This window comes from Pseudogemmobacter blasticus (assembly GCF_003071405.1).
Classification (GTDB): Bacteria; Pseudomonadota; Alphaproteobacteria; order Rhodobacterales; family Rhodobacteraceae; genus Pseudogemmobacter; species Pseudogemmobacter blasticus.
In genome coordinates this window covers 57452-114645 of record NZ_CP020471.1, presented here as the reverse complement: position 1 = coordinate 114645, position 57194 = coordinate 57452, and the positions used below count along the sequence as shown (strand labels likewise).

The following is a 57194-nucleotide window of genomic DNA, read 5'->3' as shown; positions in this document are numbered from 1 at the left end:
GATGTTCTTTACGAAACTGACCCGTCTGACCGCTGGATGCGTCCTTGCTGCCCTTCTGGGAACCTCGGCCATGGCGGCAGAAGTGACCCTGAAGCTGGGCCACCTCGCGAATGAGGACAACATCTGGCACAAGGCCGCGCTGAAGTTCGGCGAGGAAGTCGCCGCCCTGACCGAAGGCCGCGTCGAGGTGCAGGTCTATCCGAACGAATCCCTGGGCAAGGAAATCGACGTCATCAACGGGATGCAGCTTGGCACCGCCGACATGACGATCACGGGCGAAAGCCTGCAGAACTGGGCGCCCAAGGCCGCGCTGCTGGCCCTGCCCTATGGCTACAAATCGCTGGAGCATATGGATGCCGTCGCCTCGGGCGAGATCGGCCAGCAGATCGTCGATGAAATCATCGCCAATGCCGGCATCCGCCCGCTGACCTATTTCGCCCGCGGTCCGCGCAACCTGTCGGCCAACCGCGAAATCACGTCGCCGGACGATCTGAAAGGTTTCAAGCTGCGGGTGCCGAACGTGCCGGTCTTTGTGGCTGCCTGGCAGGCCATCGGCGCAAACCCCACCCCGATGGCGTTTTCCGAGGTCTTCACCTCGTTGCAGAACGGCACCATCGAAGGCCAGGAAAACCCGCTGGCGCTGTTCAAGTCGGGCGGCTTCTACGAGGTGCAGAAGGTCATCAACAAGACCGAACATGTCCGGTCCTGGATCTATCTGACCATCTCGGAACAGTCGTGGGAAAAGCTGTCCGAAGCTGATCAGGCCGCCCTTCTGGAGGCTGCCAAGCGCACCCAGGCCTTTGAACGCGAACTGTTCCTGGCCGATGAAGCGGCGCTGGTCGCCGATCTGGAAAGCCGCGGCGTGAAGTTCGTCGAGGTTGATCAGGCCGCCTTTGCCGCCAAGGCCAAGGACGCCGTGCTGGCATCTGTGCCTGCGGAAATCCGCCCGCTGGCCGAACAGATCTTCAACAACTGATCACACGCAGGGTCTGCGGGGCCACCCCGCAGACCCCATGCGGAGGCACCCATGACATACGCATTCAAGGGGCTGGAGGGGCTTTGCCGCCTTCTGATCCTGGCGGCATTCCTGATCCTGTCGGGTTCGGTGCTGCTGCAGGTCTTCGCCCGGACCTTCCTGACCACGGCCCCGGTCTGGACCGAGGAACTGACACGCTTCTGCCTGATCTACATCGGGGCCCTCGGGGCAGGTCTGGCCCTGCGCAGCGGTGACATGGTGAATGTGGACCTGCTTTGCGAAAGCCTGCCGGGCCGCGGCCCCTGGATCTTGCGGCTGGTTTCCGCGCTGCTGACCGCCGTCTTCGGCATCGCGCTGCTGTCCGCGGCCTGGAACTACACGGCGATCGGCATACGCCAGACCGCCCCTTCGCTGGGGTGGCGGATGGATTTCATCCATGCCTCGATCCTGATCCTGTTCGTGACCCTCACCCTCTGGGCGCTGATGCGCGTGTTCGAAATGCTGACCGGGCGCCATGACGGCCGGCCGATCCCCACCTCAGAGGATGTGTGACATGGGTCTGTTCCTGCTTCTTGGCGTCTTCGTGCTGGGGCTGGCCATCGGCCTGCCCGTGGCGGTGACACTGGGCCTGTCCTCGATGGCCTATCTGCTTTTCGCCGACATCCCCTTGGTGGTGATCCCGCAGAAGATGTATGCCGGCATGGACAGCTTTGTGCTGCTGTGCATTCCCGGCTTCATCCTTGCGGGCAACCTGATGAATTCGGGCGGCATCACCGAACGGATCATCCGCTTTGCCAATGCCCTTGTCGGCTGGATGCGCGGCGGGCTGGCGCAGGCCAACATCGCCGCCTCCATGCTGTTCGGCGGCATCTCGGGCACGGCCGTGGCCGATGTGGCCTCGGTCGGGGGCATGATGATCCCCGGCATGAAGAAGGCCGGCTATCCCGGCGATTTCTCGGCCGCGGTCACCGCCGCCTCCTCGACCGTGGGTCCGATGATCCCGCCATCGGTGCCCATGATCATCGTCGGGTCGCTGTCGGGCCTTTCTGTCGGCAAGCTGTTTCTGGCGGGCGCCATTCCGGGTCTGCTGATGGGCTTTGCCATGATGGTGACCACCTATTTCATCGCCAGGAAAAAGAATTTCCCGCGCGAAGCCTGGCAGGGGATGCGGGAACTGTTCACCTCGTTCACCGGGGCGATCTGGGCCATCGCCATGACAGGGCTGATCGTCGGCGGGCTGCTGATCGGCGTGACCACGCCCACGGAAACCGCGGTCGTCGCCTGCCTTTACGCGGCGCTTGTCGGTCTGTTCATCTACCGCGAACTGCCGGTGGCGCGCATCCCCAGGATCATCATCGACAGCGCCATCAGTTCGGCCGGGATTCTGGTGCTGGTCGGCACGGCAAATGTCTTCGGCTGGATTCTGGTGGCCGAACGCATCCCGCAGATGCTGGCCGATACCGTGCTGTCGATCACGACCAACAAGTTCCTTGTGATCCTGCTGATCAACCTGCTGCTGCTGTTCGTGGGCATGTTCATGGAAACCATCGCGGCGCTCATCATCCTGTTCGTGCCCCTTCAGGCGCTGGCCATGGCCGTGGGCATCGACCCCATCCATTTTGCCTGCTTTGCGGTGCTGAACCTGATGATCGGCCTGACCACGCCGCCGGTCGGGGTGTGCCTTTTCGTTGCGTCGAACATCGCGCGGCTGCCGCTGTCGCCGGTGATCCGTGCCATCACGCCCTATATCCTGACCAACATCGTCGTCCTCCTGATGGTCAGCTACTGGGCCCCGCTGGCAACCTGGCTGCCCAACCTTCTGATGCCGTGAGGGCAGGACAATGACCATGACGGAAAACCGGATCGTGCGCCTGCACGGGCAGAATGACCTGCGGCTGGAAACCCAGCCCCTGCCCGCGCCCGGCCCGGGCGAGGTGCGGGTGGCCGTGCGTGCGGGCGGGATCTGCGGGTCAGACCTGCACTACTGGCTGGAAGGCGGCATCGGCACCATCCGCGTCCGCGAGCCGATCATCCTGGGGCACGAGGCCGCCGGCGTGATCGAAACGCTGGGCACGGGCGTCACCGGGTTACAGGTCGGGCAACTGGTGGCGATGAACCCCTCGCATCCCTGCGGAGAATGTGCCTTCTGCCGTCAGGGCCTGACGATCCATTGCACGGCGATGAAGTTCAAGGGATCTGCGATGTATCTTCCGCATCAGCAGGGCATGTTCCGCGATCTTGTGGTGATCGGCGCCGGCCAGTGCCATCCGCTGCCCGCAGGCACCGACCCGGGCGCCGCCGCCTGCGCCGAGCCGCTGGCGGTCTGCCTGCACGCCACCAACCGGGGTGAAGCGGTCGCGGGCAGCCTTGCGGGCAAGGTGGTTCTGGTCACGGGGGCGGGTCCGATCGGGGCGCTTTGCGTGGCGGTCGCCCGCCAGCGGGGGGCTGCGGAAATCATCGTGACCGACATTCAGGATGCCACGCTGGCCGTTGCCCGCAAGATGGGTGCCGATCACGCCATCAACACCCTGACCCATCCCGAAGGGCTTGCCCCCTGGCAGGAAGACAAGGGCAAGGTCGATCTGGTCTTTGAATGTTCAGCCGCCGCCGCCGCCATTCAGGGCGCCATCACCTGCCTGCGTCCGCGCGGCACGCTGGTGCAGGTCGGCGTGGCCGGGCCAACGCCGATGCCCCTGAACGTGATGGTGGGCAAGGAAATCCTCTTTGTCGGTTCGCAGCGGTTCGACCGCGAATTCGCCGATGCCGTAGCCCTGATCGGCGCGGGCGCCATTGACCCGCGCCCGATGATCACCGGCACCTGGCCCGCCGAACAGGCATTGGCCGCCTTTGACGCTGCCCGCGACCGCGCCCGCTCGGTCAAGGTTCACATTTCCTTTGCCGGCGCCTGACCGCCCGGCGCTTCCAGACAGAAAGACGACCCCATGAGACAGACCTGGCGCTGGTTCGGCCCCAAAGATCTGGTTTCCATCGACGACATGCTGCAGGCGGGCGTAGAGGGTGTGGTCACCGCGCTGCACCACGTCCCGACAGGCGCCGTCTGGTCGCCCGAGGAAATTGCGCAGCGGCAGGCAATGCTGGCCGTCATGAAAGACGGCGCCCCCTCGGGCCTGAAATGGGAGGTGGTCGAAAGCCTGCCCGTGTCCGAGGACATCAAGCGCCAGACCGGCGACTGGAAATCGCATATCGCCAACTGGAAAACCTCGATGCGCAACCTGCGCGATGCCGGGATCGAGGTGATCTGCTACAACTTCATGCCGATCCTTGACTGGACGCGCACCGATCTGGCCTACCGGCTGCGGAACGGTGCCACCTGTATGCGGTTCGATGCCATCGACTTTGCCGCCTTCGACCTGTTCCTGCTGAACCGCAAGGGCGCCGCCGAAAGCTATGCGCCCGAGGTGGCCAAAGCCGCCGAAGCCCGCTTCGCCGCCATGTCCGATGCCCGCAAGCAGGAACTGGCGGGCAATGTGGTCTTCGGCCTGCCCGGCGCCGCCGAACGCATGTCGATGGAGGATGTGAAAACCCATCTTGCCCATTACGACAACATTTCCGCCACCCGCCTGCGCAGCCATCTGTTTGATTTCCTGGCCGAGGTGGCCCCCCTGGCCCAGGACATCGGGATGCGGCTTTGCTGCCACCCGGATGATCCGCCCTTCCCGCTGCTGGGCCTGCCCCGCATCATGTCGACCGAGGCCGACTACAAGGCGGTCATGCAGGCCGTCGACATCCCGGCAAACGGCATCACGCTTTGTACCGGCTCGCTCGGGGCGCGGGCCGACAATGACCTGCCCGGGATGATGCACCGTCTGGGGGACCGGGTGCATTTCCTGCATCTGCGCAATGTTGCCCTGGAAGACCGCGACCTTGGCGGATCTTTCCACGAAGCCGCGCATCTGGAAGGCAACACCGACATGGTCGCCATGATCGCCGCGGTTCTGGCCGAGGAAAGCCGCCGCAAGGCGCAAGGCCGCGCCGACTGGCAAATCCCGATGCGCCCCGACCACGGGCAGGACATTCTGGATGACCTGAAGCGCAAGGCGCAGCCCGGCTATCCGGCCATCGGACGGCTGAAGGGCCTGGCCGAACTGCGCGGCATCATGACGGCGCTGGCGCACCCCGGGGTCAGCGTGGCGCGATGACCCGGCTTTCGTCTGGCGCGGTGCCGCAGGGCGCGGCGGAATGGCCGGGCTATACGCCCGAAGCGCACGGCACCGGCATCGTGCATCTGGGCCTTGGCAACTTTGCCCGGGCGCATCTGCTGGCCTATACCGATGCCGCACTGGCGCTGCGGGGCGGCGACTGGCGGGTTACGGGCGTGTCGTTGCGCGGCACCGCCGTGGCCGACAGCCTGATCCCGCAGGATGGCCGCTATACGCTGGTCACACGGGGCGAAACCGTCTCGGCCCGGGTGATTGGCGCGCTGGCAGATGTGCTTGCCGGGGCCAATGTCGGCGCGGCGGCGCTGGCCGCAATGGCGAACCCGGCCTGTCGCATCGTCAGCCTGACCGTTACCGAAAAGGGCTATGGCATCACCAGCGCCGGGCGGCTGGACCGCAGCCATCCGGCGGTCAAGGCAGATCTGGCGCGGCCCGATGCCCCGTCGGGCGTGATCGGGCTGATCGCGGCGGCCCTGGCCGCGCGCCGCGCGGCGGATCTTGCCCCCTTTACCGTGCTGTCCTGTGACAACCTTTCACACAACGGGCAAAAGCTGCGGACGGCGGTGCTGGAATTCGCCACCGCCTGTCATGGCCCCGATCTGGCCGACTGGATCGCCACCCGGGCCAGCTTTCCGGCAACCATGGTGGACCGGATCACCCCCGCCGCAACCCCTGCCACGGCGGCAACGGCCGCCGCGCTGACCGGCCATTCCGATCTGGCCGCGGTCGAGACCGAGCCCTTCACCCAATGGGTGATCGAGGACGATTTCTGCGCCGGTCGCCCCGCATGGGATCAGGCCGGCGCCCTGTTCGTGCGCGATGTCGCCCCCTATGAACAGATGAAACTGCGGATGCTGAACGGCGCCCATTCCATGCTGGCCTACAGCGGCCAACTGGCGGGCCGGGCCTATGTCCGCGATGTGATGGCAGACCCCGCCCATGCGGCGCTGGTCCGGCGGCATCTGGCAGCGGCGGCCGCCACCGTTCAGGGGCTGACGCTGGATCTGGGCGCCTATGCCCAAGCCCTGTGCGATCGGTTCCGCAACCCCGCCATCGCCCATGCCACGGCGCAGATCGCCATGGACGGCACGCAGAAACTGCCGCAGCGCATCACGGCCCCCGCCTTGCAGGCGCTGGCCGCGGGCACTGCCACCCGCCCCTTTGCCCTTGCGCTGGCGGCGTGGCTGGCCTGGCTTGCCCGGCGCGATGCCTTGGGCCAGCCGATCCCAGTTGATGATCCGAAGGCCGCAGCACTGGCCGCCGCGGCCTTGCACCAGACCACGCCCGCCGGGTTGATCCGCGCGGTGGCCGGGGTCTGCCCCGACATTCTGCCAGAGCCGCTGCAAACCGGGCCGTTCGGCGCAGACCTCTGCGCGCTGCTCGACACTATCCTGACCCAGGGCATGACCGCCGTCATCGCCCGCGAAGCGGCGCCATGACCATGCGCGTGCTGTCAATGGGCGAAGCCATGCTGGAACTGTCGGAACAGGCGCCCCTCTGGGCGCTGAATGTCGCCGGCGATACGTTCAACACCGCCTGGCACCTCAAGCGCCAACTGGGTGACGGGGCCGAGGTGGCCTATTTCACCGCGCTTGGCACCGATCCCTTTTCAGACCGGATTGCCGGGTTCATTGCGGCGTCCGGCGTGGAAACCCGTTTCATCCGCCGCGATCCGTCACGCGGGCCGGGGCTGTATGCCATCTCGCTGAAGGATGGCGAGCGCAGCTTCACATATTGGCGCGACCGTTCCGCCGCGCGGCTGCTGGCCGATGACGCCACGGCGCTGGCCCGCGCGCTGGATTGGGCCGATACGGTCTATCTCAGCGGCATCACGCTGGCCATCCTGCCCCCCGAAGGCCGCCACCGGCTGCTGGCGGCGCTGGTCCGCGCCCGGGCGGCGGGGCGGCGCATCCTCTTTGATCCGAACCTGCGCCCGCGCCTGTGGGAAGATGCCGCGACGATGCGCGACATCATCACCCGCGCCGCAACCCTTGCCGATATGGTTCTGCCCAGCTTCGAAGATGAATCCACCCATTTCGGCGATGCCGACCTGGCCGCCTGTGCCCGCCGCTACGGGGCGGAACAGGGGCGTGAGGTGGTGGTCAAGAATGGCGGGCAGGATGTGCTGCTGGCGGTGAACGGGGTGCTGTCCCATCACCGGCTGACCGCCGTGACGCCGGTGGATACCACCGGCGCGGGCGACAGTTTCAACGCAGGCTGGATCGCGGCCCGCCACCGGGGGCTGGGCCCCGAGGCAAGCCTTGCCGCCGCGCATGATCTGGCCCGGCATGTCGTCTCGATCCGCGGCGCGCTCAGCTAGGCGTCGCCACATCCGCCGAACCGGCCGCTTTCGGAACACGCTGCGGCAAGGCTCCGTTCGCGCCTGTGAGAAGGAAATCGACAAGGGCCTTGACCTTCAGGCTGGTCAGGCGGCGACCCGCGTGCAAGATCCAGACCTCGGCCACCGCCTGTGGCACCTGGCCCCAATCCGCAAGCCGCCCCGCCTTGATGTCTTCGGCAACCAGCCAGTACGGCAAGACGGCAGCCAGACCACCCGCCAGCACGGCATCGCGCTGCATCAACAACGATGGCAGCGTCAGCGCGGGGGCCAGCGTCAGCGCGGTTCGGGCGGTTCCGCGCAGGGTTTCAACCTCAAGGTTCTCTCGGGTGAAACTGCGCATGATGGCAGGAACCGGCCCGGTTCCGCCCGACGGCAGCACAAGATCGGGCGATGCAATGACATGGGAATGATCCCGCATGATGCAGCGCCCCACAAGGCGGCTGTCCGGCGGCGGATTCACCCGGATGACAACATCATAGCCCTCTTCCACAAGGTCGACCTGCCGGTCCGAAACCGTGACTTCCAGCCCGATCTGTGGAAAGGCATGAAAGAACCCGGCGGCGATCCGCCCCATGAAGCGATGCCCGAACACCAGCGGGCAACTGACGCGAAGCCGGCCGCGCGGCACGCCGCGATCATGAACCAGATCGGCCATCGCGGCCCCCACCTCGGCAAGCAGGTCGTGGGTTCTCTGGTGCAACAGGCGCCCTTCATCGGTCAGCGCGAAGGCCCGGCCGTGCCGGTCAATCAGGCGCAGCGCAAGCGCATCCTCAAGCGCCCGCACCTGGCGTGACAGGGTGGCCTTCGGGTGCCCCGACGCCGCGGCAGCCCGGCCAAACCCCTGATGCTGCGCGACAAGATCGAAAGCGGCAAGAAGGTTCAGGTCTGACTTATGTTCCATAACTGGCACGCTCTGTCTGAAATTTGGATTCTTGTTCCAAAATAGAAACACAATACATCTGCCATATCCAGCATCCACCGCGCGGAAGGCGAACCATGACCAAACCGTCCCAGCAAAGCTACCTGACCGACCACACGCCCTCGGCCACCGATCTGGCCGTTCTTGCCGAACTCCGGCGCCAGTCGGAACCGTTCAAGGGCACCCTGTCGGCCCCCGAAGGCCGGGCGGCCTATGACGCCATGATGGAAATGACGCCGGGCGCCGCGGGCGTGACGCATGAACAGGAAACCCTGCGCGGTGTCGCCGGTGTCTGGTGCCGCGTTGCAGGCGCAAGGGAGGGCCGGGCAATCCTTTACCTTCACGGCGGCGGCTATGGCGTAGGTTCGGCCTGGGCCTATCGCAACTTCGCCGGGCAATTCGCCGCGCGCACGGGCATCAACGTCTTTGCCGCAGATTATCCGCTGGCCCCGGAACACCCCTTCCCCGCGGCGCTTGACAGCGCACGGGCGGCCTATGCCGGGCTGGTGGACAAAGGCCATGAGAAGATCCTGATCGCAGGAGATTCCGCCGGCGGCGGCCTGACGCTTTCGCTGCTTGCCGCCCTGCACCGCGCCCCGGAAGGAATGCCCGTGCCGGTGGGCGCGGTCGCCATGTCCCCCTGGACAGACCTTACGCTGTCGGGCAGTTCGATGGTTTCGCGTCAGGATGAGGAATTCTATCTGACCCGCCCGGTTCTGGAAGGCTTCGCGCAGAACTACCAGGCCGGCACCAACCCCGCCAACCCGGACGTGTCACCGCTGTTCGGCAATCTGGCAGGGCTTCCGCCGGTTCAGGTGCATGTCGGCACCGCCGAAATCCTTCTCAGCGACAGCGAGCGTTATGCCGAGAAATCCCGTCAGGCCGGCAATGCGGTTTCGCTGCACCGATGGGAAGCGATGCCGCATGTCTTCCCGTCAAGTTTCGCCATCCTTGACGGGGCCGAGCAGGCCATGGCGCTGATGTCCGGCTTCATCGCCCAAACGCTCGACCGCTGAACCCGGTCTGGCGCCACCGGGGGGGCGGTCCGCATCGGCGCCACGCACGGCCCCGCCCCCCTTTAGCCCCCGATTCGAAGACCGCAAGGGTGCCGCAAGACGGGCATTCTCTCGCCCGCAACAGAACGGAAAGCACGTTCCTTCCGTCTGACAAACTTCGGCAAGACGTTCTCTGCCGCTGCCTTGTCCTTGCTGCGGATGCAAAGGATAACCGGCGGGCTTCCGGCACTGGCCGGACCCTGATCAAGAAGACGAGGACCACAATGTCGCCGATCCTTTCCCTTTCGCGCCGCGCCGCGCTTGCCCTTGTGGCCGCGCTTGCGCTGGCACCCGCCGCACAGGCCCAGGACACCACGCTGAAAGTGGGCATCATGGGCGGCGAGGACGAAGCCGTCTGGGCGGCGGCCGCGGCGCAGGCCAAGCCCGCGGGCCTGATCATCGAAACGGTGATCTTCAACGACTACACCCAGCCGAACGAAGCGCTGGCGAACAAGGACATCGACGCCAACGCCTTCCAGCACGGCCCCTATCTGGAAGCGCAGATCGCCGCCCATGGCTATGCCATCACGCCGGTGATCGACACGGCGATCTTCCCGATCGGGCTTTACTCGAAGAAATACAAGACCCTGGCCGACCTGCCGGATGGCGCCGTGATCGGCCTGCCGAACGATCCCTCGAACGGTGGCCGGGCGCTGAAGGTGCTGGAACAACTGGGCCTGATCAAGCTGAACCCCGAGGCCGGCATCCTGGCCACGGTGATCGACGTGACCGAAAACCCCCGCAATTTCGACCTTCGCGAACTGGATGCCGGCGTCGTGGGCCGCGCCATTGATGATCTGGATGCCGCCGTGGTCAACACCGACTGGGCCGCCAAGGCCGGGCTTCTGGATTTCCGCGTCGCGCAGGAATCCGGCGAGAACAACCCCTACACCAACTTCATCGCCGTCCGCACCGAAGACAAGGATGCGGCCTGGGTCGCCACCCTGCGCACCGCCTTCCAGAGCGACGCGGTGAAAGAGGCCTATGCCTCGGCCTACAAGGGCGCGGCCGTCCCGGCCTGGTAAGCCACCTGTTCTTGCACTTTCGGCAGGCGCCTGTAAGACGGCGCCTGCCTGCATTTTGAAGGATCGACAGATGACCGGCATCAGGCATCCCGTGGTGCGGCTTGACGGGGTTGAACGGCGGTTTTCCGACCGCCCTGCCCTGGACGGCATCTCGCTCACGCTGGAGGCGGGCGAGATCGTCGGGCTGATCGGCCGTTCCGGCGCCGGGAAATCGACGCTGATCCGCTGCCTGAACGGGCTGGACCGGCCACAGGCGGGCCGGGTCGAGATTGACGGCACCGACATCACCGCCCTGTCGGAACAGGCCTTGCAGCCGATCCGCCGCCGCATCGGGATGATCTTCCAGCACTTCAACCTGCTGTCGGCCAAGACCGTGGCGGAAAACGTCGCCCTGCCGCTGAAGATTGCCGGCCAGCCCGCGCCACAACGCCGGGCCAAGGTGATGCAGCTTCTGGATATGGTGGGTCTGGCCGACAAGGCCGATACCTACCCCGCGCGGCTGTCCGGCGGGCAGAAACAGCGCGTGGGCATCGCCCGCGCGCTGGCGGCCGATCCGCTGCTGCTGCTGTCAGACGAAGCAACCTCGGCGCTGGACCCGGAAACGACGCAGTCCATCCTGACGCTGTTGCAGGACGTGAACCGCCAGATGGGCGTGACGATCCTGATGATCACCCATGAGATGGAGGTGGTGCGCCAGATCGCCCACCGGGTTCTGGTGCTGGACGCCGGCCGCATTGTGGAACAGGGGCCGGTGGCGCGGGTGCTGGCCTCGCCGCAGGCCGAAACGACGCGCAGCCTGCTGCGCGGCCTGTCGCCGGTGCTGCCGCAGGATGTGGCCGCGCGCATCACGCCGCAGGGCGATCAGGCGCTGATCCGGGTCGATGTCTATGGCGCGGCCGCCCGCCAGCCGCTTCTGGCCATCATCGAAGGCATCACCGGCCACCCCGCCCGGCTGGTGCATGGCGGGCTGAATGATGTGCAGGGCGAACCCTATGGCCGGCTGTTCCTGGCGCTTGGCACCAACGATCCCGATCTGGTGGCTGCCGTGATTGCCCGCCTTCAACCCGAAACCACTGCAATCGAGGTGCTGGGTCATGTCCCGGGCGATGTTTGACCTGCTTCTTCGGGGCCTGTGGGAAACGCTGGTGATGACCGGCATCTCGGGGGCGCTGTCCTTTGCCATCGGCCTGCCGCTGGCGCTGATCCTGGTCACCACCGACCGGGGCGGAATCTTCCAGAACCTGGCCGTCAATCGGTCGCTGGGGCTGGTGGTGAACGCGCTGCGGTCGGTTCCGTTCATCATCCTTCTGGTCGCGGTCATTCCGCTGACCCGGCTGATCACCGGCTCGGCCATCGGCATCGCGGCCGCCATCGTGCCGCTGACCATCGCCGCCGCGCCCTATTACGCCCGCGTCGCCGAAGTCAGCCTGCGCGAGGTGGACCGCGCCCTGATCGACGCCGCCCGCGCCATGGGCGCCACCCGCTGGACCATCCTGCGCGAAGTGCTGATCCCCGAAGCCCTGCCCGGCATCGTCTCGGGCTTCACCGTCACGCTGGTCACGCTGATCGGCGCCTCGGCCATGGCCGGGGCGGTGGGGGCCGGCGGCCTGGGCGACATCGCCATCCGCTACGGCTATCAGCGGTTCGAAACACAGGTGATGCTGGCCGTGGTGGTCATCCTGATCGTCATGGTGGCCGGGCTGCAATGGGCGGGCGACCGCCTTGCCCGGATGATAGACCGCCGCTGACCCCAGCCGCCACCTGCCCCGCGCCCAAGGCCGGCGTCACTCCGGCGTTGCGGCGGCGGTGTTGCCGGAATCGAAGCTCGCCACCATCATGGACGAGGCCGAACATGGTGTGCTTGGCCTACATGTCCTTCCCCAAAGAGCACCGGGCCAAGCTTCACAGCACCAACCCGATCGAGCGCCTGAACGGCGAGATCAAGCGCCGGACCGAGGTGGTCGGCATCTTTCCAAACGATGAGGCCATCGTCCGGCTCGTCGGAACCCTGCTGCTCGAACGGAATGACGAATGGGCGGTCCAGCGCACCCGCATACATGACGCTGGAAACCATCACGCCGATGGCCGAAGATGCCGTCATCAGCCTGCCCGCAGCGGCATCCTGACCATGCAGGCCCGCGCCAAGCATCACCGTTACGAGCAGCGCCAGCTACACCACTCAATGGAACAGCATCCAACATGCTGATCTATATATGAAATATCTCCACCAACGCATCGAAATCAGCAAGCCATTCGGGGAATGTCGTATATAGACGTTTCCAGCAGAAACATGCATATATGTCCGTCGTGGAGCTTAACCCTGCGGTAAAGTGTTAAAGAGGACCCATGAAAGATTGCGTTTTGGTAACTGGTGGTGCTGGCTTCATAGGCTCTGCGCTGAGCACCGATTTATTCCACTTCGGCATGGATGTTGTGGCCGTTGACAGTTTTTTGGAACAGGTCCATCCGAGCCGTAAAAGGTCGGAATTCTTGGATCCTCGTGTTGTCCTGATCAAGGGCGATGTCCGCAGTCCTGAGACTTGGACCACACTTCTGGCTGAATACCGCCCATTGACCATCATCCACCTCGCAGCCGAAACCGGCACGGCGCAATCGCTGACCGAGGCGACACGCCATGCCTCAGTCAATGTGGTAGGCACGAGCGAGATGCTTGATGCGCTGACGCGGGCCGATGTGCGACCGAAGCGCATCCTGCTAGCATCGTCCCGCGCCGTCTATGGTGAAGGCAAGTGGCAGGATCCCAGCACCGGCGCCGCATTCTATCCCCTCCCTCGCACCCATGAGACGCTAGCGGCGGGTCTTTGGGAGCCAGAGGCACCGTCCGGTCAACCAGGACACCCCCTGCCCCATCGCGCGGCAGAAGTCTTTCCGAAGCCGACCAGCATCTATGGCAGCACCAAGTTGGCGCAGGAACATATCCTAACATCTTGGTGCGGCGCTTTTGGCGTGCCCTTGTCGATCTTGAGACTGCAGAATGTCTATGGGGAGGGGCAATCGCCCTTCAACTCTTATACCGGCATCATCAATGTCTTCCACCGAATGGCGCGCGCTGGCCAGTCGATCCCGGTCTACGAAGACGGGCTTATCGGTCGCGACTTTGTCCATGTCGATGACGTAGTGGCGGCAATGATGGCTTGCCTGAAGGCCAATGACAGCGAGGATCACCTGCTGGACGTGGGCACGGGGGTCAAGACCACGATATTAGACGCGGCAATGGCCATAGCCGAGATCTACGGCGCACCCGCCCCACATATCTGCGGCAAATTCCGTGATGGCGATGTGCGCTCTGCCGTGGCCGATGTGACCGACTTAACCGCCGAAACCATGGTCAAGCCCGCCATCACTTTCCCCGATGGCTCCAAGCGCGTTGGAGACTGGCTCGTCTCTCGCGGGCATATCTGACAGCTGAGGGAAGTCTTTCCAGATGAGTGAAACTATGCCCAGGCCGTCCGCGGGGCCCGTATCTGTTCAAGTGCAGTCGATCCTGTACAACATGGATTTCGAATCCATCCACCGCGCGCTTCAATCCCTGCAACGCGCCATCGACCTTGGCATCAACGACGGCAAGTTGAGCCGCGTACGTATTGCCTATGGCGATACGTCACTCCAGCCCTGCCTACCCGATGAAAGCTTGACGCTGCTGCGCGAGGAATTCTCGGAGTATTTTGAGCTGGCTTATACTTTCTTTGGCAAGAACCTAGGCTCTGCGCGGGGGCATAATGTTCTGTCCGAACAGGCCAATACCGATTACCTGTTGATCCTGAATCCTGATGTCGTCGTCTCTCCGCGGCTGTTCGAGAACATGCTGCACCCTTTCCGTAATGTCTCTTGCGGCATGGTCGAGGCCAAGCAGCTGCCGATCGAGCATCCCAAAGCTTATGACGCCATCACCGGTGAGACCGGTTGGGCCACAACGGCCTGCGCTCTGACACCACTGGTCCTGTTTAACCAGATCGGAAAGTTCGATGCCGACAGCTTTTTCCTTTACTGCGATGATGTCGACTATTCGTGGCGCGTGCGCGAGGCAGGTTACAAGGTTATCTTTGCTGCCAATGCGGTCGTTTTCCATGACAAGCGTGTGGCGCGCGATGGAGCATGGCAGCCCTCAGCAGCAGAGCGCCGCTTCTCCGCAGAAGCTGCATTGATGATTGCGCACAAGTGGTCACGGCCTGATCTCGTTGCCAAGATTTCACGCACCTACAGCAGATCAGGGCCGGACGAACAGGCTGCGGTCAAAAACTACGAAGAAAAGAAGCTTGCCGGCACACTGCCTGCACCCCGTGACGCCCACCACAAGGTGGCGGAGTTCATCGACCATTTTTACACCAAGCATAGGTATGTGCTCTGATGCTTAACGCTGATGAACTTTACGACAACGCTGTTCAGCCCGACAATGTCTATGGTCATTGCTTGGCGCTGCTTGATCGTTATCGCGATGCTGCGCCTAGTGCATCTGAGGGCATCCACCTTGACTTGGGCTGCGGCTTCGGCCGTATGGCAGAGGTGCTATGCGATGTGCCCGGCCTAACCTATGTTGGCGTAGATGGATCAGACCGAGGCCCATCCTCGCTGCGCGACCGTGGCTTTGAGGCGCACCAACTCATGTTCACCTCCTATGACGAGACCATAGCGAGGTTGCAGCAAATCGTCGCCGGCCGTCGCATCCTTTCGCTGTCCATGCTGGACACGCTGGAGCACCTAGACAATTGCGACGAGATCTTGCGCGTGATCCGCTGCTTGATCGGCCCACACCATGCGCCCGCCATCATCAGCGTTCCAAACTTCGCACATCGCGACGTTGGCTTTAAGATGGCCTTCGGGTCTTGGGATTATACCCGCGAAGGCATCCTCGATCACACTCACCTGCGTGTATTCAACAAAGCAACGTTGAAGCGCACCTTCGATGCCGTGGGCCTGCAAATCGTCGATACGAACGATGTGTATATCGTCAACAGCGATCAGCACTTCCCAACCACTCATCCGGCCTTAGCCTCGGGCAGCCTGATCAGCGAGATTATGACCGGCCTGCGCGACCAGATCGACGCGACGGCCAAAGTCAATCAATTCGTCTCACTGGTTCTAGCCGGGCCACAGACCCGTATGACACATTATCTGTCGGACGAAGAACGCGCACCTAAGCGCCCCTTTCTCTCGGTCGTCATGCGCACGCAGGGCAAGCGTCCTCACACGATGATTGAGGCCCTGACGGCGCTGGCAGCTCAAAAGGACCGCGACTTCGAGCTTCTGGTGATGGGTCACAAGCTGACACACGAAAATCAGCTTGTCATCGAACGTCAGCTCGAGGACAGCCCAAAGTGGATGCGCGACCAGATCCGACTGATCCGCATCGACGAGGGCAACCGAACGCGTCCGCTAAATGTTGGTTTCGCAGAGGCTAAGGGAGAGTACATCGCCATCTTGGACGATGACGACGTCCCGATGGCGCATTGGATATCAACCTTCCGAACCTTGGCGCAGCAAAAGCCGGGGCGCGTGCTGCGAACTATCGCGGCGCGCCAGAATGTCGATGTGATCGAGGTGCAGGGCCGGTCGGCCGTGCGCGCAACGGGCGGGCTCGAGCCCTACCCGGCCGCATTCGACCTCCTGCAGCACATGATCACCAACGAAACCCCGCCGGTCGCCCTGGCCTTCCCGCATGGAGCCTTCCATGACCTGAACATCCGCTTTGACGAAACTCTTACCACGACCGAAGATTGGGACTTCCTTATGCGCTGCGTTTTCGTGGTCGGCGTACATGCTGCCCCAGAGATCACGGCAATCTATCATTGGTGGGTGGATACTGTAGAATCCTCGCGCACGGTCCATAGCCAGGCGGAGTGGGACGCGAATTACCATACGATCCACCGCAAGATGGATTCCATGCCAATCCTATTGGAACCGGGCGTAGCCAAGGAGCTACGCTACTTGAAGTCACGCTTCAATTCAGGGGACTTCGTCGAGGAAACCGGCCGGACCGAGCTATTGCGCGCAGTGACTGACATCCTGACGTCACGCAGTTGGCGCTGGTCGTGGGTGAACCGTTTGCCAAAATATATCAAGGGCAGGAGGGACCCAAACCTGGCCGAGTGCATGGCAATGTCTAATGAGGAACTGATAAAGCTCATTGCACAGCTACGGCGGTCAAGCTCTTGGCGGCGTACGGCGATCTTCAGAACCAACGGCAAAAGATGACCCCGGTCGCAAGCAAGGCCCAGAAGCCAATACTACCCGACAATTTCGCTGCCATTCGTTTGCTGGCCGCTTTGACGGTAGTCTTCGGTCATTCCTTTCCCTTAACCGGCGGCGAGGGCCCTGGATATCTTGGCAGTACGGCCTCGACACTGGCGGTAAAAATCTTCTTTGTGATCAGTGGCTATATGATCTCGGAAAGTTGGCGGCGCGACCCCCATCTAGGGCGCTATCTGCGGCGCCGAGCGTTACGGATCTTTCCGGCACTATTTTTTTTATGTCTAATCACCGTACTTCTTGTTGGACCCGCTCTGACCAAAGTTGATCTCGCGACCTATTTTTCCCATCATGGCACCTGGAACTACTTCACAAATATTGCCCTTTATCCAAACTACAGCCTGCCTGGCGTTTTTGATGGAAATATCTACCCAGGCGCAGTGAATGGGTCGCTTTGGACCTTGCCTATCGAATTCTCGATGTATCTCATGTTGCCAGCATTGCTAATTATACCCTTCCAGCGGGTAACAGTCTGTGTGATGGCTATCGGTCTTTCGATAGCCTCGATCTGGTATACCCGCATTTCTATTCCATCAGAACCTATCGTTTTATATGGTTCCAACGTGATTAATGGGCTGGAGATGACGCCTTATTTCCTCTGGGGGATGGTATATCGCTTGTGGTTTCGCAGTGAGTGGCTAAGCCTCCAGATCTCCGTCATGGCCATTATGTTGTTGCCGTTGGCGACTTCGACTTGGGCAGGGGCAGAACTCGTGTCGTTGATCCTCGTTCCCTATGTGACCCTATCGTTTGGACATGCCCACAATGCCAGATTTTCATGGGTGGAGAAACTCGGCGACATGTCCTATGGCACATATCTTTATGGCTTCCTGGTTCAGCAGATCATCGCACAAATGATTGGCACGCCGGGGGCACATTGGACAAACTTCATCGCTTCCGTACCACCGACACTGATACTGGGTTTCTTGTCCTGGCATTTGGTGGAAAAACCAGCCATGGCGCTGAAACCACGGAAAGGTTCTCATGATACATTCCGGTCTGTCTGAGGTGCCACTAGGCTCCAGACCCATTGATTTCAGGCTGTTTGCGTGATTCAGGCTCCGCGAGGAGAGAGGTGGCTGCGAAGATCTAAACAGCCGGGATAAGTGGATTTTACGCGCAACTGCAGCATGATGCTGCAAGCGGAGGCGCATGCTGGCGCCGACGGGGCGTTTTGCCTCATCGGCGCGGCCATCGTTGACGGAAATCACCACCGGGCGGCCGAGGGTGGCCAGGAGGTGTGACAGATCCTCGACCCTCTCGGCGATCAGGTGGGTCACGGGGCCGTCACGTTCGATGCGGCCGGAGACGCGGATCAGACGGCCGCCGATCACCGCCTTGCGGAAGGTCACGTAGACGCGCTTCCAGAGGTTCTGTCGCAAACTTGTTGCCGGGGTGCCTTCCGCCGCCCCAGCCGCACCGACATCGAAGTGTCCAGCTATGTCGGCCTGCCCGAAATTGCCGACATCAAGGTCTTTCCGCTGGACGAAGCCGAAGCCGCGTCACAGCGTGATGCCTTCCTGACGACATGGGCCGCGCTGCCCAAAGCCGGGGATGTCGAGTAAAATCCGTACTGGATCACCCCCCGGGGGGTGATCCAACATATGCCTGCCCGGTCCGGGCCAACCGCCCCCCGCTCACGCCCCCTGCCGGGCGGCCTTGCGGCGGGCAACGCGGGCGCGGATCGCTTCCACATCGGTGACCGGGGTCGCCGCGAACAGCGATTGCGTATAGGGGTGCTGCGGGTTGGCGAAGACCGCCTCGCGCGTGCCCTGCTCTACCGACTCGCCGTTCGAGATCACCATGATTTCGTCCGCGATATAGCGCACGACCGAAAGGTCATGGCTGACGAAGACATAGGTCAGATCGAATTCGTCCTGCAGGTCGGCCAGAAGGTTCAGAACCTGCGCCTGAACCGACAGGTCCAGCGCCGAAACAGGTTCATCCAGCACCAGAAGCGAGGGGTTGAGCATCAGCGCCCGCGCGATGGCAATGCGCTGGCGCTGCCCGCCCGAAAACATGTGCGGGTATCGGTTGAAGTGTTCGGGTTGCAGGCCAACCTTCCGCAGCATCGCCTCGGCCCGGTCGCGCCGTTCAGTGGCCGGAATGTCGGTGTTGATGACCAAGGGTTCCATCAGCACATCGCCCACCTTCTGGCGCGGATTCAGGCTGCCATAGGGGTTCTGGAACACCATCTGCACCTTCGACCGCAGCGCCGGCCCCGGGCGGCGTCGATGAATATCGACGGATTCGCCCGAGATGCGCAGATCGCCGCTGGACGGCGGGTCGATCAGGGCAATGATCCGCGCCAGCGTCGATTTGCCAGATCCGCTTTCGCCGACGATGGCCAGCGTCCTGCCCTTGTCGACCTTGAAGTCGATGCCCTTCAGGGCCCGCACGTTCTTGCCACGGGCCAGCATACTGCCCGGCACATGGTAATCACGCACGATGGCCCGGCCTTCGACGACTGGAATGTCCTGTCCCATCATGCGCCTGCCTGCTGGAAGAAATCTGAAACGGTGGGCAGACGGTCGCCCGTGGCATGTTCCGGCAAGGCCGACAGCAGGGCCCGGGTATAGGGATTCTGCGGCGCCTCGAACAGGCTCAGAACGTCAGCCTCCTCCATCTTCCTGCCCTTGTACTGCACGACCACCCGGTCCGCGGTTTCGGCCACCACGCCCATGTCATGGGTGATCAGGATCAGCGCCATGCCGTAATCTTCCTGCAGCTTCATCAGCAGATCCAGAATCTGCTTCTGGATCGTCACATCCAGCGCGGTCGTCGGTTCGTCCGCAATCAGCAGGCGCGGGTTCGAGGCGATGGCGATGGCGATCATCACCCGCTGGCACTGGCCGCCCGACAACTGGTGCGGATAGGACTTGATCTTCACCTCGGGCTGGGGAATGCCCACAGCGCGGAACAGTTCCAGCGCCCGGGAATACGCCTCCTTGCGGCCCAGCCCCAGGTTCAGCCGCAGCACCTCCTCGATCTGGAAGCCCACGGTGAATGACGGGTTCAGCGAGGCGATCGGTTCCTGGAAGATCATGGTGATCTCGCGCCCGATCAGGCGCCGGCGTTCCGCCGCGGACAGGTTCGAGATGTCGCGCCCGTCATAGGTCATCTCGTCGGCCGTGATGGTGGCGGTGTCGGGAAGCAGCCCCATCACCGCCAGCATCGACACCGACTTGCCCGATCCGCTTTCCCCGACAATGGCCAGCACCTCGCCACGGTCGACATGCACGTCGATGCCGTCCACCGCGGTAAAGCTGCCGGTTGCGGTTGCGAATTTGACCGTAAGGTTTCTGATGTTCAGAAGCGCCATGATGTCAGCTCCGCTTCAGCTTGGGGTCAAGCGCGTCACGCAGGCCATCGCCCATCAGGTTGATGGCCAGCACCGAAACCAGAATGGCCAGCCCGGGGAACGTCACCACCCACCAGGCGCGCAGGATGAATTCGCGCGCTTCGGCCAGCATGGTGCCCCATTCCGGCGCGGGCGGTTGCGCGCCCATACCCAGAAAGCCCAGGGCGGCCGAATCCAGCACCGCCGAGGAAAACGACAGCGTCGCCTGAACGATCAGCGGCGCCAGACAGTTGGGCAGGATGGTCTTGAACATCAGCCGCAGGTTGCCCGCGCCGGCCACGCGGGCCGCGGTCACATATTCGCGCTGCATTTCCGACATGACAGCGGCACGGGTCAGCCGGGCGAAATGCGGCTGGTAGACAATGGCGATGGCGATCATCGCATTGGTCAGGCCCGGCCCCAGCACCGCCACCAGAACCAGCGCCAGCAGAAGCGACGGGAAGGCCAGGATCACATCCATGACGCGCATGATCACGCCATCGACCCAGCCGCCGAAGAACCCCGCCAGCAGGCCGATGACAATGCCACCGACCAGCGCGATGGAAACCACGACAAAGCCGATGAACAGCGAATACTGCGCGCCGAAGATCAGGCGCGAAAGGATGTCGCGGCCCACGGCATCGGTTCCCAGAAGATAAGCCGAGCTGCCGCCTTCCTGCCAGACCGGCGGAACCAGCAGCGCCGCGCGGTTCTGCACCGTGGGATCATGCGGCGCCAGAACCGAGGCAAAGACAGCAACGGCCACCAGCAGAACGAACACGGCCAGCCCGATGACGGCGCCCCGGTTCTGGCTGAAGTAGAACCAGAACTCGGCCAGCATCCGGCGGCGGATGGCGGCGTCCGACAGTCTGACAGGCGCGGCGGCGGGGGGGATATCGGTCATTTGACGCGGATCCTCGGATTGATGAGGCCATAGGTCAGATCGACCAGAAGGTTCACGATCATCACCAGCGCCGCAATCAGCAGCAGGCCGGATTGCACCACCGGGTAATCCCGGCGCGAGATGGAATCGATCATCCACTTGCCGATGCCGGGCCAGGAAAAGATCGTTTCGGTCAGGATCGCCCCGGCCATCAGCACGCCGATCTGCAGGCCGATGGTGGTGATCACGGGAATCATCGCATTGCGCAGCGCATGGATGCCGATCACGCGGTAGGGGGGCATCCCCTTGGCGCGGGCGGTGCGGACGTAGTCTTCGCCCATCACCTCAAGCATGGCCGAACGGGTCTGCCGCGCGATCACCGCCAGCGGAATGGTCGCCAGCACGACCGAAGGCAGGATCAGGTGGCTAAGCGCCGAGGTGAAGGCCCCCTTCTGGCCCGACAGCAGGCTGTCGATCAGCATGAAGCCGGTCACGTTGGGAAAGAAGTAAAGCAGGCTGATCCGCCCGGAAACCGGCGTCCAGCCCAGCATCCCCGAGAAGAAGATGATCAGCAGAAGACCCCACCAGAAGATCGGCATCGAAAAGCCGACCAGCGCGGCGGTCATCGAGACCTGATCGAACCAGCTTCCGCGGCGGATGGCGGCCAGCACGCCCACCGGCACCCCGATCAGCGTGGCAATGATGATGGCGCACAACCCCAGTTCAACCGTGGCCGGGAACAGGCTGAGAAACTCGGTCAGCACCGGCTTCTTGGTCACCAGCGAATTGCCGAAATCGCCGTGCAGAAGCCGGCCGAGGAAATCGAAATACTGCAGCACAACCGGCTTGTCATAGCCCAGTTGCGCCGTCAGCTCGGCATGGCGTTCCGGGGTCACACCCCGCTCGCCCGCCATCAGCAGCACGGGATCGCCCGGCAGGATGCGCACGAAGCTGAACGCGATGACCGTGATCCCCAGGAAGGTGGGAACCAGATACAGGAACTTTGAAAGGATGAAGCGCAGCATAGGCCCCCTGCCCTTGCAGAACGCGCGGAGACCGAAGTCCCCGCGCGCCGGATTTCAACCAGATGGGCCGATTACTCGGCGATGTCCACCGTCTCGAAGGTGAAGTCGCCCAGCGGGCTCATCACGAAGCCCGAAACCTTGGACGACATCGGAACGTACTGGGTCGAGTGCGCGATGGTGAACCACGGCGCCTGTTCCTTGAAGATGACCTGAGCCTGCTCATACAGCTTGGTCCGTTCGGCCTGATCGGCCGTCACCTTGGCATCGCCCAGCAGCTTCGAGAAGTCCTCGCTGCACCAGAACGCGCGGTTCGCACCACCCTCACCGGCCGAGTCGCAGGACAGCAGCACCGACAGGAAGTTGTCCGGGTCGCCGTTGTCGCCGGTCCAGCCCAGGATCACGGCGCCGTCGCGGCCGGGTTCCATGGACTTCTGCAGATACTCGCCCCATTCGTAGGACACGATCTCGACCTTGACGCCGATCTTGGACAGGTCTTCCTGCATCAGCTCGGCCGTGCGGCGGGCGTTCGGCATGTAGGGACGCTGCACCGGCATCGCCCAGATCTTCATCGACAGATCCTTGACGCCCGCCTCTTCCAGCATCTTCTTGGCGGCTTCGGGATCGTAGGCGTCGTCCTGCACCGCGTCGTTGTAGGACCACATGGTCGGCGGAATCGGGTTCTTGGCCGGCAGCGCCGCGCCCTGGAACACCGCATCCACGATGGCCTGCTTGTTGATCGCCATGTTCAGCGCCTTGCGGACCTTCGGGTTGTCGAAGGGCGCAACGGTGGTGTTGTAGGCCAGGTAGCCCACGTTCAGGCCGGCCTGTTCGTCCAGTTTCAGGTTCGGGTCGGCCTTGATCGCCTCGATATCGGCCGGGGCCGGATAGGGCATCAGGTGGCATTCGCCGGCCTTCAGCTTCTGCAGGCGCACGGCGGCATCCGGGGTGATCGCGAAGACCAGGTCATCAATGATGGCCGGGGTGCCCCAGTAGTCGGGGTTCTTCTGATACCGGATCACGGCATCCTTCTGATAGGCCACGAATTTGAACGGGCCGGTGCCGATCGGCAGGTTGTTCATGTCCTCGGGCGTGCCGGCGGCCATAAGGGCATCGGCATATTCCTTCGACACGATCGAGGCGAAGGGCATGGCGATGTTGGCCAGGAACGGCGCCTCGGGCTTGTTCAGCGTGAACTTCACCGTGTAGTCGTCGATCTTCTCGATCGACTTGATCAGCTCGGGCATCGCCATCGAGGTGTAGTATTCGTAGGTGATGCCGGGGATGTACTGGTGCCAGGGGTTTTCGGCATTGCCCTGACGGTCATAGGAAAACACCACGTCATCGGCGTTGAAGTCGCGCGTCGGGGTGAACTTGTCGTTCGACTGCCACTTCACACCCTTGCGCAGGTGGAAGGTGTATTCGGTGCCATCGGCCGAAACGTCCCAGCTTTCGGCCAGGCCCGGCTCAACTTCCGTGGTGCCCTTCTTGAATTCGGTCAGGCGGTTGAACACCGGATGGGCCGAGGCGTCGAACGTGCCGCCGGCGGTGTAGGGAGCGGGGTCAAACCCCTCGGGCGAAGCCTCCGAGCAATAGACGAAGGTCTTGGCTTCGGCCATGGCGGCGCTCATCGCCAGCGCCGAGGCAAAAAGGAAAAAGCGTTTCACGGTTGGGTGCTCCCTTCTGGTGGATTGTAAATCGTGCGGTGTGTCAGGCCAGTGCGCCGTCGGACGGGCCGGAACCGCTGCCGGTTCCCGGCAAGCCCCCGGCCTGCGCGGGCCCAAGGATTGTGGGTGTTGCGGGATGGGCCATCTTGCCCGTCCACAGCATCCGCGCCGGGGCGTCCCCCGGGTTGGAATAGGAATGGGGCTGCTGGCCCAGGTAATGCATGCTGTCTCCGGCGCGCAAAAGAAAGCTCTGGCCGTCAACCATGTGCAGGATCTCGCCCTCCAGGACGAAGACGATCTCCTCGCCCGAATGTCGCACCGTTTCCGAACGGTAGCTTGGCGGCACGTTCAGCAGGAAGCATGACAGTTCATGCGCCGCGAAGTCGGCACCGATCCGTTCATAGACAACCGAATTTCCGGCAACCGAGAATCGCCGCCGCTCCTCGGCGCGGGTCACGCTGTCCACCTGGCGCGGGGTTGCGATGAAATGGTCGATGCCCACATCCAGCGCGGCGGCAATTTCGGCCAGCGTGCCCAGCGTCGGCACGGCATTGTCGCGCTCGACCTGGCTCAGATAGCTGACGGAAACACCGCAGGCCCGGCTCAGGGCTTGCAACGTCATGGCCATCTGCAGCCGGCGCTTGCGGATGCGCTGGCCCAAGGCCACCGGCATTCGCGCGCGCTTGTTCGTCATGCCGCCATTCACGCTTTCGTCCGCCCCCGTCATTCGTCTGGCATACAAGTGCAAATGGCGCTGCTCGGCAACATGTTTCGTCTCGGATCAAAATTTTTAAGCCCGAAGCGGACCTTTCCGGGTATGCGGCAACGGCACCCGCCGCTTGCCCTGGCAGGCTATCACGGCCCGTCGGGGCGTTCGGCGGGCGGGCAGAACCAACGCGGGCCGGCCTCGGTCATGTAGACAATATCCTCAAGCCGGACGCCACATTCACCATAGACGCACAGCATGGGTTCGATCGAGAAGCACATGCCCGGCGCCAGCGGCGTCTTGTCGCCCTGCACGATCCAGGGGCCTTCATGGATGTTCAGGCCCAGACCGTGCCCCGTCCGGTGCGGCAGCCCCGGCACGGCATAGCCCGGCCCGAATCCCGCCGCTTCCAGCACGTCACGCGCGGCCCGGTCCACCGCCTCGCAGGGGGTGCCGGGCCGGGCGGCGGCAAAGGCGGCCAGTTGCGCCCGGTGTTCACAATCCCAAAGATGCTGCTGGCGGGCGGTCGGGGTGCCGAAAACATAGGTGCGGGTGATGTCGGAATGATAGCCGTGCAGCCGCGCGCCCATGTCCACCAGCACCATGTCGCCGCTGGCAAGCACCTGGTCATGCGGAACACCATGCGGATAGGCGGTCGCCTCGCCAAACTGCACGGCGGCGAAAGCCGGGCTCATCCCCAGCGCCACATGCGCGGCCGCGATGAAATCCGCCACTTCGCTGGCCCTGACACCGAGGCGCAGGCCGGCATGAACCGCCTTCTGCACCCGATAGCTTGCGTCCATCGCCGTCTGAAGGATGGCAAGCTCGGCCGCCGACTTGATCCGCCGCTGCTCCGCGATCATCTGCTCGGCCCCCGTCACAGTCAGCCCCGGCAGCGCGGCAATCCGGCTGGCAAAGCGGAACGGCGTGTCCGGGTCCAGCGCCAGACGGCCCGTCACCTGGGCCGCAAACAGGGCGAAGGGATCTTCATGCTCTTCCCAGACCACGATCTTGCCGGGAAGGCGCACCATGCTTTCCAGCTTCGGCCGTTCAAAGTTCGGGGTAACGTAGACCAGCGCCCCGTCCTTCAGGACCAGCGCGCCATGAATCCGCTCGGACAGGCCAAGCACAAGCCCGGTGTAATAGGTCAAGGACGCCGCCGCATCCAGCCAGACACCCTCGACCCCGCTCCGCCGCATGGCCGCAGCAAGACGCTCCAGCCGCCCGGAATATTCCTCCGCCCCGATGGGATCGGCCCTGACGGGCGAAAACTCGTTCAGGATCGCATCGTAATCTCGCATGGCCTGCCCCCCAGATTTCCGGCCCCCGCGAGATACAACCTCTTGCCGATCCCCGTAAAGCCACCCCCTCCGCCGCCACGCCGCCAGCGGGGAACAGTCCGGTCGGGTATACCGTCTGTGACGCTCTCCCGGTTCATCCCCGCGTGTGCGGGGAACAGGGGGAAACCATCAACTCCGATCTGATGGACGCCGGTTCATCCCCGCGTGTGCGGGGAACAGCTGGAACAGCTTGCGCACATCCTCGGCCGTGGCGGTTCATCCCCGCGTGTGCGGGGAACAGTGCTGGGCACCCTCAAGCGCATCCGAGACGATCGGTTCATCCCCGCGTGTGCGGGGAACAGGGCGGCGCCACCGGATCGACATGACATTCATTCGGTTCATCCCCGCGTGTGCGGGGAACAGTTCGGCCAAAACGACCGGGGCGACGACACCATCGGTTCATCCCCGCGTGTGCGGGGAACAGAACTGCACCATCGAAATGCCGAAGCTGGGCGCCGGTTCATCCCCGCGTGTGCGGGGAACAGATGCCGTCATAGTAGAAACTGGAAGCCTTGCGCGGTTCATCCCCGCGTGTGCGGGGAACAGCGTTCCGGCCGGATCATCCTGTCGTGGTGGCGCGGTTCATCCCCGCGTGTGCGGGGAACAGCGCGATCAGTGCATCGCGGCTGGGGTGCCGTTCGGTTCATCCCCGCGTGTGCGGGGAACAGATGCGCAGCTTAGCGATCGTCATCAGAGCCGGCGGTTCATCCCCGCGTGTGCGGGGAACAGTCCTCGGGCCACCAGCGCATGGCCTGCATCACCGGTTCATCCCCGCGTGTGCGGGGAACAGGTAGGTCGTTGCCTGCCACGGTTTGCCAACGGCGGTTCATCCCCGCGTGTGCGGGGAACAGCACGCCGACAACTGGGTCGACGGCGCCGGATACGGTTCATCCCCGCGTGTGCGGGGAACAGTCTGGCTGGAAGCCATTGATGTGCAAACCTATTCACGATGTCAAACGATCTACCGGCGTTTCGGCCCCTCGGGGGACGGGCCGGCGGGTGCCTGTCGCGTCATTCGCGCGGGAAGAAGGACAGCCGTTTCAGCCCGTTGAAATCGGCCGGCATGTGGCGGATGCGGACGGTGGTGGCGAAGTCGAAGCCCTGATCGGCAAGGGCTTTCCAGATCATCACCGCATCGCCCTCTTCCACAGAGGCCAGCACCTGGCCCCGGATCGTCTTTCGTGTCCGGGCGGCGCTGCGGCAAGATCAGGAAACGCCCCTGCCCTTCCCGGCCCCATCGGCAAACAGCCCCGGATCAGGCGGTGATGCGCATCCATGATACGGCTCTGCCCAACCAGCCGCAGACGGCGCGGCTGATCTTGGCAATAAGCGTCATATTCTTCAATTGGTTGCCCGGCGCCTGCACCTCTGACAGAAGCCGGGCGTCGGAAAGTTGACAGCTGTCAACTTCACCCGCCCAAAGCCGCAAGGCACCGTTCCCCCATCGCGCCAGACCCAGCGTTCGCGTCACGGGGCCCAGCCCGCATGGAAACGGGGAGGGATGTTCCACGCCAGTCGTATGGGTGCTTTTCCCCGGCCAGGTCAGCGAACTGCGCATCCCACATTCCTTCCTGTCGCCAGACCTGCCAAACGCCCGCGCCCAAGTTGACAGCCGTCAACTTTCACGCCGCCCGCCGCTGGTTCGTGTTCAGCAAGGACATCACCATCGGCCCCGGTGAGAACGCGCCCTCGGCCGCCTTGGCTGTCAACGCGCGCAGATAACCGCCGGGGCTTTGGATGCTGGCAAAGCGCTGCAACATGGCGGCGACGACGATTGCCGCGGTTCCGTGGCCCATCGTCTGGCAAGCGTCCTGCCAGGCTGAAGCAGAGATACCCATCATGCCGCGCACCTCGGACGCGGTGGCAATGAATTCGGGCCAGCGGGTCAGGTTGCCATTGGCATAAGCCTCGATCTCGGGGCAGGCCTTCAGCACCAGGTAAAGGGGAAGCGGGGTTTCGGGTTCGTCTTGTGGGTTCGCTTCCGTGTCAGGCGAACCCGCCTCCGCCGCCCTGCCCTTTTCTGGGCAAGGTTCAAAAGCATGAGAGTCTGGGTTTGAATCTGTATGGTGACGCCCGAAATGGGCGGCAGTGCCGTTTGATTCTTCTGTCGGAAAGGCCAGCATGGCCGAGATTGCCCGCAGGATATCCCCAGCCTGATCCAGCAGACCGGCAATCTGTTCCGGGTCCATCTTGCGGCGCAGGGCGGCCCGCAGCGGCAGAAGGCGGGCCTCGATCCCGGCCCAGTCGCCGGGCAGAGCGGCGTCCTGACCATAGGCCAGCAGCTTGGCGGCATCACGCAGCCGCAGGACCAGGGCTTCGCGCTGGCGGCGCAGGGCGGCGGCGGCTTCGGTCACTTCGGCCGCGATGCGGAAGATGTCATCAGCGCGGGTCAGCAGCGGGCGCAGGTCGAAGCCGAAGGCCACCGCCAGCCCGCCCGCGGAATCCCGCGCGGCATAGCGCTTGCCGTTGGGGCTGTCCTGCCGGCAGATCAGCCCGGCCGCCACCAGCGCCGCCAGATGCCGGCGCAGTGTGCTTTCGGCCATGCCATGCGCCCGGTCGGACAGCGCCGCGTTCGAGGGGAACACCACAAGCTGCGCGCCATCTTCCAGCGCCTTGGCGGGCAGGAAGGTCAGCAGGGCATAAAGCACCGACAGATCACGGTCGGTCAGGCCCAGCCGGGTGCGCGCTTCACGCAGGGCGTTGAACACGGCCCATTTGTCAACCTGGGGCAGGGCGGGGGCCTTGTCGGCCTGGAAGCGGGCTGCCAGCAGGCTAGAGGTTGCCGGCTGCCGCCCGAAAGGCGTCAGGGAGATGTGCTGCATGGGGTTTCACGAGGCAAAAGAAAGACCGCTACCCGAATCGGGTAGTTGACAGCCGTGCAGCCAAGGCGCTATTTCTTGAGGTGCGAGAACAAGAATGGGCCTCTCGGGACGTCAGTCCTGGGGGGTCTTTCGCTTTTGCGGGGTCGTGCCTCCTTTCTGGTGGGTTGGGTTCAGGGTTTCCTGGCAGGGCCCGTGTTGCGGGCCTGCCAATCGGTGAACAGCGTCGGCAGGTTTTCAACCAGCCAATCCTCGAAGCCTTCGCTATGGGCCAGCCGCAGCTTGACCGTGCAGAAGTTGCGGTCATACCGGGCCTGTCCCAGCGGCACCCCGTCGGGGGTGTACAGCGGCTGCGCCGGGCGGCGGGTGCTTTCGGGCACGGCCTTGCGGCGCGCCATCACCCCCGACAGATAGGCCCAGGCCGTCTGAAACCTGTCGTCAGACCGTTCCGAGACGGTTCCAAGGTTGACCATCGCCAGAAGGGTGATGGTATCGGTTTCGGTGGCCTCGACCAGATCGGCCAGCGCAAGCCAGCGGTCGCGCCCGACCGAGGGCGCCGCCCCGATGCCGGCGATCAGATCGGGGGGCAGGCGGTCGGCAATCGACAGCATCCGGCTGATCAGCGTCTTGTCCACGGAAAGCGCGTCGCAGATGACCTTGCGGTCATAGCCGGCCTCGCTGAGCTGGCGGGCGAAGTTCACCTTCTCGATGAAGGACAGATCCCGCCGGGCGGTGTTTTCCTGCCCCTGCGCAAGCACCAGTTCGCGGTCGTCCAGATCGCGGATCAGCGCCTTGACCGTCTGGCCCAGATCGCGCATCGCCAGCACGCGGCGGCGGCCGTAGACAATCTGATAGCGGCCCTCTTTCGTGGGGTGGGGGCGCACCAGAACCGGCACCTGCTGGCCATATTCGGCAATGGAATTGCGCAGCGAGGCATCGGCGTCAAGGTCGGTTTCCAGCCGGTCCGACATGCCGGCCGCCTCGATACTGTGGGGATCAAGCTCAACCACCGACCGGGCCTTGAGATCGGCGATCGACCGCGAGACCGCCCCGATGGCGCCGCGATTGGCACGGGGCGGGGCCGCCACGGGGCCGGCGGGCGTGGCAGGCTGGGCGTCCATCAGGCCCTTCAACACATCCTTGCGTGACATCAGCGCCCCCATGCCTTTTGAATCAGGCCCTCGATTTCCGAGTTGACCGCGTTCAGGCTTTCCATCGCGCGTTCATAGGTGGCGCGGGTGAAATCGGCTTTCTCCACCTCATACAGGGTCTGCTTGGTAAGCCCGGCGTCGGAAATGGCGGTGGATTTCAGCACCGGATGGTTCAGCACATGGTCGCCGAACAGCGACCGCATGAAGCTGACCATCTGGTTCTGCGGCCCGTCGCCCGGTTCATAGCGGGTGACCAGATAGCGCAGCCAGTCATAGTTCATGTTGCCGCCCGCATCGGCCACGACCCCCAGCAGGTTCGAGGTCATCAGCAGGAACTGGCACATCGACATCACGTCCAGCATCTGCGGATGCACCGTGACCAGAACCGCCGTTGCGGCGGAAAGCGCGCTCATTGTCAGGAACCCCAGTTGCGGCGGGCAGTCGATCACGACCAGATCGTAATCGGCCTGCACATCGGCCAAGGCATCGGAAATCCTGGTAAAGAACAGGTTTTCCCCGGGTTCGGAGCCCCGCCGCACCGCCAGCGCGCGCGGGGTATCATGTTCAAACTCCATCAGTTCCAGGTTGCCCGGAACGATGTGCAGGTTGGTAAAGTAGCTGGGGCGGATGATGTCGCGCAGGGGCAGGGGGTCTTCGTAGCGAATCGCGTCGTAAAGCGTGCCGCCATCCAGCAGATCGAATTCCGGCTGGAAGCCGTGCAGCGCGGAAAAGCTGGCCTGCGGGTCAAGGTCGATGGCCAGAACGCGGTAGCCGTCCAGCGCGCATTTCTGCGCCAGATGGGCCGCGGTGGTGGTTTTCCCCGAGCCGCCCTTGAAGTTGATGACGGTGATCACCTGAAGGTGGTCATTCTGGCGCCGGCCGGGCAGATAGGTGCCCGGCGTTTTCGTGCCTGCTTCAAGCAGGCGGCGCAACTCCATGATATCGTTCGAGGAATAGAGCCGCCGCCCGCCCGGCCCGGTTTCGGGCTGCGGACCGCGCCCTTCCAGCGACAGCTTGCGCAGATAGGCATCCTTGACGCCCAGCAGGCCCGCCACTTCGCCGCTGGTAAAGCGGCGCAGCACCTTGCTGGCATTGGGGGGAAACAGTTGCGCGCGATGCGCCATCAGCCGTTCCGACAGCTTGGCCGCATGTTCACCGACCAGACGGTCGATGCGTTCATTGATCTGTCCCATGTCCTGCGCCTCGAGCCGTTTGTTACGGCTTTTTTCGGAATTTTCAGTTCTTGGCGTAAATGAATGGCGCAGGAAACGGATTCGGGCAAGAACAATCTGCCAGATATGGCGGGGGCTGCCCAGAGTGCCACAAGATAGGGCCGTCCCCGGGTGGCCCCGGACAGGACCGATGCCGCCCTTTTCTTGACAGAAGCAGACCGGCACCCTATCTGTCTAGCTAGATAGCTAGCTGGATAAGGGCCATGTGGACGGTTCAGGATGCAAAGAACAGGTTCAGCGCCGTGGTCGAGGCGGCGCTTGCCGGCATACCGCAGCAGGTAAGCCGCCGGGGCAAGCCGGCCGTGGTGGTGCTGTCGGCCGACGACTATCGCCGCCTTCTGCAAGGCGCCGTGCAATCGCGCGAAAGTTTCGCCGACCATCTGCTGGCCTTCCCCGGCGCGGATGTGCCGCGCGCCGAAGCCGCGCCGCGCGACGTGACCTTCTGATGTATATCCTGGATACCAACGTCCTGTCGGCGGTGCGCCGCCCCGACCGCGCGCCGAAGGTGGCGGCCTGGCTGCGGGGAAAGCCCGAGCAGGAGCTGTTTCTCAGCGTCATCACCCTTGGCGAGATCGAGCGGGGAATCCACCTGCAGGAACGCCGCGATCCGGGCTTCGCGCAGGATCTGCGGGCCTGGCTTGACCGGACGGTGCTGCTGTTCTCTGACCGCCTGCTGCCCTTTGATGCCGAGGATGCCCGGATCTGGGGCCGGCTGTCGGCCACGATCGGCCACAACGGCGCGGACCTGATGATCGCGGCTTCGGCGCTGCGGCACGGGGCAACGGTGGTGACCGGCAATGTCAGCGACTTTGCCCCGACCGGGGCCGTGGTGGAAAACCCGTTCTAGCAGGGCAGGGGGCTTTGCAGCCCTTTGCCCGTCACGGAAGTGAACCAACCGTGGCGGCGGTGCCGGGCTGGCCGCATGACGCGGGCCATCCCGGCCTGCAACGGTGCGAAACTCAGGCCTGACGGATCAGCGGCAAATTGTTCTTCACATGTCGCCAGGCAAGTTTGCGCGCGGGTTGGCCTGCCATGATTGGCCGGGCCGGCACGGGCAGCGTCTCTGCTGTCAACTGCCGCAGATCCGGCATGATTTCGAAGATTTCGCGCCGCGCATCTTCGGTGACGGATTTCAGCGCCTCGATCCCTGTGAACAGGGATTCCATCGGTGCGCCTTCGGCAAAGACGATCTGGTGGCGGTCGAACAGGAAATGGAAGTACTCGACGGACTCGACATCCTCGGCAACGCTGATGCCCTGGACCGTCAGCAACTGCCGGGCCGCAACCAGCACTTCAGCACAGCCGAACATCCGTTCCGCGATCCGCGACGACACCAGAACCCGATGCTGCGGCGAGACCAGAACATCGGCGACTGGCAGGCCAGACCCAAGCGCACCCGCGCGGATGCGGATGGGGCGCAACTTCGGATTGGCCGCCAGCTCTGCGGCCGCGATCTTGCGTGAACCGATCCAGCGCAGGATCTGGCACCCATTGTCCAGGGTTGCGACCCGATCACCGCGCCGCAATTCCTCGATCGCGACAGGGCCACAATCCGTTTCGATCATGGTTCCGCGAGCGAAGCAGACAACGCCGGTATGCTCGGTATCCATGACACCCGACCCGACCAGCGTGAAGGTGACGTTCGGCCCGCCTTGCAGCGCGATGAACTGAAGCGCGCCGTCCTGCGCATCATGCTGCAGCGCCTCAAGGGCCGTGGCAAAACTTGTGCCGTAGGTCGCGTTGTAAAGCGCCAGCGTGCTGCTGTCATACCAAAGCGTCAGGTCGACAAAATCATTGTCGCTGCTGCTTCCGTTGGCGCCATTGGTTTCGCCCGCGCCGAAATCGGACAGGAAGATGCTGTCGCTTGCATCGCCAGAGATAATGAACAGGTCGTTCTCGGTGCCGCCGGTCAGCGTGTCGGCACCCCCGCCACCGCCACTCAGCGTATCGTTGCCGGCCCCGCCTTCAACATTGTCGCTGCCGCTTGTTTCAGGGCCCCCCCCTGTGCCGCCGTCAAGATAATCGTTGCCATCCCCGCCGAACAGCGTGTCGTTGTCTTCCAGCCCGAAGATGTAATCATTCCCGGAGTTGCCAAGAAGGACATCATTTCCTGAACCGCCGTTCAGAAAGTCATCCTGATCGCCCCCGTCGAGCGAATCTTCCCCAAACGACCCATAAAGATTGTCTCTGCCTTCGCCGCCAAAGACAGTATCGTTGCCGTCAAGCGCAAGAACCTGGTCATTCCCGGCATCGCCATAGACAAGATCGCTTCCGTCTTCCGGTGTGATGGTGTCGTTGCCGTTGCCGCCGTAAATCGTGTCGTCAGCGGGGCCAGCGCCTGAACCTGAACCGGGCCAGTCCCCCAGGATCGCGTCGTTGCCTTCGCCACCATAAACAAGATCAGAGCCTGCCGACCCCTGCAGATTGTCGTCATCACCCCCGCCATCAAGGGTGTCACTGCCTTCGCCGCCGGCCATGGAATCCCGTCCTGTGCCGCCCGACAGGCTGTCATTCCCGGCATCGCCGTTCAGCGAGTCATTGCCCGCCCCGCCATCAAGAGAATCGTCGCCATCGCCGCCGGAGAGGACATCGTTGTCGAGACCTCCATCCAGGCTGTCGTCGCCCATCCCGCCATAAAGCGAGTCATTTCCGGCAGCGCCGTCCTCGCTCAGGACATCGTTGGCATCCGCGCCGAAATACAGATCGTTTCCATTGCCGCCGTAGATCCAATCTCCGTTGAATCCGGGGCTTCCACCGAACAGAACCTGCGTTCCGTTGCCACCATACATGGAATCGTCACCATCGCCGCCGTAATAGCGGTCGTTGGTGTTGTCATTGTTCCAGGTGTCGTTGCCGGAGGTTCCATAAAGGTCAGACATCGTTACCTTACCCACATACAACGTGATCAGGCCAACCTGACCACTTACAAAGAAAAGACGGGTTGCATGTGGTGGCTCTTGCGCGAAACGCAAGCTGGACCATCACTCAACCCTTGACCACGGAACGCGACGGCGGCCCCTGTTGCCGACCCAAGGGAACCTGTCACGTTTTATACATTTATATATAATTTACGTCAATATTGGAGCCGTCCCGGGCAGAGCCGGCCCCCTGCGCCAGATCAGCATTTCCCGGCGCGGGATCGCCGCCAGCTTACAGCCCCGCGGCCTTGGTAAGGTTGATGCGGAACCTGTCGCGGCGGCGCTGGTAGCGGCGGGTCATTTCGGCGCTGGCGTGGCCAAGCTGCTTCTGGATATGGCGCTCGTCCACCTCGGCGCTGCTGGCAAGGCCGGCGCGCAGTGAATGGCCCGAGTAAAGCGTCAGCCGTTCGGCCTTTGGCAACTCGGGGCGCAGGCCGGCGGCTTCGACGGTCTGCTTGATCAGCCGGGCGACATGCTTGTCCGACAGCCGTTCCCCGGTGGCGCGGGCCCCGTTGCGGCTGACCGCCACGAAGATCGGGCCGAAGTCGATGCGGGCGAAGTGCAGCCATTGTGCCAGCGCGTGAACCGGACAGGTCTGGTCACTGGACCCGCGGGCGATTTCCACCTCGCGCCAGCCGGTCTTGCCGCGCAGGGTGATCAGGACACCGCCTTCCAGCACCTCGACCCAGCCGCCGCTTTCGGGGGTGTCGTCGCGGCCTAGGTCAAGGCTGACGATTTCTGACCGGCGCAACCCGCCGGCAAAGCCGATCAGCAGGATCGCCCGGTCACGCAGGCCGCGCAGATCATGGGGCAGGGTGGCCAGCATGTCGCGCAGGTCTTCGGGCAGGATCGCGGCCTTCTGCACCGGGGGCCGGGCGTGCTTGCGGCGGATGCCGGCGAGGACGCTGGCGATATGCCGGTCCTTGCGGTCCAGCCGTTCGCCGCGCTGCGCACAGGCCCAGACCAGGCCGGACAGCCGCCGCTCGATCGACGCGACCGAGAGGGGCCGGGACGCCGGCTGCGAGGGCGCCTTGCCCCCCGGCGCCGCCAGATCGGCGAGGTAAAGGCCAATCAGTTGCGGTGACGGGGGCAGGGGCTCTGCCCCGCGCATCCGGCACCAGCGGGTGAACTGCGCCCAATCCCGCGCATAGGCCTTAAGCGTGTTTTCCGACGCCGCCGCCCGCGCATACCCGCGCGCGGTTTCGGCAAGCCGGTCCAACGCACCGGACCCCGGCACGGGAGAGGGCAGGGCGGGCCGGTCGTCTTGATCGTCAGGGATGCTCAATTTATACTCCCGAAGCATACGGACAGGACAGGAGCTTGCGATGGGGCGCGTCAAGGTGAATCTGACACTGGATGCCGAGGTTGCCGAGACGGCGCGGGCGCTTGGGCTGAACATGTCCCGCCTTGCCGAACAGGCGATTGCCGAAGCGACTAAGGCCGAGCGCAACCGGCTGTGGCGCGAGGAGACCCGCGAAGCGAACGCCGCCTATGCCGAGGAGCTGGCGCGCGAGGGTCTGCCGCTGGCCCGTTTCCGCACGTTCTGAGGGCGGGGCGGCATGGCGCAGTTCGATGTGTTCCGCCTGACGGGCGGCCAACTGGTGGTGGACCTGCAGACCGATCTGATCGGCATCGACGCCTCGCGCATTGTGGCGCCCTTGCGCGACGCGGGGCGCTATGTGGCGTTTCCCGGCCTGACCCCCAAGGTCGAGATCGACGGCACGGTCTGGATTGTGCGCGTGCAGGAACTGGCCGCCATCCCGGGCGCCGAACTGCGCGAGCCGGTCGCCAGCCTGGCCGCCGAGCGAGACGCGCTGAAACGGGCGCTGGACATCCTGATCGACGGGATCTGAGGCGGTAAATGGGGTCATACCGAAGGATGCTTCTTTATGTCCGATAATGCAATGTTATTGGACATAGCGGAGTGATGACAAGTGCGGCGGTTAAGTGCGGAAATGCTGGCACAAACCGCCGCAGGCTGTTAGCCTTGCGCCATGTCGAGCCCCCCGAAATCCTCCGGCTTCCCGCTGCCTGTGCCCGCCGTTCCGCGGTGGGTTCGGCAGGCTGCGGGGCGGGAGGATGTTGAAACGGCTGTATTTTCCGCAGGGGCCGCGCTGGCCGTGCTGGACCCGGCTGCCCGGTGTGAAGATCCGGTGGGAACGCTCTGGCGCAAGCGGCTGGCGCTTGGGGCGGCGGCGGCGGTTGCGCGGCTGGAGGGCCGCCGCGAGGGCGAGGCCCAGTTGCGCGACGCGGTTGCGCTGCGGCGCGCGGGCGAAGACCTCGGGCCGGCGGGCCGCCTGCTGATGGGCTGGCAGGCCCTTGGCGAGGCGCGGGCGCTGCGGTCGGTCGAGTGGCCCGCGCGGCTGCCGGGGTTCTTCGATCTGCCCACAGCCGGGCGGGGGGGCGGGCCGGGGGCCGAACTGTTGCGCAACATCGGCGCACGGCTGGCCGGCCGCAGCCCGCCGCTGCGCTTTGCCGTCGAGGCCGCGCGCGACACCCTGGCCCTTGGCCCGGCCTGGCGCGGCGTGGCGCTGTGGCTGGCCGATGCGCTTCTGGCGCGGGCGCTTGGCTGGGAACGGCCGGTGCCTCTGCTGGCCGCGCATCTGCCACGCGCCGCCTTCCGGCTGGAGGGCGAGGCCTGGGTTGCGGCCTGTGCGGCGGCCTGGGGCAGGGGGGCCGTGGCGGCGGCGGATCTGCACGGCGATCTGCAACGCCGCGCCGATGCGCTGCGCGCGGCCCCGTTGCGGCGGCCGGGCAAGGACACCGCCGCGATCATCGCCGCCCTTCTGACCGAAGATGCGCTTGCGGCCCAGGCCGGGGCAAAGGCCAGCGACCGCGCCGCGCGACGACTGTTCGACCGGCTGACCGCGCGGTCGCTGGTGCGCGAACTGACCGGGCGGCCGACGTTCCGGCTTTACGGGCTGTGACCATGGCCGAACCGCTGGACCGCGACCTTGCCGATCTGCCGCAGGCCTTGCGCTGGCGGGAATGGATGGCGCGGGTCGAGGCGGTTCTCTTCGCCTCGTCCGAGCCGGTGAGCCGGGACGTGCTGGCCCGTGTGGTGGGCCGGGATTGTGCGCTGGACCTGCTGATCGAGGATATTGCCGCCGAGCTGGCCGGGCGGCCTTACGAGATTGCCCGCGTCGCCGGCGGCTGGCAGTTCCGCACCCGCCCGCAGCACGCCCCCGCCATCCGCGCCGCGCGGGGCGAGGGCGAGGCGGCCCGCGACCTGACCCGGACCGAGGCGCTGGTGCTGACCGTCATCGCCTACATGCAGCCGGTCACGCGCGGCGCCATCACGCGCCTGACCGGCCGCGAGGTCAGCCGCGACCTGATCGCCCGGCTGCACCGCCAGGCCCTGATCACCCGCGGCCCCCGCAGCCCCGAACCCGGCGCGCCCCATACCTATGTCACCACCCCGGGCTTCCTGACCCTGTTCGGCCTGGACACCCTGCGCGACCTGCCCGACATCGAGGCGCTGGAGGATGCGGGGTTGTTGCGGCCGGGAAGCGATGGCGCGATCGGGCTGCCGGTGGCGGGGGAGGAGGGCGAATGACTTTTCTTCCCCGCGCCAGTATGGGTGATCGGCTTGCGGTGGCGCAGGCCGCGCGATGATGATTGGCAAAACCTTTGAGAGCATCGAGATTGAGATGAGGATTTGGAAAATCCGCCGGTTCAGGGTACGCAAAGGGTAAAGCTGATGAGCCTGCTCCACGCGCGCGGCCGCTCAGATGATGTAAGATGATGCATAGATCATCCTTCTATAACTCATGCGCTGGAGCTGGACCCAGGAAGACTGGCCGCGTTTTCGATATGACGACGAGGCGATCAAACCTCTTGAGGAGAAATTCCTGATCTCGTCTGGCGAGATCGTCGGCGCTGTTCGCCATGTGACGGGCGATGATCGGGATCGCCTGCGGATCGAACTTCTGAGCGAAGAGGCCGTGCGAACAAGCGCCATTGAAGGTGAAGTTTTGGACCGTTCAAGCGTCAAGTCATCCCTGCGGCGACAGTTCGGGCTGGCAATCGACGGCACGCCGGTGAAGACCCGTGAGGAGGGCATCGCCGAGATGATGGTCGATGTCTACGCGCGGTATGCAGAGCCACTGGACCACGACACGCTTTGCCGCTGGCATGGGATGCTCTTGTCCCATGACCGACATCTTGAAATCGTCGGTGCCTATCGCAGACACAGCGATGCGATGCAGATCGTGTCCGGCCGTATCGACCGGCAGCGCGTGCATTTTGAGGCGCCGCCATCCGCTCAGGTACCTGCCGAGATGAACAGGTTCGTTGCCTGGTTCAACGCATCTGCTCCGGAGGGAACCGCGCCTGTTGCGGCACTGACGCGGGCTGCACTTGGGCATCTGTGGTTCGAGAGCATTCACCCCTTTGAGGACGGCAATGGTCGTCTTGGCCGCGCTCTGGCGGAGAGGTCTCTTGCTCAAAACATCGGTCAGCCCAGCCTGATCGCGCTCGCCTACATGATCGAACGCGACCGAATGGCCTATTACAAACAGCTTAAAACCCATCAGAAGACTTTGGACGTGACGCCGTGGCTGCTCTGGTTCGGCGAGACAGTCCTCAAGGCGCAGCAAGCCACGCTGGAACGCGTCGCGTTCTTCATTTCCAAGGCAAGATTCTATGACCGGCTGCGGGGTAAGTTGAACGAGCGGCAGGCGAAAGTGGTCGAGCGGATGTTCCGCGAGGGGCCGGAAGGTTTCCGGGGTGGGCTCAGTGCCGAGAACTATATCGCCATCACCGGCACCTCACGGGCGACGGCGACCCGCGACCTGCAGGACCTTGTGGAGGTGGGTGCCCTTACGCGAACAGGCGAGCGGCGGCATACCCGGTATTGGTTGCTGAACGCCTGACGGGCCTTGGCTGCGAGTTCGACTCGAGATCACATTTCTGGAGCACCCGGCAGAGGAGAGAAGTCGGGAGTTGCGTTGCGAACGACTGCCGCCACTTCGCTTGACGGCAGGCTCCTGGACTTTGCCGAACTGAAGACTTCGCCGTTCATCTGGGCGCGATAGCTGTCCCATCTGTCGTTCAGAACCTCCCAGTTATGCTCGTCGTAGGAGCCGGGGAGTTCGACGAGCAAGATCCGGATCTTCGGCGGTTCAGTGTTGCTACGGTGCTGCGTGACCATCTCTTCCCAGAGCGAGCCGATCCGGTCGACCCGCCCGATCTGTTGCTCGACCACGGCGGGATTCCATTCCGGCTGGAACAGCACCACGGTTCGGCAGGATTTGTGAAGGTTCAGGCCCTCACGGCCAACACTGGATTGCGCGACGAGAACCATGGGCCATCCTGCGCGCCGGTTGAACGCCGTTTGCAGGTGTTGCTTTGCCGTGGGCCCCATACCGCCGGCCAGCCGGCGGGCAAAAAATCCGTTGCGACCATCAAAATCAGTCAGAGCCAGCTTGATGCGTGATGTCAGATCCTGGTCTGGATCCGAGGCTCCGTCTTCGTCCTCCTCGTCGTTGGGCAGGTTTTCCTTTCGAAACGCTTCCCAGGCCTCGGCAACGGTCGAGCGCCCGTGCCGGCATTCTTGATCATCCATGATTTCGATCAGCGCCTGTGTCAGCGGCAGGACAAGCTTTTCCTTCTGCACGGCCAGGCCGATCTGTGGTCCAAGCGTTTCGGTGACATAAATCCTCACCTCGTCGAGGGCTCTGGAACGCTGCGAGCGGTATTTGTCGTATTGTCGCTGCATCAGGCCCGACAGCGTGATGATATCGGCATTGCCCACAAGGTTACGCATATCGGCCATTTGAAGGGCGGCCGCGAGCGCCTCGCGGAAGTGGGCATCCACGGGGATGGTTTCTCCGGGCCAGTGCCAGGTTTTGAACGGGGCATCCGGGTTGTGCGAAAAGATCATCAGGCGCCGGATCATCTCTCGGGCATTCAACAGATCGGTCAGGCGCCGCATTGCCTGGGTGAAGATGCCGAAAACCAGAACCTTTTCCGGGGCCTCTGAAGGTATCGCGACCTCTTCAATCGCCCTGACGGCCGCAAGCAGCGTTGGGTGCGCATAAGGATCGGCGGCGGCAGGTTTCAGTCTTTCCAGCCAAAACCCGGCCCGTTCGCGCCGCCGATCCTCTTGCTGGTTGATGACCGGGTCACGACCGGTATCAGACAGTGTGTGTTCGTCGCTGTCCCGCCAATCGCCTTTCTCCGGCTTCCCCGCCGCATCAAGCGCTGATGCGAGCGAAAATCCACGCGCGAGCGCCAGCCGCAGACGCTTTTGCGCCGCGAGCCCGGTTGCGGGCATGAGCGACAGGGCTTCGACGGCCATCATGGCAACCGACCACTCCTTGCCAGCCACCTCGGCGGTGATCCTTTGACTGCGGTCCCGGTAATCCGGTCCATGGTCGCGGATATAGCGCTCAAGGACGCTGTCATTTCCAGAAACAGCCTTGCGACGGCGTAGCACCCAAGGCGAAAGCTGTTTACGGAATTCCTCTGCGGCGATCCTGAATGAATCTGCGGTCGCCGGGTCGGGCAGAAGCTGGACAGCTTTCGCCGCCGCCAGGAACTGCTCTGATGCCTTGCCACAGGACTGTGCTATGTTGTCATCTACCCCCGCGCGTTGAAGGATCTGCCGCCAGTTATCCGGGCCAAGCTCAAACGGGGTCGCGGTCAGGCAAAGGCGGCGGGGTCGGACATTCTTCACGCGGCCTTGCCGAACCAGACGCATAAGCAATTGCGCAAGCGTGCTGCGGTGGGCGCTCTCACGCTCGGCAGAGGCATCGTCTTTGCTTTTATGCGCCTCGTCGATGATCACCAGATCAAAGCCACCAAGCAGCGACAGCGTGAAGCTGATGAATGCCTCGCGTCCGGGGCCCTTAGATTGCAGCTCTTCAGGTTGCAGTGCATGACCGTTTGCCAATCTGCTCACATGATGACGGATGATCTCCCGTTCGTCTTTGGGGATCAGGCGCGAGAACGCCACGCGCCCGGCAATGCGGTCCTGGTATTGTGTTAGTAGCCACTGGCTGCCCCAGCCATGCTTCATCTGAAAATTCAACAGGCCGTGGGGAAGCAGCAGAACCGGGGCGCTACTCAAGGATCGGCTGTCATCAGAATACAGATCCCGCAAAGAGCGTATTTCGGGGATCTCGGGCGGGTCTTCCTTCGCCGCGAGGAACGTCTTGCGAAATTCATCCCGCCATTGGTGAAGCAGTCCCGGGGGCACGGCCACGACAACGCGCCCGCCGGCGCGGATGACGGCACAGGCCAATGCGACGGCGATCCGGGTTTTGCCCATGCCGACCTCATCGGCAATGATAGCTCCGGGGCGGTTCTTATCGCAGAGACGGTCCTGCAGGGCGGCAAGTGTGGCGCGCTGACCTGCGTCCAGCCAGGTTTGATCGTGGCCACTCCCGGACCCAGACGGCAGCGAGCGGCTGAACCCTTTCAGAAGCTCGTTGATCTGCCGATAAACGCCGGTCCGTTTGTCGTCGCTGGGCCAGATTGTCATGGTGTCACCCCGTCGAAACCCGCAAATTCCCTGACACCCCAGAGCCGCGCCGCCTCGGCATGGGCGTCATGTAGAATGCGGACTTCTTCGTTGTTCAGCCCCAGAGGCATGAACTCGGCGCGACCCAGGTGCCGGAACGGGTTGAGTTGCATCTCCTTCAGGGTGTGCAGGACATCGCCTTCGGTTCGCGCAAGGGAACTTGCATGCTCGATCAGGCGGTTGGCCCAAAGCCTTGTTTGACCTGCTGGCATTTCGGCCTGGACCTCACCCAATGCGGTAATCACGGCCATGAGGCGCCGTGTTGCGTATGTGGCTGGCCTTGCGGTTGCGCTCTGCCCTCTGCTGCCGTTGCGCCTGCCCTCATCGTCTTCGTCGTCTTCAGAGGGCTCGGGTTCGGGCTCGCGGCCGGTGGCTGCCATCTGCATCAGGGCATCCCATACATGCTCAAGCCGCCGATGCTGAGCTTCGGGCACCACCTGCAAGCCGCGTTCATTCAGAACCGGAACCGCGACATTCGCCGTGTCGTCACCGTCAGTAGACCAACGCAGCCGGATCAGGGCGGGCGGCAGTCGCTCTGGATCAAGCGCAATCCTTTCAGACAGGGGCTGCCAGTTGCCTCCCGAATGGCTGAGGCTGATACCACGGAAATCAGGGGGCACAGGGCGCGGCTGCAGCCATTGCCCGGTGCTGTCTTCAGTGAGCGTGAAGTGGGTCAGCGGGCAATCGCCCCTGAATTCACAGGCCATCTCGAAAGGCCCGCCCGCCTTGAGCTTTGTTTCCTTGAGGTCGAGCTCTTCGGAGGCACAATAGGGAAGATGCACATCGGGCCTGTCCGGCCTGTCCACGGGGATCACCACACCGGTTTCAAAATTCCAAAGTCCGGTGCCGGTGGGTGCCCCCATGCCTGCGGGGGTGAGATTGCCCGAACCGATATAGAGCCGGCCTTTGAGCCTGTCTTTCTTTCCCCGATAGATGAATTTGGCGTGGAGCTTGCCCTGCGACCCGTCATTGCCTTCTGGAAACCTTGGGCGAAAGAAACGCCACTGGCGGGCTTTCAGGGCAGCGGCAGCGGTAGCGAGGCCCTGACAGGCATCGGGGTTCAACACGGTAAAGACGGGTTGATCTTCGTCCTTGCCATTCAGGTCACTGACCAGTTCGCGCAGAAAGACCTCTGCGCCCTGTGGCTGTGACGATCCGGCTGGTGCAGGATCGCCGCCGGCAAAAAATCCCGAACCAAGGATGGTGAGCTGATCGGGTCGTAGCCCGCCGAACCGTTCAAGAAGCGGCTTTCGCAACGGCTGATCGAGCGAATGAAAGAAGCGTGGTGTCACACCCGGAGGAGCCTTGAGCGCGTTCAGCAGGCGCAATGTGTCTGCGTAAGGAACCTGCATGGCTTCGCCACCACTTGCCGCAGCCCAAGGGTAAAGCGACAGATGGGGCTGCAGGCTGGTGAACATGTCCCGGGCCACCATGATATCCGCAAGGTTCTGGCTCTCGGCCGCCGGATCCGAATGCGGAAACTCAACAGACCAGAACAGGTCGATGTTTCGCTCTAGGGTTTCTCTGGTCCAGTTGCCGGTCGAGACGACCAGACGAAAGATGTCGCGCCGTGCGGCGGGGTCCTTCGATGTCGGACCAGAGAAATGCAGCAGCGCCACCTTGGCGTGGAAAATACCGCGACCGCGGAACCGCTGGCGCCAACTTGCTGCCAGTGTCACGTGATGCATGCCCGGCGCCCGGTCGGCGGTGATCTGCGGCGATGCGTGATCGGTCATCAGCAAAAGCGCGGGCCGCTGAAAGGTCGTGGCAAAACTGCCGGCGCCGATGGTGAACCGATCGGCGATCTCGCGCATGACGCGACCATCGGCGGTGAAACCGCAGATCCAGCCGAAATGGCCTGTATAACCGGGCGGCGGAGCGAATAGATCAAGCAGAGCTGTCATGCGTCTTGCATCGCTTCCCGCGCAAGCCGGCACAGGTTGTGCAGGCGATAGAGGCGCATGGGCGGCTCGTCCGGTTCGTCGTCAGGCGCGCCATCGCCCGCGGGGCTGCGGTCAGCCTTATGGTCTGGATGCAGGCTGACTGTGCTATCCTCCAGCCGCAGGACAATATCATCTCGTCTGACCAGATCACGCAACAAAGCGGCGTCATCGTCATGTGAGCAAATTTCCATGATAAAGGGTGCCAGCTCCGATGGTGGAGACTGGGGGCCTCGCGGGGCTTTGAACTGGCGTGCCATGGATCGAAGTGAATTCAGCCGATCTTGCAGGGTTTGGCTCTCCAACAACTTGGTAACCCCTGCTCGTCCGCCGTTCGTATCCGAGAGCTGTGCCTGCACCCGGTCAAGGACGACAAAGGCGGCGGCATAGGTCGCGAAAAAGTCCTGCGCCCAATCAAGCCGCGCGGCCTTTGCCGGGTCGCTCTTTGCGACCTGTATGCTGATCGCCGCAGTCATCGCATCGTCATCCAGCGTGGCATCCTTGAGGAGTTCGCGGCAGGCCTGCCATAGCGCGCTGCGCATTGCGCGCTCTTCTTCGACGCCAACACTCGCCATCAAGCCAGAGAAATACTGCCGCAGTTCCACAGGCAGGGGCTGCATCGGGGAAATGAGTTTCAGCTCTTTCTCCCCATGCTTCTCCTTCCAGGACGCACCGCCCAACCATGACCAAAGCTTCGGAATTGCTTTGCTTGTGTCGGCGCGCCCAAGCGCCAAAAGCAGAAACTGTCTCCCCCTGTCGTTCAGCTCAAAACTGTTGAATCGGGTGCTCCTGGCTTCGACCAGGCCAAGTCGGGGAAGGCAGGCACCCATACCCATTCGGATGGGCTGACTGACATAGCCTTGCCCGCGGGCGAGATCTGTCAGCGTTGGCCCCTTGGCCGTTTTGATCCGCCGCAGCTTACGCGCACCACGAATGCGGTAAGCCATGTCATCGTCCACACCATTCCGGATGCAGTGCCAACAGGCCAAGGCCTCGAGCCCTTCGGCAATGGCTGATGGATTGACCTGATTTCCTGCCGCGCGTTGGACGGCTGCGAACTCGATTCCGATCAGGGACCACACGATACTGCGCAGGAATGACAGCCCAGCAAGACCAGGCACCGCGTAATCATTGGCAAAACGCACGACCGCAGCCAACCCAAGGTCGCGGCGATTACGCGGATGGCCAAGGGTCTCGTGCTTTATGATCCCCCAGCTTTCAGACGGGCTCATTTTGCGCAACCATTGTTTCCGGTTCAGCCAGTTCCAGCCATCCATGGTCGATCCAGAACACCGCCACGCCCTGCGGCGGATGTTGGGGGTAAAGCCCGGCCAAAAGCCCAGCATAGCTGGAGAGTTGCGGCCAGTAGGGACCGAAACCTTCTCCGGCTCCGCCAGATTTATGGTCGATCAGCAAGCACCCCTTCGGGCCGATGGCGAGAAGGTCGATGGTGCCGGGGATCTCTGCGCCCTCGGAGGTGTGGCCAAGCACCGGGATCTCTGCACGCAACTCGGTATAGCCCTGCTCGGCAAGCCAGACCTTCAGCGCCGTGGCGCGCTCGGCCACCAGCGCGAGTGTGGCGTCATCGAACCCGGTAGCGGGAGCCAAAGCGGGGGCCAGGTCGGGCCGAGTCAGGTAGGTGCGCAGCGCCAAATGAAGCGCGGTTCCGCGCGTGGCATCGTTCAGCGCCCTCGGCCAGGGCGTTCCGATTTCGATGCGGCGGGCTGTGGGCGGCGCCCCCGCGCTGCGGGTTTGTGAGGGTTGCAGCCGCCAAGGCGTCAGTGGTGTCGCGGGCAAGGGCGCGGCCGCGCCAAAGCGCAGCGCCGGGACAGCCGCGCCGCCTGCACATTCGGTAAATCCCGCCTGCTCAGGCAGTTGCGTGATGATTGCGGGGCAATCCACACCATTGATCCGCAGGCTGCCTGTCCCGATTTTCGGTGTGCAAGTGTCCGACAAGATGTGGAACAAGTTCGTAGCCTCGGGCGTATCCTCTTCGCGTTCCTTGAGGAAACCCGGCCATTCCAGCACCAGCCGGTCGCGGGCGCGGGTCAGGGCGACGTAGAGCAGGTTCTTCGCATTTGCCTCGAAATCCGCGCGGCGGTCCTCGATGAAACGGCGGGCGGCTTCGGGCGCGGCAAAGCCGGGGATGTGGATCAGGGCCGCTGATCCCAGCACCGCCGCCATATCGTCGATGCGGTCCAGCGCATCGAAGCGGGTCGCGGTGGAGCCCGCACGTTCCTCGATACCATAATCGAACTCGGCCACCACGGTGATCGGCCATTCGCGCCCCTTTGAGGCATGCCAGGTCACGATCTCGACCGCTTCGGCGCTGTTCGCAGCCGGGTCGGGGCGGCGGTCAAAGTCCCGCTCTTTCGTACGGGCGTCGAGCCAGCCGAGAAAGACCTTCGCCGTCTCGCCATGAAAGCCCGAGGCAGATTTAAGGTCGCGATGCGCGGCCTCGAATTCGCCCGCCTCCGCCTCAAGCCGCAGAAGATCGGCACGGGACTGGGCGGCGTCGCGCTGACGCTCGGCCCAGAGCCGCAGGCCGCTGGCCTCAAGCACCAGATCAAGCCCCGCACTCACCGGCAGGCGGGCCAGAACGCCCGAGAGCGCGGCGAGCCGCATCAGCACCGGATCATCCGCCAGCCGCCCGTCGATCTGGGCGGAAAGCGCCTCCTGCAAAGGCAGCGGATCCGGGCCAAGCGTGCGCAGCAACAACCCGGCATGGATGTCCGCCGGGTTGGCGGCAAAGGCCATCGCCGCCCGGGCCGCGATAATCGCCGGGCTTTTCGCCCAGCCATCCTCGGCGATCCGCACGGGAACGCCGCGGGCGCGAAGTTCCTCGGCATAGCGGGCAGCGGTGGTGTGGCGACAGACGAGCAGCGCGATATCCGAAGGCCGCGCCGGCCGGGCTGCCTTTGTGTGGCGGTCGGTGATGGTCTCAGTATCGGTTAGGATACGGGCGATGCGCTCGGCGATGTGTTCTGGGGGCTGTGAATACTTTTGTGAGCGCCGTCCCTGCGTAGCGTTCAGCACCTCGATCGCGGGGCCTGCGACCGGGCCTCGGGTCGGCGCCAGCGGGTTATAGCCCGCGCCGAACAGCCCCGCCCCCATCGCATTGACGAATTGCATCATCGCAGGGGTTGATCGCCAGTTGCGGTCCAAAGGCTGGGTCGCATCTGGATTTGCCGCGGCCAAGGCTGTCGAGAGGCGCGGGTCAGCCCCCTGAAAGCCCATGATCGATTGTTTCACATCGCCCACCAGCAAAGTGCGCGGCGCATGCTGGCCAAGCTGCCACAATAGCGCGAACTGCACCGGGTTGGTGTCCTGGAATTCGTCGATGATGACGCAGTCGATCTCATCCAGCACTGCCTGACGCACGGCTGGGTCGGTGCGCAAGAGCCGCTCCGCCCCGGTGATCATATCGGCGAAGTCGATCAAGCCGAGCGCCTTCTTGCGGGTCTCATAGGCCGCCATCACCTCTTGCGCACAGGCGATCAGGCATTGGAGATGCAGCTTGGCATCCGCAAGCGGGCCGGGATGGGAGGGCAGAACATCCGCTGCCGCCATGATGGCAATAGCGAGATCGTCATAGCCCTCGGGCGTTTTCGTGCGGCTGTTCGAGGTGAAAAGCCCGCGCAAGTTCTGCCATATACCCCAATCACGGGCCAAAAGCCCCGGGTCCCGCGCCACCCACCGGAAAAGTTCGAGGTCTTTCTCCAGCGTTTCCTTCGGACCTTTGGCCGTGACGGTGGCCATGCCGCCTTCGGGGAAAGCCGAGATCATGGCCAGCACGGCGGCCTCGAGTGTGGCACCTGCCGTCCCCGGATCATCCAGTACCGGCCCATAAACCACATCCATCCGCGCCAGCGCCGGGGCGATCAGGCCGGGGTCAAGCCCCTTGTCGCCCAGGCCGCGCAACAGGTCGATCATCGACAACACCCGCCCGCGCAGAGCATCCTCGACCGTCTCGCCCTTTTGCCGGTTCGGGGCGTAGCCAAACCGCTCGGGCTCGGCCTTGATCGGGTCCAGCGCCTTGGCATGGGCCAGCGCCTGACGGATCAGCAGATCCCGCTCGGCATCGCCCAGATGGCGCGGCTGCGGCGAAGCACCCGCTGCCAGCGCATGTTCTGTCAGAAGACGCAGGCCCAGCCCGTGGATGGTCGAGACATAGGCGCGTTCGACCGCCATAGCCTCGGTGACCGGCCTATCGGCCAATAGGCCTGAGCGGATACGCTCGCGCAATTCACCCGCCGCCGCCTCGGTGAAGGTCACGGCGAGGATACGCTCGGGCCGGACAACGTCGCGTTTGACCCAGTCCGACAACTGGGTCTTGATGCGGTGGGTCTTGCCCGCGCCGGCACCGGCCGGAACGATGACCAGACCATGATCTGCATTGACGGGGGCCATGGTCATTCCTCCTCGAGAGTGCGGATGAAGGCGGTGACAAGGGCGGATCCATCGGTCAGCGCATAGGGGGTGAAGCCCGCCTCTTTCTTGAAGAACCCTTCATCTGCCGAAGTGTTCAGCACCACCCGGCCCGCGCCGAGTTCGGCCAGCCGTTCTGCCAGCTTTGCCACCGCGCCGGCATTCACCGCATCGCCCATATCGCGGGCGGGAGAGCCTTCGGGCAAGGCGAGGCCCGAAGTCAGCAACCCGCCATCATTCATCATGTGATAGGCCACTGCCACCTTTCTGCCGATCAGCGGGTCCATCCCGTCATTCTCGCGCCGAATGGGGCGCGCGATCATATCGGCGTAAAGCCCGGCCTGCAGATCCCAACCGGCCTCCATCCGCTGCCGCCGCCCCTTGGTGCCGCTTTTCTTGTGGTCAACGATCAAGAGCGTACCATTGGGCAACTCAAGGATGGCATCGGCCTTGCCGTGCAGGTTGATGCCATGCGCCTCACCGGCCAGCCAAATCTCGTTGCCGATGATCTTCGCCTTGAGCGCCAAGAGGTGGTCGCGCCAGCGCAGGGCTGCTGCCATGATCTCACGCTCGAGCCCGCGGCGCTCCATCTCCCATGACGGGCTGCGCAGATAGCCCGCGTGACGGGTGAGGGCGCGGTCATAAGCCTCGGGGATGGCTGCGGTCAGCGCGCCCGGGTCGGGGATCGGTTGGTCTTTAAGGAATACATGTTCAAAGACATCATGGGCGATATTACCCTTGGCCATAACGTCGAGTTCCTCTGCCGACCAGGACATGTCCCCGGCCCCGACCTCGGCCAGAAGCCAGGCGAGCGGGCTGACAAGCAGCGTCTCGAGCCGCGAGGGCGATTGCGGTTTGGCGGTGCCGTCATCGCGCCGCCGCAGGGACAGGAGATCATGCCCGGCGAAATCGAGAGCCTCGGGCAGTTCGGCGGGTTCCGGCACCGGCGCGAGGCTGTGATACGCGACCGGCCAATCGGCGGGGTTCAGGCGCGACAGATCAATGATGAGGTCCGCAGCATTCTCGACGCCCGCCACGGCCCGCGCCAGGAGCGAAAGACCTGCCGAAGGTTGCAAGCGCCCGCCTGCCAGATCGCGCCATGGGATCAGGAAGGTGACGCTGCCGGATACGGCCTGGAGCTGTTGGTCAAATAGCTGCAGGCCATGCGCCAGCCCCTCGGCCCGGCCGCGCAGCGCAAGGCCGGTTGCCGCGCGGATCGCCGCCATCTCGCTGTCAAGGAACAGCGGATTGGCACGCGGACGGGTGGGGTAAAGTCCATCGGAGAAATCGCTGAGAATCAGATGGCGGCATGGGCGCCACGGGCTCTCATGCGCGGACCATAGACTGACACCTTCAAGATTGCGGTCCGGATCCGCGGCCTTGGGTGGCGCGAACTGAATCCCGCGCAAGATCGCCTCCCAATCCGGCGTGCCTTCGCCGGGTGGCACGGACAGCCGCGCGCGGACCTGATCGCCCTGCCCGATCCGCTCACAGATCCGGTCCAGCAGGAATCGCAACTGGTGCAGGCCACCCGCCGAGGCGCGGATGTCGTCCCACAACTCCTTGTGCGCGGGCGTGGCAGTAAGAATGGCACCGCGGAAATCGCCCCCCATCAGGCTTTCGGCCAGATCGCGCCCGGTCTGCGCCGCCCAGGGCATCAACGGCGAAAGAGCAAGGCTCGCCAGCACCATCGCGGGCGTCGGCGGGCGTTTGGCCAGAGCCAAATGCAAGGCAGTCTCGCCAATGAGGTCACGCTCGGGCAAATGACCTGGCAGGCCTGAGAGCGGAACGCCCTGCGCTGCAAAAGCGCGGGCAAGCTGGCGGGGGTCGTCACCAGTCAGCACGGCGATTTCACGGGCCGGAATGCCTGCCTCAATCAGCGCGCGGGCACGGGCTGCGGCAAAATCGGCGCAGGCAGCGGGGTCGCGCAGCCCAAAGAACGCGAGACTGTCATCCAAAACTCCGGCTTTGACTTCCTGCGCCGAAACACCGCCCTGCAGCGCGTGAAGGCGGCTGTCGATCGGCGCCGCTGGCCTGTAAGGGCTTGTTGGAACAGTACCAAATTCATCCTGTAGCCGCGCATAGAGCTCCTTGATCGCCGCCGGCGCCAGCGGATCAAGCGAGCTGTCGACCACCGGAACGGGATCAAGAAACCGTCCATGCGGCAGGGTCAGCACATGGCGTATCGGCGCCAACCCCTCGGGCAGCGCATCCCCCAGCCTCTGCCACAGTCCAATCAGCGCCAAGAGATGCCGCTTGGCGCGGCCAGGGGGCAGGTGATCGACGGTCGGCGCCTTCAAGCCCGGCGTTGCCAACACCAGATCCGTCAGCGCGGCTGTCACCGCCGAAATCGTCTCGACCGGGGCGTTAGCGAGGCTCTCGGCCCAGACCGGATCAGGCAGCTCCACAATGGCGCGACCGGGCGCCCATTCGGCAGCGATGGGGGCCAGGGACAGTTCGGCAAGGCCGGTATCGGTCAGGCGAAATTGCAGGCCAGAGCGGGGATCAGCGACAAGGAAAGGATAGTGCATGAAGTGTTCAGTCCAAAATTGAGATCGGGTAGCTCTACGCGCTCATTCGATCACTGGATAATGGGCGGCACCCCAATCCCGATCCGTTGCCGATACCATCGTGTCGATAAAGATCGGCATCAGACAGTGCAGGATTTCAGTGCCGTCCGTGACTTGATTGCGATTGACCCGGCTGCCCCAGGTTGCGCCGCCATGGATCAATTGGTTGCGCAGGACATAGAGCCTGTCGAAGATGATCGAGAGAACCAGAGGCGTATTCTCGCGTTCAATCGCTTCGCGGGCGATCTCTTTGGCCCTGTCGAACCGCTCTTGCCAATCCGCAAAGGACAAGTCTCCATTGTGGAACCGCCAGAACGGGTTGAAGATGAAGCGGTTGTCCAGAAGGCGCGCAATCAGCCCTTCGTGCTGATACCAGAGTTCATGGGCAATACGACCGTTCGGGTCGGCTGCGACCAGCGCGGTAAAGAAATCATGAAATGCCGACCGCGCCGGACCGCCCGGATCATTCCCCAGATCGCGAGCATAAGCTGCATTGAAGGAAATCCACGCAAAAATGAAAGCTGCATCGGGATCTGTATCGAAAACCTCATCAGAGCGGCAAAGCCAGGTAACCGCACGGTGGCTGCGCAAATTCAGATCGGCGGGGTTCTTGTCACGCAGACGCCGCAGCTTCTCACGAAGATAGTTGAATTGTGACATGCGGTTGCAAGGCTCAAGCTGGAATGACTTTCGCCGTTCATGAAGCCCATCCTCGGTGTCGTGGTCAATGCGGAAAGAGAGCAGCGGATTTTCATGACTTGCTGCGCGGAGCGGGTCTCTCACTTGTGCCATCAGCTCAACCGCCCGGATAGAATTCAGACAGCATCTCTGCAGCGAGCGGATCCTGCGCAAGTCTGGCATGGTCTTGGGCCAACCTGCGAATGACATCCGCGCCCTGGATCGTGCTGGCCCAAGGGTGGGACAGAACCGCATCCAGATCCATGACACCCAGCATGTTGCCCGCAATTGCACCGGTGGAATCGCTGTCGCCGCCATGCGTCACCGCGATGCGCAAGCTGTCGTCCAGATCCTCGCCGGCAAGGCAAGCATAGAGCGCGATGGATAGCGCCTCATCGGCGGTCCAGCCGCCGCCAAGGCTTTCAACGGTCTCCGACCGACCATCCCGTGGAGCGGCAAGAGCCGCATGAATGGCGCGGGATGTCTCTTCGCCCCCCTCCAGTTGAGCATATACTGTGGCGATACGCCTCGCGGTGGCCTCAAGGGCTTCACCTGCGGCCACATCGGCCAGCATCTCGGCCCAGGCCGCAGCGGCCAACTGGCCGGTTATATGCCCATGGGTCAGAGCCGAGGTTTCAATTGCCCAAGGCCGCACCTGCCCCCGAGAGGCCATCAGCGCGATGGGGGCCACGCGCATGATCGTGCCGCAGCCCTTGCTGCCGTTGCGGGCGAGATCGCCGAAATGCCTCGCAGCGCCAAGCGCGGACATGCAGGTCATGCCAGGCGCACATTGCCGCCAGAGGCGGCGGTCTTCGATCAGACCGATATCGTCGGTCTCCATCCGGGGTTGGGCACCTTGGGTTCGATACCAACGCACAAGGGCATGGTGGACGACCGAAGGTGGGTGGCAGATGCCGCGCAATTGACCCCTGATCTGCGCCCGGATCATTCCTTCGGCAGTGAAGAGGGTCATCTGCGTGTCATCGGTGATCGCGCCGCGTTGCCCGGCATAGGATGGCAGATCGTGCAGCCCGGCCGGGAAGCGCCTCTGAATAGAGGCCAGCGACTGGAACTCGATATCCGCCCCGAGACTGTCCCCCATGGCGCCGCCAAGTAGACAGGCTTGCATAACCTTTGCACCCGCCATCATATCTTGGGCGTGCAACCAATCTTCCTGTGCCTGCGTCTCGATGGCGCCGGGCCGCGCGGATCGCACAATCCCAATTGCCCCTGTTGCAGTCTCGCCGCGTTCGATCAGCAGACATGCGGCGATGGTTCCGGCGCGGCCCAGGCCGCCCCGGCAATGGATCAGCACCTTGCTGCCGCGCTCGACCCGGTCATGGATCCGCGCTGATATGCGGCGCCAATCAGGGTCGGTCTCCGGCCCAGGCACATCGAGGTCACGGATCGGGAAGTGCAGCCATTCGATGCCACGCGCTTTGACCGCCTCGCCCAAGCCCCGGACGCTCAGCAGGTCAAACTCATGATCCTCGATCAGAGTAATGAGCATTGCTGTGCCCCAGGCAGAAATCGCAGCAAGGTCAATCGCCATGTCCCGCGCCCATGGGGCCCCAAAAACACTCTCGCCTTGCTTGCCGGGGCAAGGCGCCAGACCGATATGACCATTGGCCAGCGGAAGCTGGTCAATGCGAAGGGGGTGGGTGGTACTGGTGCGCGTCAAATCATGCTCCGTTGAAAGGGGATATCCGAATGTTATTGAGTCGATGCGTCAAAAACGGTCGCATTGCACTTTGCTTGTGGCGGGGCGGCCCAATCGGGCTGGGGAGCAACCGGCGCGCGGATCAAACTGGTGATAGCACCTCGACCCGGTCACCCCATCGCGCCAGATACCATTCCATTTCCTGCCGCCCCCCGGCTCTGAACCGCACCATCAGGGAGCCGTCCTCCAGACGCTCCAGGCACTGTTTCGGATGGAACACATATCCCGCAGCCTCCTCCGCGACGTCGGGCAGAAAGCGCCATTCGACATCTTGAGGCTCTTCGCGCCAGATGCCGAAGCTTTCCGAAAGCCATTCCTGCAGATCAAAGCTTTCCGGACGGGAATAGGTGTCGCTCTCCAAGGAAATGCGCTCGAATCCTGCCAGCGCGAACAGCCGCAAATCGTCCTGATATTCGCTCCATCCCAGCAGGTATTGTCGTCCCTGACCGAACAGCATGGCAATCGGCCCGATGCGCGTGTTTCGCGACAGCTTGCCCGTGCCGCGGGCGCGGTGGTCAGCCGAGATCATGACGCCCGCGAGGATCGCCTCGCGCAGGGCCGACAGAATCTCCGGCGCGATCTTTTCGCGCGGGCCGGGGCGGAAAGCGACACCATCGGCCGTGAGCTGCGCCTCGAGATCCGCCGCGATTGTCCGGCGACGATCGGCGCGGAACATGGCCTGCACCTTGGCAAGCAGCCGCTCCAGAGTCTCGGCAGTCGCCTCATCGCCTTCGCGCCGTGCGATGGCAGCAGCCCGGTGGCCCGCAGTCAGTTCGTCCAGAGTGGGCTCGATCATGCGCCCCAGTGTGCCCGGCGGAAATCGCCAATACTTCCGACCGTGATCGCCCGGGATTTCCTCAACCTGAGGATAGGCATTGCGGACCGCGTCGCGCATACGCTCCGCCGTGCGGCGTGAGACGGCAAATTCGCGCGCGATATCGGCAAGACAGATCCCTTCGGCCGATCCCTGCATCATTAGAGCGAGTTTCTGCAGATCTTCCTGACGAGCGTAACGCATGGGGCCTCCGGGCAATACCACGCCACCTTCGTGGCGCGGTATAGGGGCGTCAACGGCCAAAGCCGATCGGTCGCGATGCTCCCTCCTTCGCTGCGGCTTCGCGCGTCAGTTCATTCAGGATTTGCGCAGGCCTTGTTTCGCCCATTGCTCGCATCCGGCGTGCGACATTGGCGAAATCGCCCGGCGCCAGCCGTTCAAGCCGCGTGAGACCATCAGGCGGCGTCGCGTCGAAATGCACCCGCCAGGCCGCCACCAGCTGTGCGCCCGACAGCGTTTCGAAACGAATGCGGAAGGTGAAGCGCCGCTGAGTTGCGGGGTCGAGCTTCTCCACCAGATTGGTGGTGCAGACGAAGGGCAGCGGGTGGCTTTCCATCCAGGTCAGCATTTCATTCACTTGGGAGACCTCCCAACTACGTTGGGCGTTGCGGCGATCAGCCAAAAGGCTGTCTGCCTCGTCGAAAATCAGAAGCGCCCCCTCGGTACGCGCTTCGGCAAAGGCGCGGGCGATGTTTTGCTCGCTCTCGCCGAGCCATTTCGAGATCAGGTCCGAGGCGCGTTTTTCGACCACCGGCATACCGATCTGCCGCGCCAGATGCCGCGCCCAGGCGCTTTTGCCGGTGCCTGCGGGACCGTCGAGGCAGAAGCTGACCCGCCGTGGCGCATCCGGCGCCGCAAGCCGCACCTCTAGCAGCGCGAGGTCAATATCGGTATTGGCCAGTCCCGGCTGCCACGGCACCTCGGAGTGATGGCGCGGCGGAGCATCGATGCCGCCCTTCGCCAGCCGGGCCGCAGCATCCAGCACATCGCTGACCGTCTGATCGCCGCCCTCACACAGCCGGGCGACACGCATCGCATCCGAGACCAGCGCCGGAGCCTGATCGTGCCGAGCCGCGAGGTTCGGCAAGCGGGTCGCAGGGATTCCCACCCCATGCCGCGCATCCAGCCGCTGCCAGATCCGCGCCCGGACCCGGCCGGAAGGGGGCCGCATCAGCGTTGAATAGCTCATCCGACGCAGGAAGGCCGGATCACAGCTTTCCACTGAGTTCGTTGTCCAGATCACCGGGATCGGGTTCGTCTCCAGCATCCGGTTGGTATGGACCTTCGACGGTCGGTCATTACCGAAGAACGGATTGCCAGCGCCGAACACATCCTCCATTTCATCGAACAGGAGAATCGTGTCGCCGCGTTCTCCGAACATCCGGCAGGCCAGACCCATCTCGGCAATACGTTCGCGGCGAGAGGGTTCGCCGCCCTCATCATCAGTTTCGCCCACGGCACGCAGTTCCGCACCGATATCATGGGCCAGCACTTTCGCGAACTCGGTCTTTCCGGTCCCTGGGGGGCCATAGAGGAGGATGTTCACCCCCTTTTCCCGCGTGGCCATTGCACGGACGATCAGGTCGCGCATGATCCCGGCATCTTTCCCCAGCCCCTCGAAGTCCTGCCATTCGGCCTCAGGCGCTGTGGCTAAGGGAAACATCAGCCCGATCAGATCACCGACACCCTCCACATCCGCCAACAGCGTAGCCAGAAGCCTGGCTGACAGGTCGAAGGGCATAGGGTTGTAACGCCCCGGACAGTTCCGTTGGACAAGTCCGGACAGGGAGAGCCTTCCCGATGGCCGCAGGGCAGCCCTGATCTCTGGCTCCCCCGCTTTGCAGAACCCCGAAAGCAGCAGCGGAACGGTGACTTCTTTCGTTTCGAGTGCCCCATTGACCACATGCTGGAATCCATCGAACACCTTGTAATGTCCGACGAAGGTCAGAATACCCACTTCAACTTGCGTGAGGCCGAAATGCGCGCCGAGAATGGCGCAGTTTCTGGTCAGGACATCGCCCTCACCATCGCAGTCTTTCGGCACCAGATTGCGGCTTATCTGACGGATCTTCTCCCACCAGATCGCACCGGGCCGTGTTCGCGGCCTTTCGGGGCACTCGATCGCGGTCACATACTCCAGCCAGCTGGGCAGTTCCTTTGCAACGCGGCTTGCGGGACCGAAGCGGCCTGCAAGGCGGGCGATAAGGTCGAGGGTCAGGTATAATTCATGGTGCATGCGGCTCTCCATCGGTTGATAGAGAGGTAAGGATCGGATGCGACAGATTTGGACGCACCCAAGCGGATCACCAGCCCGATGCGAGGCTTCAAGGCTTTCAATTCCGCAGCAGCAACCATCGCTGGGATCGAGGCCGCGCACATGATCCGCAAGGGACAGATCCCGGCCAATGGTCTCAACGCCTTCCAGCAGTTCGCCGCTCTCGCAGCATAGTCATGCCCGCAGCTTGCCTCCATTCAACGGCTGCAAAAGTTTGCAACAGAACCGGTTTCCGTGCCGGGGCATCAGGTTCCCGTGGCCTGGACAGTTTGCGGGCGGCGCAGGTGGCTGAGGCGGCGCATCTGCCAGATCTGGTGGGCCGTGCGGTGCAAGGGCACGGTTGCGAAGATGTCGCGCAGCATCGCCAGATCAGCCCGCAGCCCCGCCAGAAGCCCGCGTTTTGCGGGCTTGAACGGGCTTGCCACGCCGGGCCAGCGCACCACCGCGATGCGGGCGCGGGCGGCGATCCAGCCGGCGTTCAGTGCCACTTCAAGCCCGAAGCGCGGCAGGCTGTTCAGCGCTTCGGCTGCGGGCAGCAGGCGGCGCGGCAGCACCCGTTCGCCCGAGATATAGTCTATGCCGATCACTCGCCACAGCATGGGCGCATTGCGGCGCAGGCTGAGCGACACATCGGCCTGCCCGGTCAGCACCGGGCGGATCAGTGCGGACAGATGGTCGGGTGCCAGCCCCAAAAGATCGCTGTCCAGAAACAGCAGCAAGTCGTGCGCAGCGGCCTGCACGCCCGCGGCAATGGCCGCCGTCTTGCCGCCATTCTGCGCCAGCGCGATCAGCCTTGCACCGGGATGGCCGGCCACAACGGTGGCGGTGCCATCGGTCGAACCGTCATCGACGACGATCACCTCGTCAATCAGCGGATGATCCAGCACGCAGGCCAGCACCGCGCCTATGCGGGGCGCCTCGTTATAGGCGGGCAGGATGCAGCTTAATCTTGCGGGCATGACCGTCTCCGCAGCATCCAGAGCAAGGCCAGCGCCACCGGCAGGACCAGCAACAGCGCGCCGCGATCCAGCCACAGCGCCACCCGGTCAAGGGCGTCGCCGGCGAACCAGCCAAGCGCCATCAGCAGGGCGGTCTTGGGCAGGGCGGCGATAAGATTATAGGCCAGAAAGGGCAGGACCGGCATCCGTGCCACGCCTGCAGCCACCAGCACCACCGCGCCGACCGAATGCGTCAGCTTGCCGATCACCAGAATCCGTCCACCCTGTCGGGCAAACTGCTGGGCCAGCGCGAGAGTCCGGGCTGTGCCAAGGCCCAGCCGGTGGCGCCAGCGCGGAGGAATCCGGGCCAGACCGCGGCGGCCGATCAGGTAATGGCCAAGGTCGCCCAGAAGATCGCCCGCCACCAGAACAAGGGCCAGCGGCAG

General features: G+C 63.8%; 47 protein-coding genes, 3 pseudogenes and 1 CRISPR repeat array (1 of these 51 cut by a window edge). Of the genes and pseudogenes, 25 read left to right on the top strand and 25 right to left on the bottom strand.

Annotated features, from left to right (window positions below; all coding sequences use genetic code 11):
• The first annotated feature begins 1 nt into the window (after position 1).
• The 7 genes from B6K69_RS17785 to B6K69_RS17755 are packed head-to-tail and all read left to right on the top strand — an operon-like array spanning position 2 to position 7474.
• Positions 2 to 976, top strand: coding sequence for a TRAP transporter substrate-binding protein (locus B6K69_RS17785; RefSeq protein WP_108645071.1), 975 nt, complete (start codon positions 2 to 4; stop codon positions 974 to 976).
• Positions 977 to 1027: 51 nt separating this feature from the next.
• Positions 1028 to 1528 (top strand): TRAP transporter small permease, encoded by a 501-nt coding sequence (locus B6K69_RS17780; RefSeq protein ID WP_107674889.1) that lies wholly within the window; start codon positions 1028 to 1030, stop codon positions 1526 to 1528.
• 1 nt (position 1529) lies between these two features.
• Positions 1530 to 2807, top strand: coding sequence for a TRAP transporter large permease (locus B6K69_RS17775; RefSeq protein ID WP_108645070.1), 1278 nt, complete (start codon positions 1530 to 1532; stop codon positions 2805 to 2807).
• Between the two features lie 10 nt (positions 2808 to 2817).
• Positions 2818 to 3885: an L-idonate 5-dehydrogenase gene (locus tag B6K69_RS17770; RefSeq protein WP_108645069.1), complete on the top strand. Its 1068-nt coding sequence runs from the start codon at positions 2818 to 2820 to the stop codon at positions 3883 to 3885.
• Between the two features lie 33 nt (positions 3886 to 3918).
• Positions 3919 to 5136 carry a mannonate dehydratase gene (gene uxuA, locus B6K69_RS17765; protein WP_108645068.1) on the top strand — a complete coding sequence of 406 codons (1218 nt, stop codon included), beginning with the start codon at positions 3919 to 3921 and terminating at the stop codon, positions 5134 to 5136.
• Positions 5133 to 6593: a mannitol dehydrogenase family protein gene (locus B6K69_RS17760; RefSeq protein ID WP_108645067.1), complete on the top strand. Its 1461-nt coding sequence runs from the start codon at positions 5133 to 5135 to the stop codon at positions 6591 to 6593. The genes uxuA and B6K69_RS17760 overlap by 4 nt, the downstream gene beginning before the upstream one ends.
• Positions 6590 to 7474: a sugar kinase gene (locus B6K69_RS17755; RefSeq protein ID WP_108645066.1), complete on the top strand. Its 885-nt coding sequence runs from the start codon at positions 6590 to 6592 to the stop codon at positions 7472 to 7474. The genes B6K69_RS17760 and B6K69_RS17755 overlap by 4 nt, the downstream gene beginning before the upstream one ends.
• Here the strand turns inward: B6K69_RS17755 and B6K69_RS17750 are convergent.
• The gene (locus B6K69_RS17750; RefSeq protein ID WP_108645065.1) at positions 7467 to 8396 is read right to left on the bottom strand and encodes a LysR family transcriptional regulator; all 930 of its coding nucleotides are present in this window, start codon (positions 8394 to 8396) and stop codon (positions 7467 to 7469) included. The two genes, B6K69_RS17755 and B6K69_RS17750, sit on opposite strands and share 8 nt — an antisense overlap.
• A 95-nt stretch (positions 8397 to 8491) precedes the next feature.
• On the opposite strand from B6K69_RS17750, the gene B6K69_RS17745 reads away from it, so the two are divergent.
• From B6K69_RS17745 to B6K69_RS18580, 10 genes and pseudogenes are all read left to right on the top strand, one after another.
• Positions 8492 to 9430, top strand: coding sequence for an alpha/beta hydrolase (locus B6K69_RS17745; protein ID WP_108645064.1), 939 nt, complete (start codon positions 8492 to 8494; stop codon positions 9428 to 9430).
• Between the two features lie 263 nt (positions 9431 to 9693).
• The gene (locus B6K69_RS17740) at positions 9694 to 10494 is read left to right on the top strand and encodes a MetQ/NlpA family ABC transporter substrate-binding protein (RefSeq protein ID WP_108645063.1); all 801 of its coding nucleotides are present in this window, start codon (positions 9694 to 9696) and stop codon (positions 10492 to 10494) included.
• A gap of 70 nt (positions 10495 to 10564) precedes the next feature.
• Positions 10565 to 11608, top strand: coding sequence for a methionine ABC transporter ATP-binding protein (locus B6K69_RS17735; RefSeq protein ID WP_108645062.1), 1044 nt, complete (start codon positions 10565 to 10567; stop codon positions 11606 to 11608).
• Positions 11589 to 12242 carry a methionine ABC transporter permease gene (locus B6K69_RS17730; protein ID WP_107674884.1) on the top strand — a complete coding sequence of 218 codons (654 nt, stop codon included), beginning with the start codon at positions 11589 to 11591 and terminating at the stop codon, positions 12240 to 12242. The genes B6K69_RS17735 and B6K69_RS17730 overlap by 20 nt, the downstream gene beginning before the upstream one ends.
• A gap of 73 nt (positions 12243 to 12315) precedes the next feature.
• A pseudogene (locus B6K69_RS17725) lies at positions 12316 to 12620 on the top strand (transposase); the annotation flags it as partial.
• 220 nt (positions 12621 to 12840) lie between these two features.
• Positions 12841 to 13917, top strand: a complete 1077-nt coding sequence (locus B6K69_RS17720) for an NAD-dependent epimerase/dehydratase family protein (RefSeq protein WP_108645061.1) — start codon at positions 12841 to 12843, stop codon at positions 13915 to 13917.
• 91 nt (positions 13918 to 14008) lie between these two features.
• Positions 14009 to 14863 carry a glycosyltransferase family protein gene (locus B6K69_RS17715; protein WP_228156881.1) on the top strand — a complete coding sequence of 285 codons (855 nt, stop codon included), beginning with the start codon at positions 14009 to 14011 and terminating at the stop codon, positions 14861 to 14863.
• The gene (locus B6K69_RS17710) at positions 14863 to 16707 is read left to right on the top strand and encodes a methyltransferase domain-containing protein (protein WP_108645060.1); all 1845 of its coding nucleotides are present in this window, start codon (positions 14863 to 14865) and stop codon (positions 16705 to 16707) included. Before B6K69_RS17715 ends, B6K69_RS17710 begins: the two co-directional genes overlap by 1 nt.
• Positions 16704 to 17768: an acyltransferase family protein gene (locus B6K69_RS17705; RefSeq protein WP_108645059.1), complete on the top strand. Its 1065-nt coding sequence runs from the start codon at positions 16704 to 16706 to the stop codon at positions 17766 to 17768. Before B6K69_RS17710 ends, B6K69_RS17705 begins: the two co-directional genes overlap by 4 nt.
• A gap of 423 nt (positions 17769 to 18191) precedes the next feature.
• Positions 18192 to 18326, top strand: a complete 135-nt coding sequence (locus tag B6K69_RS18580) for a hypothetical protein (protein ID WP_257791702.1) — start codon at positions 18192 to 18194, stop codon at positions 18324 to 18326.
• A gap of 72 nt (positions 18327 to 18398) precedes the next feature.
• On the opposite strand, the gene B6K69_RS17695 is transcribed toward B6K69_RS18580, so the two are convergent.
• From B6K69_RS17695 to repA, 11 genes and pseudogenes are all read right to left on the bottom strand, one after another.
• Positions 18399 to 19247 (bottom strand): ATP-binding cassette domain-containing protein, encoded by an 849-nt coding sequence (locus tag B6K69_RS17695; protein ID WP_108645057.1) that lies wholly within the window; start codon positions 19245 to 19247, stop codon positions 18399 to 18401.
• Positions 19247 to 20083, bottom strand: a complete 837-nt coding sequence (locus B6K69_RS17690; protein ID WP_108645056.1) for an ABC transporter ATP-binding protein — start codon at positions 20081 to 20083, stop codon at positions 19247 to 19249. Before B6K69_RS17690 ends, B6K69_RS17695 begins: the two co-directional genes overlap by 1 nt.
• A 4-nt stretch (positions 20084 to 20087) precedes the next feature.
• Positions 20088 to 21005, bottom strand: coding sequence for an ABC transporter permease subunit (locus tag B6K69_RS17685; protein WP_108645055.1), 918 nt, complete (start codon positions 21003 to 21005; stop codon positions 20088 to 20090).
• Positions 21002 to 22009 carry an ABC transporter permease subunit gene (locus B6K69_RS17680; RefSeq protein WP_108645054.1) on the bottom strand — a complete coding sequence of 336 codons (1008 nt, stop codon included), beginning with the start codon at positions 22007 to 22009 and terminating at the stop codon, positions 21002 to 21004. The genes B6K69_RS17685 and B6K69_RS17680 overlap by 4 nt, the downstream gene beginning before the upstream one ends.
• 71 nt (positions 22010 to 22080) lie before the next feature.
• Positions 22081 to 23625 (bottom strand): ABC transporter substrate-binding protein, encoded by a 1545-nt coding sequence (locus tag B6K69_RS17675; protein ID WP_418260617.1) that lies wholly within the window; start codon positions 23623 to 23625, stop codon positions 22081 to 22083.
• Between the two features lie 91 nt (positions 23626 to 23716).
• The gene (locus B6K69_RS17670) at positions 23717 to 24367 is read right to left on the bottom strand and encodes a helix-turn-helix domain-containing protein (RefSeq protein WP_108645107.1); all 651 of its coding nucleotides are present in this window, start codon (positions 24365 to 24367) and stop codon (positions 23717 to 23719) included.
• 161 nt (positions 24368 to 24528) lie between these two features.
• Positions 24529 to 25680: a M24 family metallopeptidase gene (locus tag B6K69_RS17665; RefSeq protein WP_108645053.1), complete on the bottom strand. Its 1152-nt coding sequence runs from the start codon at positions 25678 to 25680 to the stop codon at positions 24529 to 24531.
• Positions 25681 to 25809: 129 nt separating this feature from the next.
• A CRISPR array of direct repeats spans positions 25810 to 26631; the repeat unit is 29 nt; unit sequence CGGTTCATCCCCGCGTGTGCGGGGAACAG.
• Between the two features lie 99 nt (positions 26632 to 26730).
• Positions 26731 to 26901: pseudogene (locus B6K69_RS17660) on the bottom strand (type I-E CRISPR-associated endoribonuclease Cas2); the annotation flags it as partial.
• 440 nt (positions 26902 to 27341) lie between these two features.
• Positions 27342 to 28541, bottom strand: a complete 1200-nt coding sequence (gene repC / locus B6K69_RS17655; RefSeq protein WP_108645051.1) for a plasmid replication protein RepC — start codon at positions 28539 to 28541, stop codon at positions 27342 to 27344.
• A 170-nt stretch (positions 28542 to 28711) separates the two neighbouring features.
• Positions 28712 to 29689, bottom strand: a complete 978-nt coding sequence (gene repB / locus B6K69_RS17650; RefSeq protein WP_108645106.1) for a plasmid partitioning protein RepB — start codon at positions 29687 to 29689, stop codon at positions 28712 to 28714.
• Positions 29689 to 30882, bottom strand: coding sequence for a plasmid partitioning protein RepA (gene repA / locus B6K69_RS17645; protein WP_108645050.1), 1194 nt, complete (start codon positions 30880 to 30882; stop codon positions 29689 to 29691). The genes repB and repA overlap by 1 nt, the downstream gene beginning before the upstream one ends.
• A gap of 242 nt (positions 30883 to 31124) precedes the next feature.
• Here repA and B6K69_RS17640 point away from each other — a divergent pair, with 242 nt between their 5' ends.
• Both B6K69_RS17640 and B6K69_RS17635 read left to right on the top strand, forming a co-directional pair.
• Complete coding sequence (locus B6K69_RS17640; protein ID WP_108645049.1) at positions 31125 to 31367, top strand: type II toxin-antitoxin system Phd/YefM family antitoxin; 243 nt, start codon at positions 31125 to 31127, stop codon at positions 31365 to 31367.
• Positions 31367 to 31768: a type II toxin-antitoxin system VapC family toxin gene (locus B6K69_RS17635; protein WP_108645048.1), complete on the top strand. Its 402-nt coding sequence runs from the start codon at positions 31367 to 31369 to the stop codon at positions 31766 to 31768. Before B6K69_RS17640 ends, B6K69_RS17635 begins: the two co-directional genes overlap by 1 nt.
• 112 nt (positions 31769 to 31880) lie before the next feature.
• Here B6K69_RS17635 and B6K69_RS17630 read toward each other — a convergent pair whose 3' ends face one another.
• Both B6K69_RS17630 and B6K69_RS17625 read right to left on the bottom strand, forming a co-directional pair.
• Complete coding sequence (locus tag B6K69_RS17630; RefSeq protein WP_108645047.1) at positions 31881 to 33800, bottom strand: Hint domain-containing protein; 1920 nt, start codon at positions 33798 to 33800, stop codon at positions 31881 to 31883.
• Positions 33801 to 34071: 271 nt separating this feature from the next.
• On the bottom strand, positions 34072 to 35142 hold the full coding sequence (locus tag B6K69_RS17625) for a tyrosine-type recombinase/integrase (protein ID WP_108645046.1): 1071 nt from the start codon (positions 35140 to 35142) through the stop codon (positions 34072 to 34074).
• A gap of 22 nt (positions 35143 to 35164) precedes the next feature.
• On the opposite strand from B6K69_RS17625, the gene B6K69_RS17620 reads away from it, so the two are divergent.
• The 5 genes from B6K69_RS17620 to B6K69_RS17600 all read left to right on the top strand — a co-directional run bounded on the left by B6K69_RS17620 (position 35165) and on the right by B6K69_RS17600 (position 38713).
• A complete protein-coding gene (locus B6K69_RS17620) occupies positions 35165 to 35386 on the top strand; it encodes a type II toxin-antitoxin system CcdA family antitoxin (RefSeq protein WP_107674828.1) in 222 nt (73 codons plus the stop codon).
• A gap of 12 nt (positions 35387 to 35398) precedes the next feature.
• Complete coding sequence (locus tag B6K69_RS17615; RefSeq protein WP_108645045.1) at positions 35399 to 35692, top strand: CcdB family protein; 294 nt, start codon at positions 35399 to 35401, stop codon at positions 35690 to 35692.
• 141 nt (positions 35693 to 35833) lie between these two features.
• A complete protein-coding gene (locus B6K69_RS17610; protein WP_108645044.1) occupies positions 35834 to 36766 on the top strand; it encodes a DUF1403 family protein in 933 nt (310 codons plus the stop codon).
• A gap of 2 nt (positions 36767 to 36768) precedes the next feature.
• The gene (gene scpB, locus B6K69_RS17605) at positions 36769 to 37395 is read left to right on the top strand and encodes an SMC-Scp complex subunit ScpB (RefSeq protein WP_108645043.1); all 627 of its coding nucleotides are present in this window, start codon (positions 36769 to 36771) and stop codon (positions 37393 to 37395) included.
• Positions 37396 to 37609: 214 nt separating this feature from the next.
• Entirely contained in the window at positions 37610 to 38713 is a 1104-nt protein-coding gene (locus tag B6K69_RS17600) for a Fic family protein (RefSeq protein WP_108645042.1), read from the top strand.
• A gap of 29 nt (positions 38714 to 38742) precedes the next feature.
• Here the strand turns inward: B6K69_RS17600 and B6K69_RS17595 are convergent, their stop codons facing one another.
• From B6K69_RS17595 to B6K69_RS17550, 9 genes are all read right to left on the bottom strand, one after another.
• Positions 38743 to 41325, bottom strand: coding sequence for a DEAD/DEAH box helicase (locus B6K69_RS17595; protein ID WP_123876599.1), 2583 nt, complete (start codon positions 41323 to 41325; stop codon positions 38743 to 38745).
• Positions 41322 to 43268 (bottom strand): phospholipase D-like domain-containing protein, encoded by a 1947-nt coding sequence (locus B6K69_RS17585; RefSeq protein ID WP_123876598.1) that lies wholly within the window; start codon positions 43266 to 43268, stop codon positions 41322 to 41324. The genes B6K69_RS17595 and B6K69_RS17585 overlap by 4 nt, the downstream gene beginning before the upstream one ends.
• Positions 43265 to 44581, bottom strand: coding sequence for a hypothetical protein (locus tag B6K69_RS17580; protein ID WP_123876597.1), 1317 nt, complete (start codon positions 44579 to 44581; stop codon positions 43265 to 43267). Before B6K69_RS17580 ends, B6K69_RS17585 begins: the two co-directional genes overlap by 4 nt.
• Entirely contained in the window at positions 44523 to 47714 is a 3192-nt protein-coding gene (locus tag B6K69_RS17575; protein WP_418260614.1) for a UvrD-helicase domain-containing protein, read from the bottom strand. The genes B6K69_RS17580 and B6K69_RS17575 overlap by 59 nt, the downstream gene beginning before the upstream one ends.
• Before the next feature lie 2 nt (positions 47715 to 47716).
• The gene (locus B6K69_RS17570) at positions 47717 to 50263 is read right to left on the bottom strand and encodes a PD-(D/E)XK nuclease family protein (RefSeq protein ID WP_108645038.1); all 2547 of its coding nucleotides are present in this window, start codon (positions 50261 to 50263) and stop codon (positions 47717 to 47719) included.
• Positions 50264 to 50305: 42 nt separating this feature from the next.
• Positions 50306 to 51094 carry a HEPN domain-containing protein gene (locus B6K69_RS17565; RefSeq protein ID WP_228156898.1) on the bottom strand — a complete coding sequence of 263 codons (789 nt, stop codon included), beginning with the start codon at positions 51092 to 51094 and terminating at the stop codon, positions 50306 to 50308.
• A gap of 4 nt (positions 51095 to 51098) precedes the next feature.
• Positions 51099 to 52532 carry an ADP-ribosylglycohydrolase family protein gene (locus B6K69_RS17560; protein WP_228156897.1) on the bottom strand — a complete coding sequence of 478 codons (1434 nt, stop codon included), beginning with the start codon at positions 52530 to 52532 and terminating at the stop codon, positions 51099 to 51101.
• Positions 52533 to 52782: 250 nt separating this feature from the next.
• Positions 52783 to 53718, bottom strand: a complete 936-nt coding sequence (locus B6K69_RS17555) for a helix-turn-helix transcriptional regulator (RefSeq protein ID WP_108645035.1) — start codon at positions 53716 to 53718, stop codon at positions 52783 to 52785.
• Between the two features lie 49 nt (positions 53719 to 53767).
• Entirely contained in the window at positions 53768 to 55771 is a 2004-nt protein-coding gene (locus B6K69_RS17550; protein ID WP_164682020.1) for an AAA family ATPase, read from the bottom strand.
• 60 nt (positions 55772 to 55831) lie between these two features.
• On the opposite strand from B6K69_RS17550, the pseudogene B6K69_RS17545 reads away from it, so the two are divergent.
• Positions 55832 to 55984, top strand: a pseudogene (locus B6K69_RS17545) (IS6 family transposase); the annotation flags it as partial.
• 71 nt (positions 55985 to 56055) lie between these two features.
• Here B6K69_RS17545 and B6K69_RS17540 read toward each other — a convergent pair.
• Both B6K69_RS17540 and B6K69_RS17535 read right to left on the bottom strand, forming a co-directional pair.
• Entirely contained in the window at positions 56056 to 56769 is a 714-nt protein-coding gene (locus B6K69_RS17540; RefSeq protein WP_108645033.1) for a glycosyltransferase family 2 protein, read from the bottom strand.
• Positions 56754 to 57194 carry the 3' portion of a DedA family protein gene (locus B6K69_RS17535; protein WP_108645032.1) on the bottom strand. Its footprint extends 135 nt past the window's final position, so 441 of the gene's 576 nt are visible here — the last part of the coding sequence; its start codon lies off the right edge, out of view; its stop codon occupies positions 56754 to 56756. The genes B6K69_RS17540 and B6K69_RS17535 overlap by 16 nt, the downstream gene beginning before the upstream one ends.

What these genes read in the sequence shown, in the direction of transcription:
- B6K69_RS17620 (WP_107674828.1), top strand. Translation starts at nt 35,165, where the DNA reads ATGGGGCGCGTCAAGGTGAATCTGACACTGGATGCCGAGGTTGCCGAG.
- repB (WP_108645106.1), bottom strand. Translation starts at nt 29,689, where the DNA reads ATGTCACGCAAGGATGTGTTGAAGGGCCTGATGGACGCCCAGCCTGCC.
- uxuA (WP_108645068.1), top strand. Translation starts at nt 3,919, where the DNA reads ATGAGACAGACCTGGCGCTGGTTCGGCCCCAAAGATCTGGTTTCCATC.
- B6K69_RS17740 (WP_108645063.1), top strand. Translation starts at nt 9,694, where the DNA reads ATGTCGCCGATCCTTTCCCTTTCGCGCCGCGCCGCGCTTGCCCTTGTG.
- B6K69_RS17775 (WP_108645070.1), top strand. Translation starts at nt 1,530, where the DNA reads ATGGGTCTGTTCCTGCTTCTTGGCGTCTTCGTGCTGGGGCTGGCCATC.
- B6K69_RS17695 (WP_108645057.1), bottom strand. Translation starts at nt 19,247, where the DNA reads ATGGGACAGGACATTCCAGTCGTCGAAGGCCGGGCCATCGTGCGTGAT.
- B6K69_RS17585 (WP_123876598.1), bottom strand. Translation starts at nt 43,268, where the DNA reads ATGACAGCTCTGCTTGATCTATTCGCTCCGCCGCCCGGTTATACAGGC.
- B6K69_RS17615 (WP_108645045.1), top strand. Translation starts at nt 35,399, where the DNA reads ATGGCGCAGTTCGATGTGTTCCGCCTGACGGGCGGCCAACTGGTGGTG.
- B6K69_RS17785 (WP_108645071.1), top strand. Translation starts at nt 2, where the DNA reads ATGTTCTTTACGAAACTGACCCGTCTGACCGCTGGATGCGTCCTTGCT.
- B6K69_RS17715 (WP_228156881.1), top strand. Translation starts at nt 14,009, where the DNA reads ATGGATTTCGAATCCATCCACCGCGCGCTTCAATCCCTGCAACGCGCC.
- repC (WP_108645051.1), bottom strand. Translation starts at nt 28,541, where the DNA reads ATGCAGCACATCTCCCTGACGCCTTTCGGGCGGCAGCCGGCAACCTCT.
- B6K69_RS17625 (WP_108645046.1), bottom strand. Translation starts at nt 35,142, where the DNA reads ATGCTTCGGGAGTATAAATTGAGCATCCCTGACGATCAAGACGACCGG.
- B6K69_RS17780 (WP_107674889.1), top strand. Translation starts at nt 1,028, where the DNA reads ATGACATACGCATTCAAGGGGCTGGAGGGGCTTTGCCGCCTTCTGATC.
- B6K69_RS17680 (WP_108645054.1), bottom strand. Translation starts at nt 22,009, where the DNA reads ATGCTGCGCTTCATCCTTTCAAAGTTCCTGTATCTGGTTCCCACCTTC.
- B6K69_RS17710 (WP_108645060.1), top strand. Translation starts at nt 14,863, where the DNA reads ATGCTTAACGCTGATGAACTTTACGACAACGCTGTTCAGCCCGACAAT.
- B6K69_RS17565 (WP_228156898.1), bottom strand. Translation starts at nt 51,094, where the DNA reads ATGGCACAAGTGAGAGACCCGCTCCGCGCAGCAAGTCATGAAAATCCG.
- B6K69_RS17690 (WP_108645056.1), bottom strand. Translation starts at nt 20,083, where the DNA reads ATGGCGCTTCTGAACATCAGAAACCTTACGGTCAAATTCGCAACCGCA.
- B6K69_RS17760 (WP_108645067.1), top strand. Translation starts at nt 5,133, where the DNA reads ATGACCCGGCTTTCGTCTGGCGCGGTGCCGCAGGGCGCGGCGGAATGG.
- B6K69_RS17630 (WP_108645047.1), bottom strand. Translation starts at nt 33,800, where the DNA reads ATGTCTGACCTTTATGGAACCTCCGGCAACGACACCTGGAACAATGAC.
- B6K69_RS17735 (WP_108645062.1), top strand. Translation starts at nt 10,565, where the DNA reads ATGACCGGCATCAGGCATCCCGTGGTGCGGCTTGACGGGGTTGAACGG.
- B6K69_RS17560 (WP_228156897.1), bottom strand. Translation starts at nt 52,532, where the DNA reads ATGGCGATTGACCTTGCTGCGATTTCTGCCTGGGGCACAGCAATGCTC.
- B6K69_RS17705 (WP_108645059.1), top strand. Translation starts at nt 16,704, where the DNA reads ATGACCCCGGTCGCAAGCAAGGCCCAGAAGCCAATACTACCCGACAAT.
- B6K69_RS17685 (WP_108645055.1), bottom strand. Translation starts at nt 21,005, where the DNA reads ATGACCGATATCCCCCCCGCCGCCGCGCCTGTCAGACTGTCGGACGCC.
- B6K69_RS17570 (WP_108645038.1), bottom strand. Translation starts at nt 50,263, where the DNA reads ATGCACTATCCTTTCCTTGTCGCTGATCCCCGCTCTGGCCTGCAATTT.
- B6K69_RS17730 (WP_107674884.1), top strand. Translation starts at nt 11,589, where the DNA reads ATGTCCCGGGCGATGTTTGACCTGCTTCTTCGGGGCCTGTGGGAAACG.
- scpB (WP_108645043.1), top strand. Translation starts at nt 36,769, where the DNA reads ATGGCCGAACCGCTGGACCGCGACCTTGCCGATCTGCCGCAGGCCTTG.
- B6K69_RS17635 (WP_108645048.1), top strand. Translation starts at nt 31,367, where the DNA reads ATGTATATCCTGGATACCAACGTCCTGTCGGCGGTGCGCCGCCCCGAC.
- B6K69_RS17540 (WP_108645033.1), bottom strand. Translation starts at nt 56,769, where the DNA reads ATGCCCGCAAGATTAAGCTGCATCCTGCCCGCCTATAACGAGGCGCCC.
- B6K69_RS17610 (WP_108645044.1), top strand. Translation starts at nt 35,834, where the DNA reads ATGTCGAGCCCCCCGAAATCCTCCGGCTTCCCGCTGCCTGTGCCCGCC.
- B6K69_RS17720 (WP_108645061.1), top strand. Translation starts at nt 12,841, where the DNA reads ATGAAAGATTGCGTTTTGGTAACTGGTGGTGCTGGCTTCATAGGCTCT.
- B6K69_RS17675 (WP_418260617.1), bottom strand. Translation starts at nt 23,625, where the DNA reads ATGGCCGAAGCCAAGACCTTCGTCTATTGCTCGGAGGCTTCGCCCGAG.
- B6K69_RS17600 (WP_108645042.1), top strand. Translation starts at nt 37,610, where the DNA reads ATGCGCTGGAGCTGGACCCAGGAAGACTGGCCGCGTTTTCGATATGAC.
- B6K69_RS17595 (WP_123876599.1), bottom strand. Translation starts at nt 41,325, where the DNA reads ATGACAATCTGGCCCAGCGACGACAAACGGACCGGCGTTTATCGGCAG.
- B6K69_RS17580 (WP_123876597.1), bottom strand. Translation starts at nt 44,581, where the DNA reads ATGGATGGCTGGAACTGGCTGAACCGGAAACAATGGTTGCGCAAAATG.
- B6K69_RS17755 (WP_108645066.1), top strand. Translation starts at nt 6,590, where the DNA reads ATGACCATGCGCGTGCTGTCAATGGGCGAAGCCATGCTGGAACTGTCG.
- B6K69_RS17575 (WP_418260614.1), bottom strand. Translation starts at nt 47,714, where the DNA reads ATGGCCCCCGTCAATGCAGATCATGGTCTGGTCATCGTTCCGGCCGGT.
- repA (WP_108645050.1), bottom strand. Translation starts at nt 30,882, where the DNA reads ATGGGACAGATCAATGAACGCATCGACCGTCTGGTCGGTGAACATGCG.
- B6K69_RS17665 (WP_108645053.1), bottom strand. Translation starts at nt 25,680, where the DNA reads ATGCGAGATTACGATGCGATCCTGAACGAGTTTTCGCCCGTCAGGGCC.
- B6K69_RS17745 (WP_108645064.1), top strand. Translation starts at nt 8,492, where the DNA reads ATGACCAAACCGTCCCAGCAAAGCTACCTGACCGACCACACGCCCTCG.
- B6K69_RS17555 (WP_108645035.1), bottom strand. Translation starts at nt 53,718, where the DNA reads ATGCGTTACGCTCGTCAGGAAGATCTGCAGAAACTCGCTCTAATGATG.
- B6K69_RS17550 (WP_164682020.1), bottom strand. Translation starts at nt 55,771, where the DNA reads ATGCACCATGAATTATACCTGACCCTCGACCTTATCGCCCGCCTTGCA.
- B6K69_RS17670 (WP_108645107.1), bottom strand. Translation starts at nt 24,367, where the DNA reads ATGACGAACAAGCGCGCGCGAATGCCGGTGGCCTTGGGCCAGCGCATC.
- B6K69_RS17750 (WP_108645065.1), bottom strand. Translation starts at nt 8,396, where the DNA reads ATGGAACATAAGTCAGACCTGAACCTTCTTGCCGCTTTCGATCTTGTC.
- B6K69_RS17770 (WP_108645069.1), top strand. Translation starts at nt 2,818, where the DNA reads ATGACCATGACGGAAAACCGGATCGTGCGCCTGCACGGGCAGAATGAC.
- B6K69_RS17640 (WP_108645049.1), top strand. Translation starts at nt 31,125, where the DNA reads ATGTGGACGGTTCAGGATGCAAAGAACAGGTTCAGCGCCGTGGTCGAG.